The organism is Geminicoccus sp., from assembly GCF_036263595.1.
Lineage (GTDB): Bacteria > Pseudomonadota > Alphaproteobacteria > Geminicoccales > Geminicoccaceae > Geminicoccus.
The window spans coordinates 1-55107 of sequence record NZ_DATAGQ010000205.1 but is presented as its reverse complement, the minus strand read 5'-3'; the positions used below and the strand labels follow the sequence as shown (position 1 = coordinate 55107).

Here is a 55107-nt window from a genome sequence, read left to right as displayed (position 1 = left end):
GCGCCGACGGACGATCTCGAGAGACTGGCTGATGGCGGCGGTGAGCCGTGCGGAACGTCCGGCCTCGCTCAGGCGCAAGACGATCCGGCCGTCGCCCGGCTCCTCGGTGGCCAGTTCCATGCCGCCGCTGAGCGTACCCGGCGCGAACATCGACAGGCCGGCGCCGGTACCGCTGGCGACGTTGAGCGGACGGATCGCTTCCAGCGCCGCCTCGCGCTGGCCTGGATCGGTCAGCCGGAAGGCGACAGCATCCCCGACCACGCCCAGCCCCTGGTAGCCGACGCCGGCACCACGCAGCGCTACGCGCACCTCGTTGGTGAGCTCGTCCATCCGGTCCTTGATGACCGCGTTCGAGTCCACCTCGAGCAGGAGATAGGCGCCACCCTGCAGGTCAAGGCCGAGATTGATCTGGCCCTTGGGAAGGAAGCCCGGCCACTGGTCGACGGTGGCGCGCGAGAACAGGTTGGGAAAGGAGAAGATCAAGCCTGCGAGGCAGACCAGCAGGACGAGCGTGACCTTCCACGGCGACTGGTTCAGCACCGACGGTTCGTCTCACTTCTTGCCGAGAAGCCGGCCGAACATGCCGCCGCTGGCGGCCGCAGGCTTGTCCTGGTTGGCCGGTGGCGGCGGCGTGTCGACATATTTGTCGGTGATCGTGGAGCGGACCACGTCCAGCCGGATGTTGGGCGCCACCTCGACGGTCACGAGCGGCTTGCCCTCGTCGCTCTTGACGATGGTGCCGACGATCCCGCCGCCAGTGATGACCTTGTCGCCGCGCTTGAGCGCGGAGATCATCTCCCGGTGGTCGCGCATCTTCTTCTGCTGCGGACGAATCAGCAGGAAGTAGAAAACCACGAAGATGAGAACGAGCGGCAGCAGCGACACGATGTCGAATGCGCCGGCGCCTGCGGGGGCCCCGGCACTCTGCGCCAGAGCTTCATTGACGAACATCGAGGCCTCGGACCTGGGATCTGGTTGAATCGCGGCGGACCATAGGTTCAACGCTGCCCGTTGGCAATCGACAGGACCGGCCGCTATCTCCCCACGTCCGACCGCCGCAGCCGTGAGCCACCATGGAACTCGATCCCGCCGTTCTCCGACGTATCGCCGAGGCCCTCGAGCGCCTGGCCCCACCGCCCCCCGCAGCGCCGGACCTCTCGGCCGCCGACGCCTTCGTCTGGGAGGGTCAGAACCTGCGCCCGGTCCGCAAGGTCGCGCGGATCGACCTGGAGCTGCTCCAGGGGATCGACCGCGTCCGCGATATCCTTCTGGACAACACGACCCGCTTCGCGCGAGGCCTGCCGGCCAACAACGCGCTGCTCTGGGGTGCCCGCGGCATGGGCAAGAGCTCGCTGGTCAAGGCGATGCACGCCAGGCTGAACCGGGAGAATCCTGGCTGCCTGCTGCTGGTCGAGATCCACCGGGAGGAGATCGAGACCCTGCCAAGGCTCCTGGCGATCCTGGGCGCGTCCGACCGGCGGACCCTGATCTTCTGCGACGACCTCTCCTTCGACCAGGGCGAGACCAGCTACAAGTCGCTGAAGGCGGTGCTGGAAGGCGGCCTGGAGGGACGCCCGGACAACGTCCTGTTCTACGCGACCTCCAACCGCCGGCACCTGATGTCCCGGCAGATGATCGAGAATGAGCGGCAGACGGCGCTGATCCCGAGCGAGGCCGTCGAGGAAAAGGTCTCGCTGTCCGATCGCTTCGGCCTATGGCTGGGCTTCCATCCCTGCTCCCAGGACACCTACCTCGCCATGGTCGACGGCTATGTGCGGCGGCTCGGCATCCGGATCGATGCCGGCGACCTCCGCCACCAGGCGCTGGAATGGGCGACCACACGCGGCTCGCGGTCCGGCCGCGTCGCCATGCAGTTCGTGCAGGACCTGGCGGGGCGCTCCGGCGTGGCGCTGGAAGGGCTCTAGCACCGGGCGTCAGCTCCCGGGCTCGAGCAGCCGTGGTCCAGGCCCCTCCTCACCCAGCTCGTCCCAGGGATTGCGTAGCGGGCAGGACTTAAGGGACAGGCAGCCGCAGCCGATGCAGCCGTCCAGCTGGTCCCGCAACCGGGTCAGGCGCGCGATGCGGTCGTCGAGCTCGCCGCGCCAGGCCACCGAGAGCGACCGCCAGTCCTCGGCGGTGGGCGTGCGTCCCTCGGGCAAGGTGGCGAGCGCCGCCGCGATCGCCGAGAGAGGGATCCCCGTCCGCTGCGCCACCTTGATCACCGCCACCCGGCGCAGAACCTCGCGCGGATAGCGGCGCTGGTTGCCAGCACTGCGCAGGCTGCGGATCAGCCCCTTGGCTTCGTAGAAGTGCAGCGTCGAAACGGCGATGCCGCTGCGCTCGGCCACTTCCCCCACGCTCAGCTCGCGGCAGATCTGCCCGGCCCTGCTCCTCGCCATGCCAAGCCCCTTGACCTCAACTATTGTTGAGGTTCTAGAAGCGAGGCTCCCCAGCGGCAAGCGGCGGAGCATGATCGGATGAGCACGACGATTTCGACGGCGGTGATCCTCGGCAGCACGCGTGAGGGCCGCCTCGGCGACAAGGTCGCGGCATGGCTGACGGCGGAGCTTCGCCGGCGGCCGCACTTTACGGCGGACCTGATCGACCCTCTCGACTTCGACCTCCCGACGCGGCATGGAGCGGGCCCCCATCCGGGCCTGGTTGCGCTGCGCCAGCGTCTCGGGCAGGCGGAAGGCTTTCTGGTGGTAGTCCCCGAATACAATCACGGCTATCCCGCCGCGCTGAAGTTCCTGATCGATTCGGTGGGCGAGCCATGGCAGGCCAAGCCGGTCGCGTTCGTCTCCTATGGCGGGATCAGCGGCGGCCTGCGGGCAGTCGAGCAGCTGCGCCAGGTGTTCGCGGAACTCCACGCGGTCACGATCCGCAGCAGCGTGAGCTTCGCCGGTGCCTGGAACCGGTTCGACGCGGAAGGCGGGCTGCGCGATCCAGAATCAGTCCATGGGCTGGAGGCGATGCTGAAGCAGTTGCACTGGTGGGCGCTGGCCCTGCGCGAAGCGCGCAGCCGAAGGCCCTATGGCGAGGTCGCTCGATGACGACGGATTCGATCATTTCGGTTCAGGGGGTGAGCAAGACCTATGCTTCCGGTTTCCAGGCGCTCCGGCAGGTCGACCTGGAGATCCGCCGGGGCGAGATCTTCGCGCTGCTAGGCCCGAACGGGGCCGGCAAGACGACGCTGATCGGCATCATCTGCGGGATCGTGAATCCGACCACCGGCAAGGTGCTGGCGGATGGGCACGACATCGTCCGCGACTACCGGATGGCCCGCACCAAGATCGGCCTGGTCCCGCAGGAACTCACGACCGACGCGTTCGAGAGCGTGGCGGCGACGATGAAGTTCAGCCGTGGCCTGTTCGGCAAGCCGCCAAATTCCGCCTATATCGAGAAGGTCCTGCGCGACCTGTCTTTATGGGAGAAGCGCGACAGCAAGATCATGGCGCTCTCCGGCGGCATGAAGCGGCGCGTCATGATCGCCAAGGCGCTCTCCCACGAGCCGAAGATCCTGTTCCTCGACGAGCCCAGCGCCGGAGTCGATGTCGAGCTGCGCCGCGACATGTGGGCGATGGTGCGCGAGCTCCGGCAAAGCGGCGTCACCATCATCCTGACCACCCACTATATCGAGGAGGCCGAGGAGATGGCGGACCGGATCGGCGTCATCGACAAGGGCGAGATCGTGCTGGTGGAGGAGAAGGACGTGCTGATGCGCGACCTTGGCAAGCGCCAGCTCACGCTCCACCTGCAGAACCCCGTCCACGCCCTCCCGCCGGAGCTGGCCGGCTACGGCCTGGAGCTGTCGGAGGACGGCAGCCAGATCGTGTACCGGTTCGCCACCCAGGACGAGCAGAGCGGCATCCCGAACCTCCTGCGCCGGCTGGGCTCGCAGGGGATCGACTTCAAGGACCTGCAGACCAGCCAGACCTCGCTCGAGGAGATCTTCGTGAGCCTGGTGGAGGCAAGGCGATGAACGTCCATGCCATCAAGGCCATCTATGCCTTCGAGATGGCGCGGACGGGGCGCACGCTGCTGCAGAGCATCGCCTCGCCTGTCATCTCGACCTCGCTCTATTTCATCGTGTTCGGTGCCGCGATCGGCGCCCGGATGGAGCAGATCGAGGGTGTCAGCTACGGCGCCTTCATCGTGCCCGGCCTGATCATGCTCTCGATCATCACCGAGAGCATCTCCAATGCCTCGTTCGGCATCTACATGCCCCGCTATGCCGGCACGATCTATGAAGTGCTGTCGGCGCCCGTCTCGGTCGTGGAGATCGTGCTGGGCTATGTCGGGGCAGCCGCGAGCAAGTCGATCATCCTGGGCATCATCATCCTGGGCACAGCCCGGCTGTTCGTCGACTTCTCGATCATGCACCCGGTCTGGATGATCGCCTTCCTCGTGCTGACCTCGATCACCTTCAGCCTGTTCGGCTTCATCATCGGCATCTGGGCGGATGGCTGGGAGAAGCTGCAGATCGTCCCGATCATGATCGTGACGCCGCTGACCTTCCTGGGCGGCAGCTTCTACTCGATCGGCATGCTGCCGCCGCTCTGGCAGAAGATCACCCTGTTCAACCCGGTGGTCTACCTCGTGAGCGGGTTCCGCTGGAGCTTCTACGGGATCGCCGACGTGGATGTCGGCATCAGCCTCGGCATGACGATCGTCTTCATGGCGGTCTGCCTCGTGATCATCTGGGCGACTTTCCGGACCGGCTACCAGATCAAGACCTGACCACGGCCGGCCTAGCGGCTGGCCACCCTCAGGTCTTCCTGCTTGACCAGATGCTTGCTCGGGTTCAGCGCGCGCTTGCCCGAGCGCAGCTCGAAATGGAGCTGCGGCGCCTCGACATAGCCGGTCTGGCCGACGCGGCCGATGACCTGGCCGCGATGCACGTCGTCGCCCACCTGGGTCAGGATCGTGTCCAGGTGGGCATAGCCGGTCGTGAAGCCGTCGGCGTGGCGGATCAGGACCATGCGTCCCCAGCCCTCGATCTCGTCGCCGGCATAAGACACGATCCCGTTTTCCGCGGCCAGCACCGGCGCGCCCAAGGGTGCCGCGATGTTGATGCCGTCATTCTGGGTGCCGTCGTTCTTCGTGCCGAACCGGCTGACCACGGATCCCGAGGCGGGCCACAGGAAGCCGTCGCCGCTCAGGCCCGGCGGCTTCTTCGCCGAGGCGCGCGCCAGATCACCCGGGTTCGCCACCGGCAGCGCGGCCTGGACCACCTCGGCGCGAACCGGTGCCGGCACGGGCTTTGGCGCCACGTTCACCGGCGGCAGGGAAGCGACCTGGATCTCGCCGACGGCCGGCGGCGGCAGGACCTTCGGCTCGACGGGCGCCGGGATCTTCTTCCGCCCGACGGGAACGGGATCGGCGGCCCCGCCCGGGATCTTCAGGCTGCGGCCGAGACGGACGACATAGGGCCTCGACATCCCGTTGACCGCCGCCAGCTGCTGGAGGGTCACCCCATACCTGGCAGCGATGGTGGAGGCCGTGTCGCCACGGGCCACCTTGTGCATCTTACCGCTATAGGCAGGCGCCTTGTAGGCTTCCTGCTTGGCGGCGACCCAGGACTGGCCGGGGCTCTGGTCCACCGGACGGAACTCCGTGCAGCCCATCAGCACGGACACCATCAGAGCCAGCGGGATGGCAGGGCGGCATAGCATGCCATCGACATACGTGACGCCCCGGCCACGGTACAAGCTGTGGATGATGTGGATAACCCGGATCAGCCTTCCACGACGGTCCTCATCGCGGACATGCTGGCCGCATGGGTCATGTCGAGATGGATGGGCGTGACCGAGATGAAGCCCTTGCTGATCACCTCGAGATCGGTGCCCTCGCCAGGCTCCGCCTCGTTCTTGGTGTCGCCGATCCAGTAATAGGCCTCGCCGCGCGGATCGACCCGCTCGACGATGGCATCGCCGATCTTGCGGGTGCCCTGGCTTGCCACCTTGACGCCCTTGACCTCGTCGATCGGCAGGTCGGGGAAGTTGACGTTGACCAGCACCTCGGCCGGCCAGCCCGCCGTCAGCAGCTGGCGGATCAGATCGGGCGCGAACCGTTCGGCGACGGCCCAGTTCGGCACCCGGCGGTGCTCCGTGAGCGCGGAAAAGGCGATCGCCTTCACCCGGCACAAGGTGGCCTCCATCGCCGCGGCAACCGTGCCCGAATAGGTGATGTCGTCGGCAAGGTTGCTGCCGTGGTTGATGCCAGACAGTACCAGATCGACCGGCTTGTCCTTCACCAGGTTGTGCAGGCCGAGCATGACGCAATCGGTGGGCGTGCCGTCCACGGCGAAGGCCTGCTCGCCGATCTCCCTGGCGCGCAGCGGCCGGCGGATGGTCAGGCCGTGCCCGACCCCCGACTGGTTGGTCTCCGGCGCCACCACCCAGACATCGTCAGACAGGGACTTGGCGATCTTCGTGAGCGCGCGGATGCCGGCGGCTGCATAGCCGTCATCATTGGTAACCATGATACGCAAGGGACGAGATCCTTCAGGCGGGCAGCAGGCGATCCTGGCCGACATAGGGGCGGAGTGCTGCCGGGAGGGTTACCGAACCGTCGGCCTCCTGACCATTCTCCAGAACGGCGACGAGCGTGCGACCGACAGCCAGGCCGCTGCCGTTCAGCGTGTGGACGAAGCGCGGCTTCTCGCCCGGTGCCGGCCGGTAGCGGGCGTTCATGCGACGCGCCTGGAAGTCCTGGCAGTTCGAGCAGGAGCTGATCTCGCGATAGGTGCCCTGCCCCGGCAGCCAGACCTCGATGTCGTAGGTCTTGCTGGCACCAAAGCCCGTATCGCCCGCGCAGAGCAGCATGACCCGGTAGGGCAGTTCCAGGCGCTTGAGCACCTCCTCCGCACAGGCGGTCATCCGCTCGTGCTCGGCGGCGGAGGCTTCCGGCGTGGTGATCGAGACCAGCTCGACCTTGGAGAACTGGTGCTGCCGGATCATGCCTTTGGTGTCCCGCCCGGCCGAGCCCGCCTCGGAGCGAAAGCAGGGCGTGCAGGCCGTCATCCGGAGCGGGAGCTGCGCGCCGTCCAGGATCTCCCCCGCCACCACGTTGGTCAGCGGGACCTCCGCGGTCGGGATGAGGTAATGGCCGGTGGTCGTCTGGAACAGGTCCTCGGCGAACTTGGGCAGCTGGTTGGTCCCGAACAGCGCCCGGTCGTTCACGAGCAGCGGCGGGGAGGTTTCGCTGTAGCCGTGCTGGCCCGTCTGCAGGTCCAGCATGAACATGGCGATTGCCCGCTCCAGCCGCGCGATCTGGCCGCGCAGGAGCACGAAGCGGGCACCGGACATCTTGGCGGCGGTCGGAAAGTCCATGCCGAGCCTGGCGCCCAGCTCGTCGTGGGGCAGCGGCGTGAAGGCGAAGCTGCGGGGCGAGCCCACCCGGCGCAGCTCGACATTGTCGCTCTCGTCAGCCCCTTCAGGCACGTCCGCCTGGAGGATGTTCGGAAAGGTCGCGAGGCTTGCGTCCAGCTCGGCCTGCACGGCGGCTAGGCGTTCCTCGCCGGCCTTCACCTTGTCCTTCAGCTCGGCAAGTTCGCCCTGCAGGTGATCGGCCGGCTCACCCTTCGCCTTGGCTTGGCCGAACGAGCGGGACAGGCGGTTGCGCGTCGACTGGAACTCCTGGAGCTCCGTCTCGATCCGCCGGCGCTCGGCATCGAGGGCCAGGAGCCCGGCCGCCGCAGCCGGCGCACCACGGCGACGTAGATTATCGTCGAACGCCTCGGCGTTCTCGCGCAACCATCTGAGGTCGAACAAGGTGATCCCATTTCCCGCAGGAGCGATGCCGGTCTCATATGCGCCGGACCGCCTGAGGAAAAGGGCAGGATCGCCTCAGGTGGCCGTCGGCGTCTGGTCGTCGTCGCCGGCAGCTGCCGCCGCCTCGGCCTCTTCGGCCGCCTCGGCCTCGCGCCGCTTCCGTTCCACCATCTTCACCGCGATGATCGAGATCTCGTAGAGAATCAGGATCGGCACGGCGAGGCTGATCTGGCTGATCACGTCCGGCGGCGTCACGATTGCGGCTAGCACGAACACGCCCACGATCGCGTAGCGGCGGTTCCGGATGAGACCGGCCGAGCCGATGATCCCGACCCGGCCCATGAGGGTGAGCGCCACCGGCAGCTGGAAGCAGAGCCCGAACGCGAACACCATCTTCATGACGAGGTCGAGATATTCGCTGACCCGGGCCTCCAGCTCGATCGGCATCTCGCCGTTGCCGCCGCCGCTCTCGAAGCTCAGGAAGAAATGGAACGCGAGCGGGAACACGAAATAGTAGCAAAGCGCCGCGCCCAGGAAGAACAGGACCGGCGTGGCCAGCAGGAAGGGCAGGAAGGCCTGCTTCTCGTGCTTGTACAGGCCAGGTGCGATGAACATCCAGAGCTGCGTGGCGATGATGGGAAAGCCCAGCATCACCCCGCCCCACATTGCGACCTTCAGGTAGGTGAAGAACGCCTCGGTGAGGCCGGTATAGATCATCCGGCGGCCGGTCTGGTTGCCGTAGGCGACCTGCAGCGGATGGACCAGGAACTGGTAGATCTGCTCGGAGAAGGCGTAGCAGACCAGGAATCCGATGAACAACGCGCCGATGGACCAGATCAGCCGGTTGCGCAGCTCGAGCAGGTGGTCGAGCAGCGGCATCTCGCGATCGTCGATGTCCTTGATGATGGCCATCAGGCTTTCTCGACCGGTGCGGGAATGGGTTTGGCCGTGGCCTCGTCGGTCGCTGCGCGCGGCGTCTCCGTCACCTTGACGGCGACGGGATCGGCCGGTCCGACATCAGGCACCACCGGGGCGGCGGGCGTGGCCGTCACGGCCGGTGTCGCGGCGGCGGGCTCGGCAGGAGGTGCGGCCGCCGGTCCGGCGGGTGGGGCCGTGGGCTTGATCGGGTTCGTCGAGAACGACTTCGCGATGTCGCGCGTGTCCAGCGACTTGCCGAGCGTGCCATCGGGATCGACCGCCTTGGTGATCTGGTCCCGGATGCCCGCGGGGCTGATCTTCTGGACGCTTTCCTTCAGGTCCTGCAGCTCGGCCTCGCGTGCCATGTCGTCGATGTGGCGCTGGAACTCGCGCGCCATGGACCGGCCCTTGGCCATCCATTGGCCCAGCGTCCGGGCAAGCCGCGGCAGATCCTTGGGACCTACCACGACCAGGGCCACCACCACGATGATGGCCATTTCCGACCAGCCCATATCGAACACGCTGCGATCACGCCTGCCGTTTCGGGGTCCCGGCCATCCGGTTACCTCTCGATGCACGCACCGATAGACGAACCGGGTGGGGCGGTCCAGCGGCGTCCGCAGTCGATGGCATCACGAGGCGTCCATTCCTGGTCCGGAGCCCTCCGAAGCTGGTTCGACGGCCGTTTGAACGAGGCGAAGCTCGGCCTCCTCGTCCCCGGTCCGCTGGGCCAGCACGACCAGGTCCGGCGCATCGAGATCGTCGGGCCGGGGCAGGTCGTCCATGCTCGACAGGCCGAACGCGTCGAGGAAGGCCAGGGTGGTGGTCCAGGTCATCGGCCGGCCCGGTACCTCGCGTCGCCCGGCCGGCGCCACCCAGCCGGCGTCCAGCAACTGCTCGAGCGTGCCCTGCGCCAGGGCCACGCCCCTGACCTGCTCGATCTCGCTGCGCGTCACCGGCTGCTTCCAGGCGATCACCGCGAGCGTCTCCATCACCGCCCGGGACGGCTTGCGCCGCTTCTCCTCGACCCTCGCCAGATAGGGCGCGATCTCGGGATCGGTCCGCAAGGCCCAGCCTTTCCCGATCCGCTCCATCCGGATGCCCCGGCCGCTATAGGCCAGGGCCAGCTCGGGCAGCAGGTCCGCCACGTGGACGTCGTCCGGCAGGTGGGCCTGGAGCGTCGCCTCGTCGACCGGCTCGGCCCGCGAGAACAGCACGGCCTCCACGATCTTCAGCCCCAGCTCCCGGCTCATCGCATCCCCCTTACCATGATCGGGCCGAACGCCTGCTCCTGCGAGAGCTCGATGCGGCCCTGCCGGGCGAGCTCGAGACTGGCGACCAGCCCGGAGGCCAGGCCCGTGCGGCGGGCGAATCCGTCGGCCAGGTCCGGCGGCAGCAGGCTTTCCAGCTCTCGCCACGAGGTACCCTGCACCAGCGCCTCGAAGCGCGCCATCGCCTGGTCGGTCGACCAGGTCGGCGGCGGCGGGAAGCGCAGCACCACCGCCTTGTGGCGGCGCTTGAGCCCGGCATAGGCGGCGACGAGATCGCCAAGCGACGCGGTCGGCAGGTAGCGGGTTTCGATCGCGAAGGTCTCGGCCACGCCACGCGGCAGGCGCTCATGGCCAAGCCGCGGCAGGCAGGCCAGCGCGGCGGCGAATGCCTTCAGCGCATCCAGTTGGCGCAGCCGGGCCTCCAGGTCGTCGACCGCCTCCTCGACCACCTCGTCGGCCCGCTCGTCCGGCAGCAGCAGGCGCGACTTCAGCCAGAGCAGCCAGGCCGCCATCACCAGATAGTCGGCAGCGACCGTCAGCTCCTGCCGCCTGGCGCTCTGCAGATAAGCCACGAACTGGTCGACGAGCGCCACCAGGTCCAGGGCACGCAGGTCCAGCTTCTGTTTGCGCGCGAGGTCGAGCAGGAGGTCGAGCGGTCCCTGGAAGGCCTCCAGCTCGACGACGAAGCCGTCGCGATCGTCCTCAGAACCCAAAATAAATGCCGGACCCGGTGAGCGTGACGACCAGGTTGAACATGAATTCCACCGGCGGGCGCAGGATTGGGTCGATCAGGTTGACCTGCGTGCCCCAGATCGAGCCCAGCAGCGGGCCCACGAACAGGAGCGCCAGGAGGATGATCAGGCCGTACTTCTCGGTCTGCGCATGCTTCCAGCGCAGCTCCGCCGTCGGCAGGATCGCGTTCAGCACCCGTCCACCGTCCATGGGCAGCAGCGGCATCATGTTGAACACGGCCAGCACGACGTTGACGGTGACGAACGCCACGAGGTTGCCGCTGATCCAGCGGGCGACGTCGCTGCCCGAGCCGCCGGTCAGGTGCAGCGCCAGGCCCGCCAGGAAGGCCATGACGATGTTGATGCCGGGGCCTGCCAGCGCCACCAGCGCCATGTCCCGGCGCGGATGGCGGAGGTAGCCGAACCGGACCGGGACGGGCTTCGCCCAGCCGAACAGGAACGGGCTGCCGCTCAGGAGGAGGATCCCCGGCAGGACCAGCGTGCCCACCGGGTCGACATGCACCAGCGGATTGAGGCTGACGCGACCCAATTGGCGGGCCGTCGGATCACCCAGCTTGTCGGCGACCAGCGCATGGGCCGCCTCGTGCATGGTGATCGCAAGCACCAAGGGGATGAGATAGATCGAGAGGATATGGGCTTGCGTCGCCAGATCGTCCAAGACTGCTCCTTCAGGCGACCAGCTGCGTCGCCTGCAGATGATGCTCATCCGCGGCGACGTCGATGGTCGCCCGTTCGCTCGGGCACCAAGTCAAGGCGCGGGCGTAGCGAACGGCGCCATCGCCGTCGAGAGCGGGAACCGAGCGAGCCACCGCCTGGGCGTCCTCGATCCGCCCGCTGCAGGCAAGGGCGAGGTCGCACCCGGCTTCCAGGCAGGCCGTGGCCCGGCTCGGCAGGTCGCCGGTGAGCGCGCCCATGCCGAGATCGTCGGACAGCAGCAACCCGTCGAACCCGATCCGTCCGCGGATCACCTCCGCGATGATCCGGCACGACATGGTGGCGGGCTGGTCGGGATCGATCGCGCGAAACAGGATGTGCGCCGTCATTCCGATCGGCAGGTCGTTGAGCGCCTGGAACGGACGATAGTCCCGCTCCGCCAGCTCGGCAGGGGTGGCATCCACGACCGGCAGGCCGACATGGCTGTCGACCAGAGCCCGGCCATGGCCCGGCAGGTGCTTGATCACGGGCAGGATGCCGACATCCAGCAGGCCGTCGGCGACAGCGCGGCCCAGGACGGCCACGACCTCGGGGTCGGAAGAGAAGGCACGGGTGCCGATCGCCTCGGTCAGGCCGGGTGCTGCCACGTCCAGGACCGGCGCACAGGCGACGTCGATCCCGGCCTCGGCCAAGTCCGTGCCGATCAGTCGCCCCACGCCGCGCGCCGCGCGCACGGCCGCTTCCTGATCCTGGCCGTACAACAGGCCGATCCTGGCCATGGCCGGGAGGCTGCGCCAGGCCGGCGGTTTCAGCCGCATGACCCGGCCGCCTTCCTGGTCGACGAAGACGAGCGGCCGGGCCGGCGCGGATGCCGCGCGGATCGCATCCGTGAGCGCCCGCAACTGCGCGGGATCGATGACATTGCGCGCGAACAGGATCACGCCCGCCGGCGGCGTGTCGCGCAGGAACGACCGCTCGCCCGGCGACAGGACGGTCCCTTCGATCCCCAGGACCGCGGCGAGCATCAACGCCCGACGACCAGGCAGTCCGTTCCCCGGCTCTTCATCTTGGTGCAGGCCGCCTGGGCTTCGGCCCGGGACGAGAAGCCGGTCGCCTGGGCGCGGTAGTAGGTGGAACCCTTCACCTCCGCCTGCACGAACACGGGCTCCATGCCGCCCAGCACGTCCCGGTTCCGCTGCAGGATCCTGTTCCAGGCCGTCTGGGCCGCCTCCTCCGAGCGCAGCGAGGCGACCTGCAGCCGCACGCCCGCGGCCGCCGGCTGCGCTGGCTCAGGCTCAGGCTCAGGCTCGGGACGCGCAGGCGCAGCCGCGACCTCCGGCTCAGGCGCTGGCTCCGGCTCCGGCTCCGGCACGATCGCCGGGTCCGGCGTGGCCGGAAGCGCTGCCGTATCAGTCGTCGATGGGGCCGGGTCGGCCGCGGGCGGGTCCGGGAAGACCGGCGTGAACCCCTCGCTCCGGGCGTCGGCCGGCGTACCGAGCGGGGCTGCAGCTGGCGCGCTCACCGCCCCGTCCAGGGGAGGCGCTGGCCGCACCACCAGATCCGACGACGCCGGATCGTTGGATGCCATGGCGGCAGGGGCCTGCGGGGTGGTGTCCGGCAACGCGTCCACCGGCGGCGCGGCAGGCACGTTGCCTTCCGCACCCGCCTCGGGCTGGATGTTACCGATGGCGACGGTGGGCGCCGCTGGTGGGACAGGCGCGGACGGCGCAGCAGGCTCGGACGACGTGGCGCCCGCGGCGGGCTCGACCGGCGGGATCACCTCTTCCTCGGGTCGCTCCGGGGGCGTGCTTTCGGGGATGGGGCCGACCGCCGGGGTGCCGGGTTCTCCGGTCTGGCCGCCGTCGAGCATCGTCGCAATCGCGGTGTCGGCGTTGCGCGGCGTGATCCCGCCCGCATCCACCGGCTTCTCCTTGATCGGCAGGTCGGGTGCCGCGACCACTACCGGGGTACCGTCGCCGGCATTGTCCTGCCAGGACATCCACACGATCCCGCCGAACACGAAGAACACCAGCACCACGAGGATGCGCAGCCACCAGCGGGCGGGCTGCTCCTCGGGCAGCGGCTCCTCTAGATCGACTACCGCTCGGTTCCTCAGGGCCTTTTGCGCGGCGTCAAACGAGTTGTCGGACATTGGACCAAGCTCTCTGCAGGAAACCGTTCAGACGTGCCTGCTCAGCGGAGTTCGTCCACCGGCGTGACACCCAGGATGTCGAGCCCGGCGGCGATCGCCATGCGCGCCGCCTCCAGCATCGCAAGCCTCGCCCTCGACCGCTCCGGCTCGCCCTCGACCAGGAACCGCAGCGTCTCGTCCTCCGAGCCCTTCGTCCAGAGCCCGTGCAACTCAGACGCGACGTCCGTCAACCAAAAAGCGATACGGTGTGGCTCCGCATGCATGGCCGCCTGCTCGAGCACGCGCGGCAGCAGGGCTGCCTTCTTCAGTAGGTCGAGTTCTGCAGGGTGGGTCAAGAGCGACAGGTCCGATGCGCCCAGATCGGTCGCGAGGTGACCCAGCCCGCGCTGCTCGGCCTGCCGGAACACCGAGCGGACCCGGGCATGGGCGTACTGGACATAGAAGACGGGGTTGTCCCGCGACTGCTCCACCACCTTGGCCAGATCGAACTCCAGCGGCGCGTCGTTCTTCCGCGTGAGCAGCATGAACCGCATCACGTCCTTGCCGACTTCGTCCACCACGTCCCGCATGGTCACGATCCGGCCGGCGCGCTTGCTCATCTTGAGCGGCTTGCCTTCGTCCATCAGGCTGACGAGCTGGCAAAGGCGCGCCTCCAGCTCGACCCTGCCCTCCGACAGCGCCTTGACCGCCGCCTTCAGCCGCTTGACGTAGCCGCCATGGTCGGCGCCCAGCACGTCGATCAGCCATTGATGGCCACGCTGCAGCTTGGAGAAATGGCAGCCGAGGTCCGCCGCGAAATAGGTCCAGGCACCGTTCGAGCGCTTGAGCGGCCGGTCGACGTCGTCGCCGAACTGCGTGGCGCGGAACAGGAGCTGCGGGCGAGGCTCCCAGTCCTCCGGCGGCTTGCCCTTGGGCGGCGGCAGCTCGCCGACATAGAGCAGGCCAAGCCCCTCCAGCCGCTCCAGCGCCGCCTGCATCATCCCGTCCTCGATGAGCGAGCGCTCGGACAGGAACAGGTCGTGATGGACGCCGAGTGCCGCCAGATCGTCCTTGATCACCTCGAGCTGGGCATCGACCGCGAAGCGCTTGAGCGGCTCCAGCCATTCCGCCTCGTCCCGGTGCAGCCACTTGTCGCCATCGCGCACCGCGAGCGCCTCGGCCGTCCGGATCAGGTAGAGGCCGGGGTAGAACCCTTCGGGCATCTCGCCGATGTCCTCGCCCATCACCTCGCGGTAGCGCAGGTGCAAGGAGCGCGCGAGGGTCTCGACCTGGGCGCCGGCGTCGTTGACGTAGTATTCCCGGGTCACCCGGTAGCCGACCCGCTGAAGGATCGAGGCCAGGGCATCGCCGAACACCGTGCCGCGGGCATGGCCCACATGGAGCGGCCCGGTCGGGTTGGCCGAGCAGAACTCGACATTGACGTGGCGCCCCTGGCCCAGGTCCGCCCTGGCGAAATCGACGCCTGCCCGCATGATCGCGGGGACCACGGCCTGCCAGAAGGCCGGCTCCATCCGGATGTTGACGAAGCCCGGCGGCGCCACCGACACGTCCTGGAAGCCGGGCCGCCCACGCAACTCGTCGGCCAGTGCCGTCGCGATGTCGAGGGGCCGCATCTTCGCGGGCTTGGCCAGCATCATCGCGACGGAGGTCGCCACGTCCCCGTGCTGCGGGTCCTTGGTCATCTCCACGCCGGCCCGGTCCAGGTCCAGCCCGTCAGGCAGGCGCCCGGCTTCCGCCAGCCTGCGCAGGGCCTGCCGGAGGTCGGCTTCGATCGAGGCTAGCGGATTCATGGTCGGGTACGGGCAATCCTGAAGAGACGGTCATGCTCGTCGAGGGCGAACCGGTCGGTCATGCCGGCGACGTAGTCGCGCACGACCTCCGCGCATGCCCGCGAGCCGGCAGCCCCGGCTCGGGTCCGCCACTCCTCAGGCAGGCACTCCGGCGCCTCGAAGAAGCTTTCGAACAGCGCACGCAGGATCTGCTTGGCCCGCCGCGTCATCCGGTTGACCGTGTAGTGGTGCCAGACCCGTTCGCGCAAGAAGGCTCTGAGCTCGGCCACCGAGCGATGCATGGCCGGGGAGAATGCGACGCAGGCGGTCGGCAGTTGCATCACGTCGTCGGCCGATCCCGGTGCCAGCTCCTTCAGGCGGCCGGTCGTCTCGGCCAGCAGGTCCCGCACCATCCGGTCGATCAGTCGACGCTGGATCTCGCCGGCCAGCCGCGAGCGCTCCAGGCCGCCGTCATGCTGTTCCACCTCATCCAGCACGGCCGCGGCGAGCGGCAGGCAGCGCAGGTCCTGGGCTTGGAAGAATCCGGCCCGCAGCCCATCGTCCACGTCATGGCTGCAATAGGCGATGTCGTCGGCCAGGGCCGCGATCTGCGCCTCGACCGAGGGCTGCAGTTGCAGGCGCAGGTCCTGGCGGGCGTTCCAGTCGGCGATGGCGGCCGGCACGGGTCCTTCCAGCGGGCCATTGTGCTTGACCACGCCCTCCAGCGTCTCCGCCGTCAGGTTCAGCCCGTCGAAGGCCGCGTAGCGCCGCTCCAGCCGCGTCAGGATCCGGAAGGTCTGGACGTTGTGGTCGAAGCCGCCGACATCGCGCAGGCAGGCGTTCAGCGCCTCCTCGCCGGCATGGCCGAACGGGCTGTGGCCGAGATCGTGGGCGAGCGAGATCGCCTCGGTCAGGTCCTCGTCGACCCGCAGCACCCGCGCGATCGTCCGGCCGATCTGGCTCACTTCCAGCGTATGGGTCAGCCGGGTCCGGAAATGGTCGCCATCGATCGCGGCGAACACCTGGGTCTTCGCCTCCAGCCGCCGGAAGGCCGTGGCATGCACGATTCGGTCGCGGTCCCGCTGCCAGGGCGAGCGCGGCCAAGCGTCCGGCTCGGGGACCAGACGCCCGCGGCTGCGCGAAGGATCGGCCGCATTAGGGGCACGCGCGCTGTGGTTCGGGGGGGACGATGCGGAAATGGAAGCCTCCGACGCGTGGGCGTGGTTTGACAATACTACGGCACTGCCTACTTTGGGATGAGCACGCGTCATCTGCCGGCTCCTTTGTCCGGCCGGCGCGTATCCCAACGTCAGGGGCGTCCCATGTCGCAACCGAACCCGCGGCCCGAGCCATTCCAGGTCTCCGAACGTGCGGCTCGCCGGATCCGCACGATCCTCGAACGTGAGGGCCTGGGCGAGGGTCATCTGCGCGTCGGCGTGTCCGGCGGCGGCTGTTCCGGATTCAAGTACGAGTTCGCGCTGGGCACTAACGGCGAGCCGGACGACATCGTGATCCAGAAGCAGGACGCCAAGGTTGTCATCGACGGCATGTCGCTCCTGTATCTGATCGGCTCGGAGCTGGACTTCGTCGAGGACCTCAACGGCTCGTACTTCCAGGTGAGGAATCCGAACGCGACCTCGTCCTGCGGCTGCGGTACCAGCTTCGCCATGTGAGCCGGCGGGCTCGCCCTTCCCCGTCGGTGAGATCTTCATGAAGCTTGTCGCCTGGAACGTGAACGGCGTCCGCGCGCGCCTGGACGCGCTGCTCGGCTGGATCGACACGGAACAGCCGGACGTCCTTCTCCTGCAGGAGACGAAGGTCACCGACGACAAGTTCCCGGCCGAGCCGTTCACGAGCCGCGGCTACCAGATGGCACTATGGGGCTCGGCACCGCTCAACGGCGTCGCGATCCTTTCCAGGCAGGAGCCCAAGGACGTCGTGCGCGGCCTGCCCGGGGCCGACGAGGACAGCCAGGCCCGCTGGATCGAGGCCACGGTCGGCCCCTACCGGGTCGCCTCGCTCTATTTGCCTAACGGCACGTCGGTCGGCTCCGATTCCTTCACCTACAAGCTGCGCTACTTCGACCGCATCGGCGCCCGCATGACGGCTCTCGCCGCCGACGGCACGCCCGTGATCGTCGGCGGCGACTGGAACGTCGCACCGGAGCCGATCGACATCTACGACCCGGCCGGCTGGGACGGCGGCATCTGCTACCATCCCGACGAGCGGGCGGCCTGGCGGCGGGTCGTCAACCGCGGCTTCTACGACGCCTATCGCTGGCTCAACCCGGCCGGCGAGGACTATTCCTGGTGGCACTACCAGGGCCGCGCCTTCGAGGCCGGCCATGGCCTCAGGATCGACCACTTCCTCCTGTCGCCGCATGCCATCGACAAGGCCACCGCCTGCCGGATCGATCCGACGCCGCGTGCCGCGAAAATCGCCTCGGACCACGCCCCGGTGATCCTCGAGGTCGAGTAGGTCAGGCCGCCATCGTCCGGCAGCTCTCGGCACAGCGCCGGCAGGCCTGCACGCACTCGTCCATCTCGCCGATCCTTGCACAATCCTCCGCGCATTCCGTGCAGATCTCGGCGCACTCGCGGCAGGTGTGCTTGTGGTGCTCGGTGCCGATCAGCATGAAATGCGCCGATGTCCGGCAGATCTCCGCGCAGGCCATCATCAGCTTGAAGTGCCTGGGCTCGGTATGCTTGCCGCCCATCTCCAAGCAGTGCCCCATCGCGGTCGAAAGGCAGGTCTGGTAGCAGGAAAGGCAGGCCTCGATGCACGACTTCATCTCTGGTGAAACGTGCTGCATGGCTGGTTTTCCTCTCGCTGGAACTTCATCCGCGGACCATCCGCCGGACAAGGGGGTGAACCAGCCCAGGCATCCGGCGTTCCCGTTGCCGCCTCAGCCGCGGCCGTCGCCGGTCCGTCCGTGGGCGGTCCGGATCTGCAGGATCTGCACGCTCGTCGGCAGCTCGATCAGGAACTCAGGATCCCGCTCCAGGTGGTGGATGCGCGCAGGCTCGTTGCCCGCGAAGCGCGACATGGCTTCCACGCTCTCCCAGTAGGAGATGGTCACGAACTCCGTCTCCCCTTCCCGATCCTCGCGGAGCGACTGCACGCCCATCGCCTTCTCGATCAGCGGCTTGATGCCGTGCTCGTGGAGATAGGCCTCGTACTCGTCGGCACGGGCCGCAGGCACGCGACCCCGCCAGATTCGCGCGATGGCAGGACCGTTCGCTCCAGTCATATCCGCTCTCCGTCATAGTTGCGCTCGAGGAAGTCGCGCGCGATTGCCGCGACCTCGTCCAGGTTGGTCTCCAGCAGCCAGTGCCCGCCATCGAGCAGGTGCAGTTCCGCGTCCGGCAGGTCCCGCAGATAGGCGCGTGCCGCACCTTCCGGCATGTAGCCGTCCTGGGGGCCCCAGGCGATCAGGGTCGGCGGCCGGTGCTCGCGCAGATAAGTCTGGTAGCGAGGAAACCAGCACAGGTTCTCTCGCCACTCGTCCATCAGGCCGACCATGATCTCGCGCCGGGCGGGCTGGTTGAGCTGGGACCAGGCCAGCTGCCACAGATCCGGGCTGATCCGCATCGCAAGCTCGGGCCGGACATCGTTCAGGAACTCGTCGCGAAACCCTTCCTCGCTCACGGTCTGCGCCAGTTGCTGCCGCCGCTCCGGTGTCGGATCGGCCGCGAAGGCCTTGAGCGCCTCGTATCTGGGCCCGAACTGGTCCTCGTAGATGTCGCCGTTCTGGATGACGAGGGCCGCCACCCGCTCCGGGCGCCGCATCGCCAGCCTGAGCCCGATCCAGGAGCCGTAGTCGTGGAGGTAGAGCACGAAACGGCTGGCCCCCATCTTCTCGACGAAGCGGTCCAGGAAGGCGGCATAGCCGTCGAACGTATAGGCGAAGCTGGCACGGCCGGGCGTGTCGCTGTAGCCGAACTCCGGGAAGTCCGGAGCCAGCAGGCGCCAGTGGTCCGCCAGCTTGGGCATGAGGTTGCGGAACTCGAAGGAGGAGCACGGATAGCCATGCGGAAGCAGGACCACCGGGCCATCCAGCGGACCGGCCTCGCGGTAGAAGGTCCTGTTGCCGTCGATATCGATGAAATGGTGCCGGACGCTCCGTTCGGGCACACGTGCCTCGTTGCCTCGGTTCAGGCCAGACTCCATGATCCGTCTCCTCAAAGGACTGCCCCAAAGCTTGGGCACGTCTCCGGTCTTGGCGGTACCTGCTGGCAGGCAGGTTGGACACCATCGTCCGCGTATTCGTAACCAATAAACGTGCTTTCAACGGTTACGTTCCCGACTGAGCGGGCACGCTGGAGAATGGCTTGACCGGATCGTTTGCAGGCAGTCTGTCGCTGGTAGGTGGCGTCCTGGCCCTCGACTTCGCCAACACCGCAGGCGGCCGGAACCTGCCGAAGCCGATCGAGCATCTGCGGCAGGCCGGCGATCTGCTGGACTGGGCCATGCATGCCTCGGTGCTGCCGGACGAGGCGGCTGCACCCGTTCGTGCCGCGCTGCAGGCGGATCGGGCCCTGGCGGATCACTTGCTGGAATCCGCCCTTCGGCTGCGCGAGGCCGTCCATCGGATCGGGGCGGCGATCGCCCACGGACGCACCCTGCCCCCGGCCGACCTCGACACGCTCAGGCAGTCCGCCTGCGCTTCGCTGGCCCAGGCCGAGCTTGCGCCGAGCGATGACGGACACTGTGCTCTTTGCTTCGCGGCCGGGCCGCCTCAGTCATCGCTGCTGGGGCCCGTCGCCTGGTCGGCCATGGACCTCTTCCAGAGAGGTGACCTCACCCGCCTCAAGCAGTGCCCGGCCGAGGATTGCGGCTGGCTGTTCATCGACACCAGCAGGAACGGTTCGCGACGCTGGTGCGACATGAGCACCTGCGGCAACCGGACGAAGGTCCGCCGGCACCGCCGGGCCGGCTGAGCTAGAACCGCCAGGGCAGCGTGCCCGCCGGCAGCCGGTCCCCCAGCCGGTCGATCACGACCACGAGCAGCGCCACCACCGCTGTTGCCGACAGCGCCACCGCGCTCGCCTCGCTGACCAGCCCCGCCTCCTCGAGCGAGAAGAGGACGACACCAAGCGTCTCCGTCCCCGCCGTCCAGAGCAGTGCCGACACGGTGAGCTCGTTGAACGCCAGGAGGAAGGCCAGCAGCCCGCCCGCCGCCACCGCCGGCCAGAGTGACGGCAGGACGACATGCCAGAGCCTCGCCACCAGTCCGGCCCCATCGACCGCCGCTGCCTCCTCCTGCGCCCGCTCCATCTGCGCCATCGCCGCCAGCGGCGCCTTCAGCACGATCGGCAGAAAGCGGCCGGCATAGGCGAACAGGATGATCCAGGGCGTCGCATAGATCGAGATCCCGAGGATCGGCAGCGGCTGGACGAACAGGAGGATGCACGCGATCGCCAGGACGATGCCCGGCAAGGCGTAGGGCAGTTCGATCAGGGGCAGCAGCAGCGTGCGGGCGCGCTTGGGGGCGCGGTCCAGGCCATGGGCGAGCGGGACGGCGAACAGGGCCAGCAGCAAGGCCGCCCCGCCCGCGAACAGGAAGGAATTGCGGAAGGCCCGCACCGTCACGTCCTGCCGCCAGAGCACCTCGACGAAATGGGACAGGGTCGCGGAAGCCGGCGTGAGGCGCGCGCCGTAGGTGGGTGCCAGGGCCGAGGCGAGCAGCGAGGCCAGCGGCAGGACCAGCACGATCCCGACCAGCATCCATGCGGCCAAGCTGCCAGGCCAGCGCCAGCCGCCCAGACGCCAGAAGGGCTGCAGCGGCCGCTCCATGCTGCGCCGCGTGGCGTTCTTCGCCAGCACCAGGGCCGCCAGCGCCGTCGGCACCAGCGCCAGGACCGCCACCACCATCGAGAGGGTCGCCGCCTGGTCGATGACGCCGGTGCCGCTGCCGACCAGCTGGCGATAGATCAGGGTCGGCAGGGTGAGGTAGCCTGCGGGCATGCCGAGCAGGACTGGAATGCCGAAATTCCCGAACGCGGCGACGAAGGCCAGCAGGGCGGCCGCTGCCAGGTGCGGCGTCAGCAGCGGCAGCACGATCCAGCGCATGATCGCCCTGCTGCCGGCACCGCCCAGGCTCGCCGCCTCGATCAGCTCGTGCGGGATGGTCTTCAGCCCGGCCAGGACCAGGATCGTGACCAGCGGCGCATGGTGCAGCCCCAGCACCAGGATCACCCCGCCACGGCCGATCAAGGGGTTCGCCGTGCCGGGAGCCGGCGCCAGGCCCACGGCGTTCAGCAAGGGCGAGGCCGGCCCCGCCATGACGGTGAAGGCCAGGGCGGTGACCTGCGGGGCCACCAGCATCGACAGCACGAACAGGATGCCGATCGCCCGCCGCCGGGGCAGGTCCGACAAGCCTAGGAGCAGCGCCATCCCGGCGCCCAGCAGCAGGGCCAGCACCGTCGACAGCACCCCGCTCTCGATGCTGTGCCAGGTGGCCTCCAGGCTGGCCGGGGCCAGGAGCAGGGCCAGGGCGCTGCCGCCCAGCGCCTGCGCCAGCAGCCTTGCCGTCGGCAGGCCCGCCAGCACCAGCACGACCAGGAGCAGCAGGCCCTGCCAGAGCCTGCCTTCCCGCAGGCCGTCCTGGTGCCGTGCCGGCAGGGCTGCGATCACTGCTGGAAGATCTTCTCGAACCGGGCGCGGTTCTCGTTCTCGGCCGCAAGGGCAGCGGCAGGATCGAACGGCAGCACCTTGATCGTCTCGCGGGCAGGATAGCCGGCCGGCAGCGCCACCGTCGGATCGGCCGGCATGTAGCCCTGGGCCGACGCCAGCTCCTGGCCCTTCGTCGACAGGAGGAAGTCCACGAAGGCCTTGGCGGCCTCGGGGTTCTGCGTGGTCTTCAGGATCGCCACCGGCTCGGTCACGGCCGACACGCCTTCCTGCGGGAACACGAAGGCGACGGGCGCGCCCTTGGCCTGCTCGCGGATCGGCATGAAGTCGACGATCATGCCGAACAGCTTCTCGCCGCCCGCCACGGCCTTGAGCACCCCGCCATTGGCACCCTCGGCTAGCGCATCGTTCTCAGCCAGCCCCTCGTAATAGCCCCAGCCGTCTGGCAGGTTGGAGGTGAGCGTCACGGTGTGGATCAGTGCGGCACCCGACGAGAGCGGGCTCGGCATCGCGATCAGCCCCTTGGCCTCCGGCTTGAGGAGGTCCTGCCAGGAGGCCGGCACGAAAGGGGCGCCCGTGTTGTAGACGATGCCGGTCGTGATGAGCTTGGTCGCGAACCAGAACTTGGCCGGGTCGTGGATGCCGGCCGGGTAGGCCGAGACGTCTGCACCCTCATGGGCCATCAGCACCCCGTCCCGCTTCAGCCCCTCCATGGTGACCGCATCGGCGATCAGGAGCAGGTCGGCCTGCGGCGCTCCCGCTTCCAGCTCGGCCCGCAGCTTCGCCATGATCTTCGGCGTGCCGTCGCGCACGAAACTGATCTCGACGTCGGGATGCTCCGCCTTGAACGCGTCGATCGTCTGCTGCGCGTCGGTCTGCGGCTGGCTGGTGTAGAGGACCAGGCTGCCTTCCGCGGCGAAAGCCTGGCTCGTCAGCAAGGCGCCTGCCAGCGCCGCTGCCATGATAGGACGGATCATCTCGCTCTTCCGTGGACACTCGACCGGCATAACGCCGCTCCGGTAGGTGCGGCTCCTAGGCGTCTCGTGTGACAGAGCGGTGACGTCAGCCCCGGATGAGCTGGGCGTTCAGTTCCAGGATGAGGGCAACGAGGCCCCCTTCGCCGACCAGCATCGCGGCCTCGTCGAGCGCATACCATCCCCGCGCGCGCTGGCCCTTTTCCGGCCAGTCGTCCAGCACCTCCTCGACATCCATCCGATAGACCTCGATCGCGCACTGCACGATCTTGCCGGACGTCAGGTGCTTGGGTGCCAGGTAATGGCCGATCGGCTTGTTCCAGACCTCGCCCAGCAGGCCCGCCTCCTCGAAGGCCTCGATCGCCGCGACCTCGGCGCCGGTCTTGCCCTTCTCCGGATTGCCCTTGGGAATGATCCAGCGCCTTGTCCCTCGCGAGGTCACCAGCATCACCGACACCGCATTGCCGCGCTGCCGCAGCGCCAGCACGCCGAACTGGCGGCGCGCTTGAACCTGGCGGACCTTCTTCGGCCGGTGCTGCGCCATGGCCGACTTCTTGGCCGCCGGCTTCTTGACCGGCTTGGCCTGGCCGTCACGCGCCAAGGATGGAACAGCCGACACCCGCTTCTCCCGTGGTGCAGGCTCTGACAACGGTTGGGACGGTGTCCTGGTGTCGCCGGTCGTCGGGACCGGGCCGATCACGGCCTTACGAGGCAAGCGGACACCGGTTCGTATGGGGGCTGGATTCGTGGTTCCGTTCGATCAGGCGTAGCCCCTGATCCCGCGGGCCTTCGCCGCAGCCGCGATGCGGGCCGCCTCTTCCGGCAGGCCCAGTCGCACATAGATGTCCTCCAGCTTCGGATAGAGCGGCCTGCTGTCCGGGTAGGCTCCGCGCATCTGCTCCAGGATCTGCTGGGCCGCCACGTAGCGCCCCGTGCGGATCAACGCGTCCAGCATCACCTGCTCGAACAAACCGCGCTGGGCATGACTGCCGCCGATCTCGGTCAGGCGCGGCAGGGCGATGCCCATCTTGCGCACCGTCGTCTCGCCGTCCCCGCGCGCATGAGCAAGCAGCCCCTCGCAGGCCGGCACCGCCACCTCGCTCCAGGCCGGCCGCGCGAACACGGGGCAGGTCCGCGCATGCTCGCGGATGCTCGCCATCATCGCATCCGCCTCCGGCCGCCCTGCCCGCGCCAGGCCATAGAGATACTGCATGCTCAGGAAGGGCTGCACATGGTCGTGGACGCGCGTGGCCAGGTAGTTGCCGAGGTCCTGCCAGCGGTCGCCAACATCCACCCCGACCATCTCCAGCCGCGACAGGAGCGATACCGCGCCGATCTGATCCTGCGAGTATTCCTTCCACACCCCCCAGATGTTCTGGTCGTAGAAGGACAGGATCCGGTCGGTCTCGCCCTGGTCGATCAGCACCAGCGAGAAATGCCACCAGGCATGGGTGAACATGAACGAGTTCAGGTTCGTCCAGCTTTCCTTCACGTCCTCCAGGAAGGCCCGCGCCTCGCCTGTCCGCCCCTGGGTCAGGAATACGTGCGCCAGCGCATGATGCGCCCATGGCTCCTTGCGCCTGATCGCGATCGCCTGGCGCGCGCAACGCTCCGCGTCCGCCAGCATGTGGCTCTGCTCGTAGGCAAACGCGGCCAGACCATGGGTCCAGGGGAGGTCCGCATTCTCGCCCATGACCTTGTGCGCCACCCGCAGCATGCCGGGCGGGTCGCCCAGGTTGAAATGATGGTACTGGCAGGCCTTCGCGATCGCCATCTCGCGCGGGTAGCGGTCCAGCAGCTCCTCGCCCACCCGGATCGCGCGCGGGACGTCGCCATCCACCCAAGCCTCGACCGCCCCCAGCACCATCCGCTCGCGCTCGTTGGCGAGCCTGGCCGCCTTTTGCGCCCGGGCGAGATAGGGCCGGGCCTTGGTCGGCGCATCGGCCCGCTCCATGAACATCCAGAGCATCGCCGCATAGGCATTGGCGAGCGTGCTGTCCGGATCCTCGTCCGCCGCTTTGAGCACCTTCCCGGCCCCGTTCTCGTAGGCCAGGAAGTTCACGGCGAAGGCGTCGATCCCCTCTACCGTCGCTGCGCTGGAGGCGGTGACCTCCTGCCCACGCCAGTCCAGGAACATGCCCCACCCCTTCGCTAGCCGACCTTCGGCACGGCAACCATCTTCTTCGATCCGGCACTTTCCAGCATGGCGAGCGCCACGGCAAGCGAACGCGCGCCGTCCTCGCCGCTGCAGGCGACCTCGCCCTCGCCGCGCGCTGCCGCCACGAAGCTCTTGATCATCCGCCCATAGAGTTCCTCGTGCACGAGCGGCACCTCCCGCTCGCCGTCCGCATCGCGCAGCCTGAGCGTGCCCGCGGGCGACTGGCCCATATTGTCCTGGGCATAGAGCGAGCCCCTGGTCCCGTGGATCTCGATCGAGCCGCGGTTGAAGGGGGTGTTGAACACGTTGTGGATATGCCCAAGCGTGCCCCGCTCGGTGCGGAAGATCCCGAGCGCGGTATCCTCGACCTTATCCGTGCCCATGCCGCTGTTGGCGCTCATGGCACCGACCTCGACGATCTCGTCGCCGGTCAGGAAGCGCACGATGTCGGCGTCATGGACCGCCAGATCCATGATGGCACCTGCCCCGGCCGAGGGATCGTTGATCCGCCAGGTCTGCAGGTGGGCCGGCAGCAGCGCCCCGTGCACGACCCGGATGGCCACGAGCTCGCCGAGCTTTCCCTCCCGCACGATGTCGCGCATCGCGATGTGGTGCGCGCCGCAGCGCATGTGGTGGTTGGTGCCGAACACGACGCCAGCCTCGCGACAGGCCCGCACCATGTCCTGCGCTTCCTCCACGCTCATCGCGAGCGGCTTGTCGCAGAGCACGTGCTTGCCGGCGGCAGCACAGGCCAGCACCTCGCGATGGTGCCGCTCGTTGGTGCTGGCGACATAGACCCCGTCGATGGCCGGGTCGGCCAGCATTGCGTCCAGCCGGTCATAGGCCTTGGGAATGCCCATCTCGTCGGCGAACGCGCGTCCTCTCGCCATGTCCCGGCTGTAGACCGCCACCGGCAGGGCCACGCCGCTCTCGTTCATGGCGCCGATCATGCGCTCCCGCGAGATCGTGCTCGCCCCGATCAGACCGAAGCCGAACCTGCCATCACGCATCGACGTACCCCCTGTTTCAGCCTTGTTGGCGGCTGGGCGCCAGGGGGTCAACGGGTCCCGGCCGTTCAGGCGGCAGCACGCGCCGGCAGTCCGAGCTTCCCCTCGATGTAGCGCCGTTCCTGGGTGAGGCCTCCAAAGCCATAGGCATCGGCGGATACCTCGTGCACGTGCACATAGCTTTCATGGTGGAGATCACCGAGCAGGTCCCTCATCCGGCTGAAGACGGCAGCCACGAAGGCTTCCTTTTCGTCCTTCGTGTTCGTCCCATCCACGACCTTGATCTCCAGCCAGAAGCTGGATGCCTTCTGCTCGGCAAGGGACGCACCGCCGGCAAACCATGTGCCGGGATCGACGCGCTCGACGACCACCGCCGTGAGCTCCGGCTTCTTGCGCAGGATGTCGGTCGACAGCCGCACGATGTCGGCCGCCACCTGGCGTTCCACGTTCTCGACCGGACGAAGCGCAGCGAGCTTGATCGTGATGATGGGCATGATGGCCTCCTCGGCTGGTTCCCGGGAGAAGCATGCTCGGGCAGCTATCATATCAGAAGCGAATGCTTGAGCTCTCTGTGATGCTTGTTCATCATCATGCTCATGCGCAACCTCGACCTCGACCAGATCCGCTCCTTCATCGCTGCGGCCGACCTGCGGAGCTTCACGGCAGCCGGCGAGTGCCTGGCCGCCACCCAGTCCGCCATCAGCGTCCGCGTGGCCAAGCTGGAGCATCAGTTGGGCAAGCGCCTTCTCGCGCGCACGCCGCGCGCGGTGGCGCTCACCGAGGACGGCAGGCTCTTCCTCCCCTGGGCCAGGCGGATCGTCGGCACGCATGACGAGGCGCTGGCGGCGATGGACGATCTTGCCGCGGACGAGCCGACCCTGCGCCTCGCGGTCAGCGACCATGCCACGGCGGGCCGGCTGCCCTCCGCCCTGCAGAGCCTGCGCAACGCCCAGCCCCGCCTTGTCCCCGACGTGGTGGTCGGCACGTCCGCCGACATGATGGCCGCCTATGATGTGGGCGCAGCCGATGCCGCCATCGTCCGCCAGGACGCCGACCGGCGCGACGGCATTCATCTCTATGAGGAGCCGCTGGTGTGGATCGCCGCGGATCGCCTTGCGGAACGCGTGAACCGCCCGGTCGACCTCGTGGCCCTGCGTGGCCAGTGCGACGTGAAGGCCGCCATGACCCGTGCGCTCGACGAGCGGGGTCTGCCCTGGCGCATCGTGTTCCAGGGCGGCTCGGTCACTGCCCTTCAGGCAGCGGTGGAGGCAGGCCTGGGTGTGACCGCCGTCGGCCGCACCCACGTCCCTTCCCGCTGCGCGGTGCTGGACGACCTGCCCGTCATGCCGGCCAGCCGCGTCGTGATGCATACCCGCCTGCCAGCACCGATGCGTGACACCCTGCGCGCCGCCTTCCGCCAGATCGGCCGGCCTATGTCCTGAGCCCGTTGGGAAATGCGGTAGGCTTCCTACATGCAGGAGAGAAGGTGGCCGGACGTGTTTTCCTTCGGCCGCCTTGTCGTGACGAACTGTCTGCTGGAGCCTGCTTGATGAGTGTGAAGTCCGTGGGAACCTCGTTCTGGCTCTGGCTGCTCTGCATCTTCGGCTTTTGCGGCATCCACCGCTTCTACCTGGGCTTCATCTGGACCGGCCTGCTCTGGCTGTTCACCTTCGGCCTGCTCGGCATCGGCCAGCTGATCGACCTGTTCCGCCTGCGCAACCTCGTGCTCATGTCCAACATGCAGCGGGATTTCGAACGGCGCAGCGTCTAGGCGCCGCAGGCGCGTACCACGCCGTTCATGCGATAGTGCGCGGTCCCGCTGCACGCGCTGCGGGGTTTGCGCATGCAAAGCTTGCTATCGCATGAACGAACCCGAGCAGCTCAGGAAGATCAACGGGTTAGCAAATTTTCTACGCGCTTCAGCCCTGCCGGATGAACTCCGCGCAGCGCTCCGCGACCATGATGGTCGGCGCATTGGTGTTGCCCGACACCATCTTCGGGAACACCGAGGCATCAGCCACCCGCAGCCCCTCGATCCCCCGCACCTTCAGCTCCGGCGTGGTCACCGCCATCTCGTCGGTGCCCATCCGGCAGGTGCAGGCGGGATGGTAGAGCGTGGTGCAGTGTCCACGCACATAGTCGGCCAGTTCCGCATCGGTCCGCGCCTCGGCAGACGGCGTGATCTCGCAGTCGATGATGTCAGCCAGCGGTGAGGCTGCCGCGATCCGCCGGCTTAGCTTCACGCCCTCGGCCAATGTCGTCACGTCCGTGCCCGTGGGGTCGGAGACGAAGTAGCGAGGATCGAGGTTCGGATGCTCCAAGGGATCGGCCGAGCGCAGGGTCAGCTCGCCCCGGCTGTTTGGCCGCTGCAGCGTCGCATGCAGCGTGATGCCCGGGCGCGATGACAGATAGCGGGCATGGTCGCGGTTGGCCGCGATCACGCCATAGAACTGCAGGTCCGGCTCCAGTACTTCCGGCCGGGAGCGGACATGGCCACCGGCCGCCGCCCAGTTGCTGGTGATGGCGCCCGTCCGCTTCTGCGTCCACTCGTCGATGGCCGCCCGGATCTCCTCGCCGGTCATGCCGCCGATGCCGACGGCATCCTTGGTGTGGAAGGTCGTCGGGATGTTGATGTGGTCCTGCATGTCCTTGCCGACGCCCGGCAGGTCGTGAGCCACGCGGACGCCCACCGCCTTCAGCTCGTCCGCAGGGCCCACGCCGGACAGGAGCAGGAGCTGGGCCGAGCCGATCGAGCCGGACGCCAGCACGACCTCCGAGGAGGCGTGGGCCGTGTGCGGCCGGCCGTTCTTCAGGTACTCGACGCCGATCGCCCGGCCGTTCTCGATGATCAGCCGCGTGGTGAGAACGCCCGTCTCGACCGTCAGGTTCGGCCGCTCCAGCGCCGGCTCCAGATAGGCCTTGGCCGTGCCGAACCGCTCGCCGTTCTTGCAGAACAGCTGGAAGAAGCCGACGCCTTCCTGGCTGACGCCATTGAAGTCCTCGCAGCGCGGGATGCCGGCGTTCTGGCAGGCCTCCATCCACAGCTTCTCGGTGGCATCGATATAGGGCACATCGGCGATGTTGAGCGGACCGCCCGAGCCATGCAGCTCGTCGTTGCCGAACCGCTCGTTGTGCTCGGACTTCTTGAAGACCGGCAGCACGTCCTTCCACGCCCAGCCGGTGGCGCCCAGCGCGGCCCAGCCGTCATAGTCGGACGGCAGCCCGCGGATATAGATCATCGCGTTGAGCGCACCCGACCCGCCGACCATCTTGCCGCGCGGCCAGAAGATCCGGCGCATCCGGCAGCCCGGCTGCGGCACGGTGTGGTAGCCCCAGTCCACCTCCGTGTTCACCATGCTGATCCACATGGCCGGCATCTTGGAGGCCAGCGGCGCCGCACGGCCCGCTTCCAGCACCAGGACCTTGCGGCCCGGATCCTCCGACAGGCGGCCGGCCACCACGCAGCCGCCGCTGCCCGCACCGACCACGATCGTGTCAAACATGGGACGTTCCAGCATGAGGAGCCGCCGCGTCCGGCTGGCTCGGTTGAGGACGGAAGCGGGCGACCAGTCCCTCGACCAGGCCGATCACGCCGCGCGGCATCAGCACCATGGCGGCCGCGATGATGAGCCCCAGGCCCAGCGTGCGAAACTCGCCCATCTCCCGCATGCCCTCGTCGGCCAGCACCAGGATCACCGCCCCCACGAGCGGGCCCCACAGCTTGCCGATCCCGCCGACCACCGCGATCGCGATGATGAACATGAGGGTGGAGAGCGAGAGCACGCCCGGGCCGATCGCCTGGAAATGCGCGGCATAGAGACCGCCGGCCAGGCCCGTGAAGAAGGCCGACGCGCCGAACACGACGAGCTGGGTCGAGAAGCGGTTGATGCCGCGCGCCACCGCACAACCGGGATTGTCGCGCAGGGCCTGGAACGCCAGGCCCAAAGGCGAGCGGATCACCGCCCAGGTGAACAGCATGGTGACCGCGAACAGCGCCACCACGATGGCGTAGTTGGCCGTGAGATAGTTGGCCTTGAACAGGGCCCGGGTGCCGAGGTCGCCGAATCGGGCGAAGCCCACCGCGCCGCCCGTGAACTGCCGGCAGGTGGCTCCCTGCATGACGAAGCAGTCGGTATCGGTGACGATCAGCAGGTACATGACCTGCGCCACGGCCAGTGTCAGCAGCGCCACGTAGGCGCCGGCCAGGCGCAGGCAGGCGAGGCCGATGATCAGGCTGAAGATGACGGTGCCGATGGCGCCCACCGGCATAGCCAGCCACATCGACCAGCCGCCATAGAAGCCCAGCATGGCCGTGACGTAGCCGCCGAACGCGAACAGCGCCATCTGCCCCAGCGAGAACACGCCGGCGAAGCCGAACAGCAGGTTCCACTGCGATGCGACGATGGCGTAGAACAGGGCCAGGATGACCTGGCCCAGGATGTAGCGGCTGTCGACCACGAAGGGCAGCGACACCAGGAGGACGAGGACGATCACGGCGGTGATCAGGTGGCCACGGTCGGCTCGGCTCATGGGTGCGCCCTCACAGCCGGCGGATGGCGGCGCGGCCGAACAGGCCGTCCGGTCGCCAGATCAGCACCAGGATCACGATCGCCAGGAGCAGCGGGAAGCCCCAGCGGGCACCCAGCGCGTAGCTCGCGAAAGCTTCGGTCAGCGCCAGGACGAACGCCGCGGCGATGGCGCCCGGCAGGTTCCCGAGCCCCGCCACCACGCACATGATGAACGCCTTCAGCATCGGATCGGCGCCGAGCGAGGGCGAAAGCTGCGTGATGGAGCTGACAAGGAGTCCACAGGTGCCGGCGATGCCCCCCGACAACGCCAGCACCTGCAGGTATACTCGACCCACCGGTACGCCCATCAACTGGGCCGCCTCGCGGTTCTGAGCGGTTGCGCGGATAGCACGTCCTGTCCGTGTTCGTGCAAGAAAGAGCGCCGTAGCCCCCATCAAGGCGAACGCGACCAGCACGATGAGGAGATTCTGCCACGGTATGAATACACCAGCGACCTGCAGATTGCCCGACAGCGCGATGGACTGGCCGAACGGCTGGCCGCCGAAGATCAGCAGCACGGCATTCTCCAGCGCGATCGCCACGCCGAACGTCGCGATGATCACGTTGGTCTCGAAGCTCCTGGGCGCCCGCGCCAGGAGGGGGTGCGCCACCAGCGCGTAGATGGCGGCACCCACCAGCGCGCCGACCACGATCGGCGCCAGCACCGCGAGCGGCCAGGGCGCGCCCATCCAGGTCGCCAGCGTGAAGGCCGCATAGCCGCCGATCGTCAGCATCGCGCCATGGGCCATGTTCAGCATGCCCAGCGCGCCCCAGACCAGCGAGAGGCCGATCGTGGCAAGGGCGTAGAGGGCGCCGGTGGTGATGCCGGCCACGAACACGGGACCAAGGATTTCCATCGCCTGGCTCAGCCCCCCAGATAGGTTTCGAGGAGCTCGTCGCGCTCGAGCAGGACGCTGGGCAGGCCGGACCAGACCACCTTGCCATTGTCCAGCAGGTGGATCTCGTCGGCGAGATCCGCGACGCGTGCCGGGTTCTCCTCGACCAGCAGGATGGTGCGGCCCGACTCCTTGAGGCGTGCGATCACCTGGTAGACCTGCTCGATGATGATCGGCGCCAGACCGAGGGAAGGCTCGTCGATCAGCATGACCCTTCCCCCCATCATCAACCCGCGCCCGATCCCGACCATCCGCCGCTCGCCACCGGACAGGGAGGAGGCCAGCTGGCCGCGCCGCTCGGCGAGCCTGGGCAGCAGCGCTTCCACGTCCGCGAGGCGGCGCTCGATCATCGCATGGTCCTGCTCCAGGTAGGCGCCCATCATCAGGTTCTCGTGGACGGTCATCTCCGGGAACAGCATGTCGCCTTGCGGGACATGGACGACGCCCGCGGCGGCCACGGCATGCGGTGCCAGCCCGCCCAGCGGCTTGCCGAACAGCCGGATCGAGCCGCGCCGCGTTGGCAACAGCCCCGAGATGGCGCGCAAGAGGGTGGACTTGCCATGGCCATTCGGTCCGACCACGGTCACCAGGCTGCCTTCCGGCACGCTCAGCGAGATCCCGGCCAGCACGTCCCGACGATCATAGCCGGTCACCAGCCCTTCGATGGCAAGAGCAGCCTCAGCCATGCGCCGGGGCGTCCTCGAAGAATCGCTGAAGCCGTCGGGTCGTGGCCGCGCCAAGATAGGTCTCGACCACCTTCGGATCCTCCGGCACGCCGCGCGGCGGGCCCTCATAGATCGAGCGTCCCTGGTGCATGATCACCACCCGGGTCGAGAGCTGCAGGAGAAAGCGCATCACGTGCTCGATCAGCACGACGGTGATGCCCGACGCCCTGAGCTTCTGGACGACCTCGACGATCCGGTCGATCTCGTGCGGGTTCAGCCCACCGACCGGCTCGTCGAGCAGGACGATCTTCGGGTCGGTCGCGACCGCGCTGGCGATCATCAGGAGCTTGCGCTCCAGCACGGGCAGTTCGCCTGCCATCCGCCCGGCACTGGCGCCCAGCCCCAGCAGGTCCAGCGCCATCTCGGTCCGGCGCAGCGCGCCCGGCCCGAACCGGAACGTCGGCAGCCCCTTGCGCGCCTTGCCGAAATAGGCAGCCAGCTGGATGTTGTCGCGCACGCTCAGGCTGTCGAACGCCGCGTTCAGCTGGAAGGTCCGCACCAGGCCCAGCTGGCAGATCCGGTCGGGCGTGGATCGGGTGACATCCACGCCCTGGACGACCACCCGCCCCTCCGTCGCCGGGGCGATGCCGGTGATGACGTCGAACAGCGTCGTCTTGCCGGCCCCGTTCGGTCCGCCGATGCCCAGCACCTCGCCCGGCTCCAGCACGAGAGAGAGCTGGTCGACGGCCTTGAGCGAGCCGTAATGCTTGCTCACGCCGTCGCACACCAGGAGCGGGCCGCCGTTCGTCATCGGCTGCGTCGGCTCACGCCTTGAACCATGGCGGCAGCACGAACTGGTCCGTGGCGTAGAGCGCCGGCGAGATCAGCTTGGGGTCGGTCGTGAAGTCCTGGTGCTGCAGGAATTGGTGCGGCATGCCGAGCGACGGGTCGGAAAGCTGGGTCGGGTAGCAGTAGCCCGACTGCCCCTCCGGATCGACGCGGTAGATGCCGTTCACGCCACGGTAGATGAGGCGGCGCATGGCGGCTGCCACCTTGCTGATCTGCTCCTTCTCGAACGGCGCACCCGGTCCACCCGCGATCGCAGCCGACAGGGCATAGTGCCAAAGGCCGTCATAGGTCTGCGACCCCGTGATGAAGGCCGCGTTCGGCCCGAACTTCTCCCGGTACTTCTTGCGGTACTCGGCCGAAAAGTCGTCGGGCAGGCAGCCGATCACCGTAGAATAGATGACGCCGTTCACCGCCTCCTTGCCGATCTCGCGGAAGGCCGGCAACGACGGGCCATACTGCATGTAGACCAGAGAGTTGATCGGCTGGGTGAGGAACTGGACCATGAACTGGGCCAGGTCCTGCGGCAGGAAATGTGTCACGATAATGGCAGCCGGCGGGTCCTGGCGCAGCTTGGCCAGCGTGGGGCCCCACTGGTTGGTCGGGAACGGCACCGTCTCGAACAGGCTGACGGTGAAGCCGTACTGCTCGGCCTGTGCCTTCACCGCGTTGGCAATCACGATCGAGTACTCGTTGGCCGAGGGCACGATCGCGATCTTGTTGTTCGGGGCGTTCCACTGCCCCGTCTCCATCAGGTTCTTCAGGAACAGCAGGCAGCCGGGGCCGTAGTAGAATTCCGGCGGGTCGCCCTGGAAGCAGCTATAGTAGCGTTCCGGGTCGCTCTTGAACTTCTCGTTGTGCGAGATCAACGTGTTGTAGTGCTGGAAGATGATGTCGTTGTCGGCGGCGACGTCCATCTCCACCATGTTGGTGCCGACATTGTAGCCGTTGATGATCGCTGGCACCGAGAAGCGGTCGACCAGGCGCTGCATGGCCTGGGTGACGACGTCCGCCCCCATGTCCTTGGTGTCCTCGACATGGAGTTCGATCGGCCGGCCCAGGATGCCGCCCGCTGCATTGATCTCCTCGGCGGCGAGTTCCAGCCCGTTCTTGAACTCGATGCCGTCGGCCGCGGCAAAGCCCGACATGGGCAGCGCCGATCCGATCGGGATGGGCTCTCCCTCGGCGCGGGCCTCGCGGTTCATCGATGCCAGCATCATGGCGGCACTGCCAAGTGCCGCCGAACCCATCAGCAACCCACGCCGGTTGGTCATCTGCTTTCCCCCTGTCGAATCAGTTCCGCGTGATCCCCAGATCCTCGATCGCCTGCGCGATCTCCAAGACACGGCCGTCGGCACCGCGGGCACCCACGATCTGCAGCCCGATCGGCCTTCCATCCGCCGTCTTGCCGCACGGGATGGCAGCACCGGGCTGCTGGCTGAGATTGATCGGGTAGCTGAACCCGGCCCATTCCGTCCAACGGCGCATGCCCGAGCCTTCCGGGACTTCCTGGCCAGCGGTGAACGGCGCAATGGCCACGCCTGGCGAGATCAGCACGTCGTAGCGCTCCAGGGCCGCGTCCATCGCTGTGCCGAAGGCCGCCCGTGTACCGCTGGCCTTGATGAAGTCCGCGGCCGTGAGGCGCGAGCCCGCTTCCGCGATGTCCCGGAAGCCCGGGTCCAGCGCGCCGCGCCCCTCCTCCGGCACCATCTCCCGCCGGGCCGCCGCACCGGCGAACCACAGGATCTGGAAGACGGCGTGGAGATCCTGTGCCGGCAGGTCGAACGGCTCGACCTCGGCACCGGCCGCTTCGAGCGCCTGGACCACCCGCCCGATCCGCGCCTCGATCTCCGGATCGACGGCGCCGAAGGCCGGCTTGCTCCAGTAGCCGATCCTCAGCCCCGCCACCTTCTCGGGCGCCGCGTTCAGGCTCGGGAACACGCCCGGCTGCTGGTACCAGTCCCGCTCGTCCCGCCCGGCCATGACCGCGAGCATCGCCTTCGTGTCGGCGACGGAGCGGGTCATCGGGCCGATATGGGCGACCGTGCCGAACGGGCTGGCCGGATAGGCGGCGACCCGCCCGAAGCTCGGCTTCAACCCGACGATGCCCGTGAACGAGGACGGGATGCGGATCGAGCCGCCGCCGTCCGTCCCAAGATGAAATACGCCCGCGCCGACGGCGGCGGCCACCGCGGCACCGCCGCTGCTGCCGCCGGGCGTCACGTCCGGGCGGTGCGGGTTGCGGGTGATCCCGAAGCCCGGGCTGTCCGTGAGCGCCTTCCAGCCGAATTCCGGTGTTGTCGTGATGCCGATGAACACGCACCCGGCCTCGCGCAGCCGCTTGACCGCCGGCGCATCCTCGCCCGCCTCGACCGGGGGCACGGCGACCGTCCCGTAGCGCATCGCCTGGTCCTTCATCCAGACGATGTCCTTGATCGTGGTCGGCACACCGTCCACGGGCGAAAGGGGCTTTTTCGCGCGCCAGCGCGCCTGCGACGCCTCGGCTGCCTTCAGCGCACCATCATGGTCGATCCGGGTGAACGCGTTGAGCGATGGCTGGATCTCCTCCGCACGGGCCAGCACCGCCCGGGCGACCTCGACCGGCGACAGCTGCCCGGCCTCATATCCGGCGGCAAGCTCGGCGGCCGACATCCGGCAGATGGATCCGGCATCCTCCAGCGGATCGCGCGGCATGCTCATGTTCTTGTCCCGCTGTTCCCCCTCGACGTCCCGACGGTAGCGGCGCCGCCTCCGACCACAAAATGTATAATTGATATTGTTCTCGTACATCGAATGGCTGAATCTGCCGCTGCCGCGATCAGACGGGCATCGCTGCTCAAGGAACGAGCATGCAGCTCAGCCTCCGACAGATCCGCTATGTCGCCGAAGTGGCGCGAGCCGGCAGCATCCAGGGTGCCTCGCGCTCGCTGGCCATTTCGCAGTCGTCCATCCTTGCCGCCATCGAGCGGGCCGAGGACGAAGCCGGCGGCGCCCTGTTCGACCGCAGGCCCGCGCGCGGCGTCACCGTCACGCCCGTGGGCGAGCGGTTCCTCTTGGCGGCGCGAGCCCTGCTGGCGGCGGAAGGCGAGTTCGAGCGTGCCATCGACACGCTGGCCGAGACCACGCCGCCCACCGTCCGGATCGGTTGCTTCGAGCCGTTCGGTCCCCTGTTCATGACCAGCATCATCCGCCGCTACCTGGACGAAGTCGGCCAGGTGGAAGTCTCGCTCATGGGCGGCGACCAGAGCGAGATGCATGCCTGGCTTGCCAGCGGTGCGGTCGACGTGGTGGTGGCCTACGACATCGGGCCGGCCTTCGCCGCCAGCTGCACGCCCGTCTGCGGTGTTCCCACCCATGCGATCCTCCCGGCGGAGGACCCGCTGTCCGAGCGGATCGCCGTGACGATCGCTGAGCTGGCCGAGCGCCCGCTGGTCCTGCTCGACCTCCCGCACACCTCGCATTTCCTGCTGGCGGTCTTCGACCTCTACGGTCGCCGGCCCAGGGTCCAGATGCGCACCCGGACCTACGAGACCGTGCGCAGCGCCGTGGCCACCGGCCTTGGCTGCTCCGTGCTCAACATGCGTCCCCTGTCCAGCGCCTCGCCGGACGGGCGCGGCCTGGTGCGGCGCCCGATCCTGGACGAGCTGCCGACCCCTACCCTCATGGTCGCCGACATCTACGGCGAGCACAAACCCCTCTTCGTCCGGCGGCTGATCGACCTGATCCGGCGCTTCTTCGCGGAGGTGGGTCCGCGTGGCTTCGCGGTCACCCTGCCCGAGCGCGAGGCGAAGTTACTTCGGCTGTGAGCCCGGTGTGACGATGCCTTCCGCCCCGGTAGCCGCCTGGGCGCGCGACGGCCGATGCCGGATCAGCGCCGCGCCGGCGTCCTTGGGCAGGCTCATGAACACCGGTGCGGCCAGGAGGGCAGCGGCGCCCGCGACCAGAAAGGCAAAGGAGAAGTCGCCGGTAGAAAGAGGGCCGGCGCCTGAAAAGGTTCTCGCCCCCTCGATCGACAAAGCCGCGATCGTCACCCCCAGGGACGCCGACACCTGCTGCACGACGCTCGTGAAGCTCGTGCCCTGGCTCTGGCGCTCGTCGGTGAGGTCCGCCACCGCCAGCGTGTTGATCGCGGTGAACTGCAGCGAGCGCGTGAGGCCGGCCAGGGTGAGCACGACGAACATCACGGCCCAATGCGTTGCCGGGCCGAACAGGACCGGAACGATCATGAACATGCAGCTGATCACGACATTGACGACCAGCACGCGCCGAAACCCGAAACGGTCGAGGACCGGCCGGGCGAGCGGCTTCATCATGATCGCGCCGAGCGCGCTGGCGAACGTGGTGAAGCCGCTGGCCAGCGGGCTCATGCCCAGTCCGATCTGGAGCAGGAGCGGCAGGAGGAACGGCGTGGCACCCGAACCGGCCCGGAACAGCAGCCCCCCCAGCATGGCGACCCGAAACGTCGTGATGCCCAGCAGCTTCAGGTCGAGCAGCGGGTTTGGCGTTGTCAGCGCGTGATGGACATAGCTCCAGCCCGTCACCAGGGCGATCGCCACCAGGATCGCCGTCAGCACGACCGAATGGACACCCCCGCCAAGCGCCGCTTCGGCGGCCACCACCGCTGCCAGGCAGCAGGCCAGCAGCACGAAGCCCAGCCTGTCGAACGGCGGCACGTCCCGTTCGGCGATCCTTGGCAGGAAGAAATGCGCGGCGATCAGGGCGAGCGCGCCGACCGGCAGATTGATCCAGAAGATCCACCGCCAGTCGGCCACCGTGACGATGAAGCCGCCCACCGGTGGACCCAGGAGTGGGCCCAGCAGGGCCGGCATGGTGAACCATGCCATCGCCCCCACCAGCTCATGCTTGGGCACCAGCCTGAGGACGACCAGGCGCCCGACCGGCAGCATCAGGGCCCCGCCCACGCCCTGCAATGCCCGCGCCGCCACCAGGGCCGGCAGCGAGTTGGCGAGGCTGCACAGGGCGGACGCGAAACAGAACAGGCAGATGGCGAGGGTGAAGACGCGCCTGGCACCGAACCGGTCGGCTACCCAGCCGCTGGCCGGCGCGAACACGGCCAGGCTGACGAGGTAGGTCGTGAGCGCCAGCTTCAGCCGGATGGGATCGGTGCCGAGGTCCGCCGCGATCGTCGGCAGGGCCGTCACCAGGACGGTGCTGTCCAGGTTTTCCATGAACAGTGCAGCGGCCACCACGACGAGGATGACGTGCTGCCGCGTCTGATTGGACAACCCCGCGAACTCCTGGCCGGCAACTGCAACCGGCCGTCAATATGGATCGCGCAGGCGCCGTGCCTATGGGAGGGCGACGTCCAGCGCGAGCGCGGGCTCCACCGACTGCTCGTCCAGTCCCCGCAGCAGCTGGGCCAACCCGTCCGTGTCGACCAGGCGGGCCGCTTCGGCCAGGGTGCACCAGCGACGCTCGCGCTGCCCCTTCTCCGGCCAGTCGTTCAGCTGCCGGTCGACATCGAGCCGGAACACCTCGATCTGGCAGGTGACGGTGCTGCCGTCGGGCCTGAACTTGGGATGCAGGAAGCGGCCGATCGGCTTGCGGCCGATCCGACCGACGATCCCCGCTTCTTCCAGCGCCTCCTGTTCGGCCAGCCGGTAGGGCTTCACGCCCTTCTCCGGACGGCCCTTGGGGATGATCCAGCGCCGCGTGCCGCGCGACGTCACCAACATGACCATGGGCTGGCCGCCCAACCGCGCAACCGGTAGCGCTCCGTATTGGATGCGCACGTCGAGAACCTCACATCTTCCGCCCGCGCGCCAAGCGGTGCCCGAACAAGTCTATGGCTGATAAACCGCTACGATAGCGGATCGTTCCGAAGTTGGCCACTGTTGGCTTCGATAAAGCTTGAGCCGTCGGCAGCTAGTTGCGCCGGCAACACGAGGTCAACGACAGACAGACGATGTACTCGTCCGACGCGCGTGCAGTTGTGATCTTTTGCACAAAGAATTGTGACAGTTCGATGTCAGCCGTGAGCATGCCCGCCGGACAGGCTCGACACGAGCGGTGCCCGATGCCCGTCGACAAGGACGTGGAGATCGTCTCCCGCCTCCGGCTGCACCAAGCCGAACAGCTTTAGATGGCCGCCCCGCGGGACGTGCATGCTCGAGCTGACATGGCCGACCGTCCCGTTCGCTCCCAGGATCGGCTCCAGGGCGAGCGGGCCCGTGTGGGTGGTGGCAAGCGAGAACAGCCGGCAGGTTCGGTCCGCCAGCGGCGACCTTCCTGCACGTAGCGCCGCTTCGCCGATAAAGCCTGTTCGGGCTGGGTCCAGCTGCAGGGCCAGGCCCGTCGCCACCGGGCCCAGCCAGCCGCTCGCCTCGAAGCCCCAGGCCGGCTCACCACGCTCGACCCGGAGCGTATCGGCGGCGAGCGAGCCGATGACCGCCAGCCCCTCCATCGCCTCGACGAGGCCGTTGGCAAAGTCGCTGCGGACCAGCAGGCGCCAGGGTCCCTGCTCGGACAGGCGTGCCACCTGCACCGGCGCAAAAGCCAGGACCGCATCGGCTACCATGCCGGCACCACCTCGACCGGCCGGTCCGCCCATGCCGCCAGCAGCTCGGGCACCCGCACCCCGAACAGGTCGAGCATCGCATAGGCCGCGCCGACATCGACCAGCGCCACTCTGGCCCCGTTCAGATGCCGGCGGATCCAGCGTTCCAGCCCCACGCCCTCCTCGGGGCCGGCCAGTAGCGCGAACCGGTCCGGCCCCAGCGCCAGGACGATCGGCAGCGCCTCGATCCCGCCCTCCTCGTTCAGGAACGGGGCTACCGTCGCCCGGCCGGGCTCGGTGACGCCATTGGCCGCCGTCAGCTGTCGAAGCAGCTCCGCGGCATCCACGCCTTCCAGCCAGAGGATCGTGTCCCCGCTCCGGTCGCTCCAGGCCGCGCTGTCCGCCATCGCCAGTTCGGCCGCCACCTGCTCGCCCGCCGTTCCGCCCGGTGCGCTGGCTTCGAAGAAGGCCGGCCGTTCCAGCCCGACCACCGTCCGCAAGACGGCTCCCTGCGCCAGGTGGCGATGGTGGAACGGTGAGCGCCGGATGTCGCGGCTCGCCACGAAGTCGCCGCCTGGCCCGTGCGCCTTGCAGAACCAGGTCGGGATCTCGCTCATCCGCACGCGCCGGTAGCGGTCGCCCGACTGGAACGGGGCGAAGCGGTCGACGCGCAGCCGGGTCGTGTCGAGGGACGAGCGGCCATGCACCAGCCGCTCGGCCGTGAGCAGCCCCACCCCCGACGCCAGCGCGATGCCGTTGGAGTTCATGCCGGTCGCAAGATGCAGCCCCTGCAGCTCAGGGTGCTCGCCCAGGAGCATCTCGCCGTCTGGCGTGAAGCTCTCGGGCCCGTTCACCAGCATGCGGATCTCTGCCCGCTCCAGGACCGGGAACCGGTTCAGCACGACCGGCATGTTCGGCTGGATCTGGTCCCAGTTCTCGGGCAGGAGCGAGAAGGAGAACCGCTCGGGCAGCTCGTCCGGCTCCAGCGGGATCGCATCCTCGTCGAACACGCCCATGAGCAGCCCGCCCACGTCCTCCCGCCCGTAGATCCGCTCGTCATAGGAGAGGAACAGCGGCAGGTCGCGGGACAGGCCGTCGATCGGCTTGGTCAGCAGATAGAAGTGGTGCAGCGCCATGAGCGGCAGCCGGATGCCGCAGGTCCGTGCCAGCGTCGTCGACCAGAGGCCTGCCGCCAGCACCACGGCATCGCAGCGGACCTCCCCCTGGTCGGTCGCGACGGCCACGACCTTGCCGCCGCTCGAACAGATGGCGCGGACGGCCACGTCCTCGAACAGCTTCACCCCGTGCTGGGCCGCACCGCGCGCATGGGCCATCGCGAGGTTGGTGGGATCGACGCGGCCGTCATTGGGGGTCCACAGGCCGCCCAGCAGCCCGTCGGTCGAGATGATCGGCAGCCTGTCCGCGATCTCTCCAGCCGAGAGGCATTGCACCTCCACGCCTCGTGCCCGCGCGCGCGCCGGCCCGGCCCGGTAGGCGCCCATCAGGTGCTCGTCGGCGGTGAAGTGGATCCGGCCGGTCTGCCGCCAGCCGAATGATACCCCGGTCTCCCGCTCCAGCTCAGGAAAGAGCCGGACCGCATAGGCCACCATCTCGCCGATCAGCGGATCGGCCCGCCAGGTCTCCATGTTGCCGGCCGCATGCCAGGTCGTCCCGGAGCCGATGGTGGCGCGTTCCAGGAGGATCGCGTCGCGGCAGCCAAGCGTCCCCAGATGCCGCGCGGTCGCCGCCCCCACGACGCCCCCGCCGATCACCACCACCGAGGCGTGCGCCGGCAGGCCACTCACAGCGGCACCTCGATCATCAGCGCCGCGCGCTCGCGCAGGTCGCCCTCGATCGGCACGGCCTTGCGCTGCTTCAGGTCGAACAGGACCGTGACCGTCCCGCAGGTCGCATGGATGGCGCCGGTCTCGGCGTCGCGCATCTCGTGGCGATAGGTGAACGACTTGCCGCCGATCCGGACGAGGCGCGAGCGGACGACCAGGCAGGTGCCGGCCTGCACCTCCTGCACGAACTCGATCGTCAGCTTGACGTCGGCCCAGCCCAGGCCCGAAGCGGCGAGCCAGCCAGGCGGCGCCAGCATGCCCAGGAACTGGAACGCGGCATCGTCGAACATCGCGCTGTAGTGGCGGACGTTCAGGTGGCCCATCGTGTCGCAGAACCAGGGATGCGCCACCGGCCGCCCCGTCTCCACCCAGTCCGCCATGGCCTCAGAACCCGACCTGATCGCCGCCCTTGAGCGCCAGGATCCGGCGGGCATCCTCCGGGGTGGCGACCTCCAGGTCGAGCGCCTCGATGATCGTGCGGATCTTGTGCACCTGCTGGGCATTGCTCTCGGCCAGCCGGCCCGGCCCAAGGTAGATGCTGTCCTCCAGGCCCACCCGCACGTTGGAGCCCATGGCGACGCCGATCGTGCCGAGGCGCATCTGGTGGCGCCCGGCCGCCAGGATCGACCACTGGTAGTGCTCGCGCCCGAACAGGCGGTCGCAGGTGCGCCGCATGTGCATGAGGTCCTCCGGATCGGGACCGATCCCGCCCAGGATGCCGAAGATGGTCTGGACGAACAGAGGCGGGGTCAGCAGGCCCTCGTCCAGGAAATGGGCCAGCGTGTAGAGATGGCCGATATCGTAGCACTCGCACTCGAAGCGGGTGCCATGGCCGTGGCCGAGTTCGCGGATGAAGCGCTCGATCTGGGCAAAGGTGTTGGAGACGATGTTGTCCCGCGTCTTCTCCACGTAGGGCTGTTCCCAGCCATGCTTCCAGTCCCTGATCTTCTTCGCTACCTGGAAGATCCCGAAATTCATCGAGCCCATGTTCAGCGAGCAGAGCTCCGGCCTGGCCCGCAGCGGTGCCGCCAGCCGGTCCTCGATCGACATGCCGAGCGAGCCGCCGGTGGTGATGTTCACCACCGCGTCGGTCGACTGCTTGATCCGCGGCAGGAAGGCCATGAAGGCGTCCGGATCCGGCGTCGGCCGCCCGTCTTCGGTGTTCCTGGCGTGGAGATGGATGACCGCGGCCCCCGCTTCCGCCGCCCCGATCGACGCCTGCGCGATTTCATCCGCGGTGATCGGCAGATGAGGCGTCATCGTCGGCGTATGGACCGAGCCGGTGACAGCGCAGGTAATGATGACCTTGCCGGCCTTGCGCTCGCTCGCCACCAGCACCTCCCTCTCCACAACCGCTTGTGTAGGTCGTTAGCATGACATAGCATGTGATCACAAGGCATCGCCGTCAGTGCCACCGGCGCGGGAGGGAACGAGATGAAGGCGAAAAATCTCCGGATCGGTCTGCTGGCGGCCGTCGCCGCGCTGGCCGCAGGCTCCTTCGCAGGTGCCGCCCGGGCCCAGGAACAGCTGGTCGTGGTCGGCTGGGGCGGCGTCTGGCAGGAGGCGTACCGCAAGGCGGTGTTCGAGCCGTTCATGAAGGAAACCGGCATCAAGATCGTCGAGGACGAGTTCGGCGGCGAGTACGCCAAGCTGACCGCCCAGATCGATGCCGGCAAGGTCACCTGGGACTTGGCCGCCTTCGAGAGCCCGCAGGTCATCCAGGGTTGCGACGAGGGCACCTTCAGCAAGCTCGACTGGGACAAGCTCGGCGGGCGCGCCAACCAGCTGGACTACGCGGCCCATGACTGCGGGATCGGCTCGGACGTCTGGGCCACGGTCATGGCCTATGATGCCGGCAAGCTGGCGGAGGGGCCCAAGACCTGGGCGGAGTTCTGGGACGTCGAGAAATGGCCGGGCAAGCGCGGGCTCTACAAGGACGCCCGCATCATGCTCGAGATCGCGCTGGTCGCGGACGGCGTCCCGCAAAAGGACATCTACGAGGTGCTGGCGACTCCCGAAGGCGTGGATCGCGCCTTCGGGAAGCTGGACGAGCTGAAGCCGCACATCCTGTGGTCGGAAAGCCCGGCCGACGGCATGCAGCGGCTGCTCGCCGGCGACGTCGTCATGAACGTCAACTTCAACGCGCGCGTCACCGGCGCTGCCCGCGAGAACAAGCGCGACCTGGAGATCGTCTGGCCGGCCGGCTTCTGGGTCGGCACCGACTACTGGGTGCACATCGCGGAAGGGCCCAATCCGGCGGCCGCCCAGAAGTTCCTGGAGTTCTACGCCAGGCCCGCGACCCAGGCCGAGCTCGTGAAGTATCTGACCTACGGGGTGCCGTCCAAGGCCGCCTACGAGCTGATGTCGCCTGAGGTGAAGGCGGAGCTGCCGACCTCGCCGGACCGCGCGCAGTGGGTGACCTCGTACAGCGACGAGTTCTGGGCGGATCGGCAGGCGGCGCTGAGCGAGCGCTTCAACGCCTGGGCTGCCAGCTGAGGTCGCCTGCGGGCAGCCGGACGCGATCGCGCCGACGGCTGCCGCAGGCAACGAGGGTCCGCCTGGGGGGCTTTGCGCGGACCCGGATGACGGTCGGCCAGCGCCGGTCCATGCTGGCGCCGGCCGACCGTCCACCCGAGCAACGAGGAACCGCCCGGTGCTGCGTCGCAATCAGGATCTCCCCTCGGCCCTACAGGATGCCGAGGAAGCCTATGTCCGGGCCAACCCGGAAAGCCTTCGCTTGGCCGAGGTCGCGCGCTCGACCATGCCCGGCGGCAATACCCGCACGACGCTCCACTACTCGCCCTTTCCGCTGGCGATGCGGTCCGGACGGGGCGGGACGCTCACGGACGTGGACGGCCACAGCTACGTGGACTTCGTGAACGAGCACACGGCGGGCGTGTTCGGCCACAGCAACCCGATCATCCAGGAGGCCCTGCGCACGGCGGTGGCCGACGGCATCGTGCTGGGTGCGCCCAACATCTACGAACACGCGCTGGCGGCCGAGATCCAGCGGCGCTTCGATTCGATGGAACGGCTGCGCTTCTGCAATTCCGGCACGGAAGCCAATCTCCTGGCGATCAGCACCGCCAGGGCCGCCACCGGCCGGCCCAAGGTGATGGCGTTCGAGGGCGCCTATCACGGCAGCCTGCTCTATTTCGGCCACGGCGCTTCCCGGCTGAACATGCCGTTCCCGATGGTGATGTCGGTGTTCAACGATGCTGATCGGGCGGTTGCCGATCTTACGGCAGAGGCTGGCGAGATCGCCTGCCTGATCGTCGAGCCGATGCAGGGCGCCGCCGGCGGGCTGCAACCGCTCCCGGGCTTCCTGGAAGCGCTGCGCGACGCCTGCACCCGCCATGGCATCGTCCTGATCTTCGACGAGGTCATGACCTCGCGCCTGGGCTTTTCCGGCATGCAGGGCCGTCTCGGCATCCGCCCGGACATGACCACGCTCGGCAAGTATGTCGGGGGCGGGATGACGATCGGCGCGTTCGGCGGCCGGGCCGACCTGATGGAGCGCCTCGACCCCAGCCGCCCCGGCGCCATCCCCCATGGCGGGACCTTCAACAACAACGTGCTGGCCATGGCCGCGGGCCTGGCCGCCCTCACCCGCGTCCTCGACGAACGTGCCAGCGCCCGGATGAACGAGCTGGGCGACCGGTTGCGCCAGGGCCTGGCCGACGCGGTCGCCCGGCACGACGTGCCGATGATCGCGACCGGGGTCGGCTCGATCTTCGGCCTGCACTTCCACCAAGGCCCGCTGCGGAACGAGGCCGATGCGGACGCCTACGAGAAGCCCAGGGCAGTCGCGATCATGGGCCTGAAGAAGCTGTTCCAGCTCGACCTGCTCGCACGCGGCCAGTATGTGACCCGGCGCATTCTCGGCAACACCTCTCTGGAGACCACCGAGGCCGACATCGATGGCCTCATGGCTGCGTTCGAGGAGTTCCTGGAGGTCCGCGGCGAGCTGATCCGCACGGCCCTGCACTGAGCGTCAGGAGAGGGTCCAGTCGATCGTGACCGCGGCCGCCTCGATGTCCGCCACGATCGCCGCGGCCGCCGCCTCCGCATCGCCGGCCGAGATGGCGGCAAACGCGTCGCGATGGTGCTGCTGCAAGGTGCTGGGCTGATGGTCGAGGATGCTTCGCATGTGGATCGTCAGGAGCGGTCCGATCTGCAGCCACAGCGTCTCGATCATCCCGTAGAGCGTCGGCATGCCCGCCGCCCGGTAGAGCATGTAGTGAATCTCCCGGTTCAGGTCCAGGGCCTTCGCCGACCTCGCGGTCTCCGGGGCTTCCATCTCCTCGTTCCACGCGATCATCTGCGCCAGCTCGTGCTCGCCGATGTTGCGCGCGCCTTCACGGACCGCCAGTCCCTCCAGCGCCAGGCGGATCCGCGTGACCTCGTGGAAGCGCACCCGGTCCAGCACGGGCACGGCCACCGAGCGGTTGGGCAGGAGTTCCAGGACCCGCTCGGCGACCAGCCGGCCCAGCGCTTCCCGCACCGGCATCAGGCTGACCCCGAAGCTCGCGGCGAGGCTCCGGATCGTCATCGACCGCCCGGGCTCGATGGCACCGGCCATGATCGCACGTTTGAGTTCCGCATAGACTTCGTCGTTAAGGGTGGCGCGCTGCAGCTTGGGAAGGTCCAGCGGCTCCACGTCGGCGAGGCGCGGAATGGGCGGAGAAGATCGGACGGGCAACAGGTCTCTCGCTTCGCGTATCAGGGACCTTGTAAGTGACAGAAGTGCGTGATCACAAGTGTCGTGATGACAAGGCGCCGCCAGCCGCCAGGCCCGACCGGCGACGCATGGCCTACCGTCTGCTCCTGCTAGGACCCCTGCTGGCCTCGGTCCTGGTCCTGTTCGTGGGTCCGATCGGCCTGTTCATCTATCGTGCCGTCGACAACGCCATCATCCCGCGATCGCTGCAACGAACGGTCGCGGCGCTGCAGCCATGGGACGGCATGGGCCTTCCGCCCGATGCGGCCTTTGCGGCGCTCGCGGCCGACCTGCAGGAGATCGAGCCCACACGGGCCGCCTTCCTCGGTCGCAGGCTGAACGCCGCCCTGCCCGGCTTTCGCAGCCTGGTCGTGAAGACCGCCAACAAGCTGACCTCGTCCGACCCGGCACCGGCGCGCGACCTGCTGGTCGGCATCGACCGCAAATGGTCGGAGCCGGCCTGGTGGGAGGTGCTGAAGCTGGAAAGCGGGCGGCTGACCCCCTTCTACCTGCTGGCCTCGGTCGACCTGGTGCGCAAGGTCGACGGCTCGATCGAGCCGGTGGCGCCCGAGCAGGCGATCTACCGGTCGACCCTGTGGCGCACCGTCGTGATCAGCCTGCAGGTGACGCTGCTCTGCATCCTTCTGGGCTATCCCACCGCCATGGTGCTGGCCCATGCCTCGCCCCGGCTGTCGGGAATGCTGATGCTGGCGGTGCTGCTGCCGTTTTGGGCCTCGCTGCTGGTCCGCACTACCGCATGGCTGATGATCCTGCAGGGCAACGGCCCGGTGAATGGGCTGCTGCAATGGCTCCAGTTCATCCAGGCGCCGCTGGAAATGGTCTTCAACCGCTTCGGCCTCCTGACGACGATGGTGCATGTCCAGTTGCCGTTCATGATCCTGCCGCTGTTCGCGGTGATGCGCTCCATTCCCCGCGAGCATTATCGTGCTGCGCTGTCGCTGGGTGCCCGCCCCTGGTACGCCTTCTGGAAGGTCTGGCTGCCGCAGACCCTGCCGGGCGTAGCGGCAGGATCGCTGATCTGCTTCATCATGAGCACCGGCTACTACATCACCCCTACCCTGATCGGTGGGCCGGGCGACCAGATGCTAAGTTCCCTGATCGCCTGGCAACTGAACGAGGTCGGCAATTGGGGCATGGCGTCAGCCTTGAGCCTGATCCTGCTGCTGGCGACCCTGGCCTTATGCGCGCTGCTGGGCCGGGTGATGCGCACCCGCAACCTGTTCGGGGTCTGAGCGATGGCGGGTGGCATGGAGGAGCGGCTCTGGCGGATCCTCGGCTGGATCGTCTGCGGCCTCGTCCTGGCGTTCCTGTTGCTGCCGCTCCTGGTGATCGTGCCGATGTCGTTCACGAGCGGCAACCTGCTGGTCTTCCCGCTGCCGGGCCTGTCGCTGCGCTGGTACGAGGAGGTCCTGGCCAGCCCCGCCTGGCGGGATGCCGCCTGGAACAGCCTGTTCATCGGCGTGTTCGCGACCATCCTGGCCCTGCTGGTGGGCGTCCCGGCCGCGATCGCCCTGGCCGGTCCGGCCTTTGCCGGCAAGCGCCTCGTCGTGGCGCTCGTCCTGTCGCCGATGATCGTGCCGATCGTGATCACCGCCGTGGCGATGTTCTTCTTCTTCGTCGAGGTGGGCCTGGTCGGCACCTACCCGGGCATCATCCTGGCCCATGCGGTGCTGGGCATGCCTTTCGTCGTCATCACGGTGACGGCGACACTCTCCACCTTCGACTGGAACCTGATGCGCGCGGCGGCCAGCCTGGGCGCTCTCCCGCTGATGGCGTTCCGCCGGGTCATGCTGCCGATCATCGCGCCGGGCGTGGCCTCGGGTGCCCTGTTCGCGTTCGCGACCTCGTTCGACGAGATCGTGGTGGCCCTGTTCCTGGGCGCTCCCGACCAGCGCACCCTGCCCCGCCAGATCTTCAGCGGCGTGCGCGAATATGTGAGCCCCGCCATCGCCGCCGTCGCCACGCTGCTGGTGCTGCTGGCCGTCCTCCTGCTGCTCACGACCGAGTGGCTGCGCCACCGCGCCCGGAAGCTGCAGGCGGCACCGCCTCAGGCCTGACGGACCACCCGCTCCGCCGCATCGACCATCTGCTCGATCGTGCCGTCGATCGGCACCAGCAGCGGATCCTCGTCCGGCCCCGGCACCTCCAGCGTCGCCAGCTGGCTGTCCAGGAGCGTGGTCGGCATGTAATGCCCCTTGCGCTTGGCCATGCGCCCCGCGATCACCGACCGGTCGCCCTGGAGGAACAGCAGCCGGACGCCCGGCTTGCCGCGGATCACCTTGTCGCGATAGGCGCGCTTGAGCATCGAGCAGGTGATGATGCCGGGCTCGCCCTTCACCAGCCGGTCGTCGATCCACTGCGCCACCAGCGCCAGCCACGGCCAGCGGTCCTCGTCAGTCAGGGGGATGCCGGCAGCCATCTTCTCGACGTTCGCCGGCGGATGCAGCGAGTCTCCCTCCTGGAAGGGCCAATGGAGCCGCTCGGCCAGCCCTTTGGCCACCGTCGTCTTGCCGGAGCCGGATACGCCCATCACCACCAGCACCAGATTCTTCATGGCCGTCCCCGCTCAACGCAAAGCTCCCGGACACCAGCGGCATCCGCGACCAGCACCCGCTCGGCCCGACCGACGAACAGCCCGGTCTCGACCACGCCGACGATGTCGCGCAACTGCCGGTCCAGCTCGCCCGGCTCCTCGATAGTCCCGAAGGCGCAGTCGACGATCAGGTTGCCGCCATCGGTGCGGTAGGGCGCGTCCTTTGCCTGCCTGAGCGCCGGCTTGCCGCCGAGGGCCGCGATCGCCCGGGCGGTCGCGTGCCACCCGAACTCGACGATCTCCACCGGGATCGGCAGGGAAAGCCGATGGGCCACCTTGGTCTCGTCGACCACGATCACGAGCCTGTCACTGGCAGCGGCCACGATCTTCTCGCGCAGGAGAGCGCCGCCCATGCCCTTGATGAGGTCCAGCGTGCCGAGTGCCACTTGGTCGGCGCCGTCGATCGTCAGGTCCAGCCGCGCCTGGCTGGCGAAGTCGACCAGCTCGATCCCGCCATCGCGGGCCTGCCTGGCACTGCGCTCGGAGGTCGGGATCGCCGTGATGCTGAGCCCCTCCTTCACCCGCCGGATCAGGGCCTCGATGGCGAAGGTTGCGGTCGAACCGGTGCCCAGGCCCACTGCCATGCCGTCCTCGACCAGGGCCACGGCCGCTTCCGCCGCCGCCCGCTTCAGCCCGTCCCGCGAAGTGTCTGTGCCCATCATCCCAGCCGCGATCGGTTCAAGAGGCAACCGGCATGGTGGCCTTCTGTTGATGGTAGGGCAGTCGGGCGTGTACGGAAAAGCTTGCAGGTGAGGTCGGTTCGGCTGAACACCTGCGCGCGCCAGCATTTTGAGCAATGACGGGGGTGGAGATGAGCGTGGACACGAGCGACCTGGACCAATTGTGCGTCAACACCATCCGCACCCTCTCGATGGACGCGGTGCAGAAGGCGAACTCGGGCCATCCCGGCACGCCGATGGCGCTGGCCCCGGTCGCCTACACGCTCTGGCAGAACCACCTGAACTTCGACCCGGCCGACCCGATCTGGCCGAACCGCGACCGCTTCGTCCTGTCGGTCGGCCATGCCTCGATGCTGCTCTATAGCCTGCTGCACCTGACGAAGACGCAGTCGGTCGACAGCGACTACAACAACACGGGTGAGGTCTCGGTCTCGCTGGACGACATCAAGCAGTTCCGCCAGCTGCACAGCAAGTGCCCGGGCCATCCGGAGTACCACCTGACCTCCGGCGTGGAGACCACGACCGGGCCGCTCGGTCAGGGAGTCGCCACCAGCGTCGGCATGGCGATCGCGGAGCGCTGGCTGGCCGCGCAGTACAACAAGCCGGGCTTCGACCTGTTCGACTACCATGTCTACGCGCTGTGCGGCGATGGCGACATGATGGAAGGCGTGTCCGGCGAGGCGGGCTCGCTGGCCGGCCACCTCAAGCTGTCCAACCTGTGCTGGATCTACGACAGCAACCACATCACCATCGAGGGTGCCACCGACCTCGCCTTCTCCGAGGATGTCGGCGCGCGCTTCGCCGCCTATGGCTGGCATGTCGAGCATGTCGACGACGCCAACGACCGGGCCGCCATGAACAAGGCTCTGGCAGGCTTTCAGGCGCGCACCGACAAGCCGACCATGATCATCGTGCGCAGCATCATCGGCTATGGAGCGCCGAAGAAGCAGGGCACCGCGGCCGCCCATGGCGAGCCGCTCGGCGCCGACGAGATCAAGGCCGCCAAGAAGTCCTATGGGTGGCCGGAGGACGCGCAGTTCCTGGTGCCGGACGGCGTCTACGACCATTTCGCCAATGGCATCGGTGCCCGCAGCGCCAAGGCGAACGCCGAGTGGAAGGCGCTGTTCGAGCGCTACGCGCAGGCTCATCCCGAGGAAGCCCGCCAGATCACCCAGATCGAGCGCCGCGAGCTGCCGCAAGGCTGGGACAAGGACATCCCCAGCTTCGAGCCCGACGAGAAGGGCGTCGCCGGCCGTGATGCGTCCGGCAAGGTGCAAAACGCCATCGCGCCCAACCTGCCCTGGCTGCTGGGCGGTGCGGCCGACCTCGCCCCGTCCACCAAGACCCTGCTCAAGTTCGAGGGCGTGGGCTCGCTGGAGGCTGACCAGCCGGCCGGCCGCAACATGCATTTCGGCATTCGCGAGCACGCCATGGCCGCCGCCTGCAACGGCATGGCGCTGTCCAAGCTACGCCCCTACGGCGCGGGCTTCCTGATTTTCAGCGACTACATGAAGCCGTCGATCCGCCTTTCCGCGCTGATGGAGCTGCCGGTCGTCTACATCTTCACCCACGATTCCATCGGCGTCGGCGAGGACGGGCCCACCCACCAGCCAATCGAGCAACTGCTCAGCCTGCGCTCCATCCCCGGCCTGGTCGTGCTCCGCCCGGCCGATGCGAACGAGGTCGCCGAAGCCTGGCGGGTCGTCGCGACGCTCAAGCGCCACCCTGCCTGCCTGATCCTGTCCCGCCAGCCCCTGCCGACCTTCGACCGCAGCCGCTACAAGCCGGCCGACGGCCTCAAGCGCGGCGCCTACGTCATGGCCGATCCGTCCGACGGCGAGCCGCAGGTGATCCTGATCGGCACGGGCAGCGAGGTGCAGCTCTGCGTGGCCGCCCACGAGCAACTGGCCAAGGACGGCATCCGCAGCCGCGTGGTCTCCATGCCGAGCTGGGAACTGTTCGAGGAGCAGGACGCGAGCTACCGGCACGAGGTCCTGCCGCCGCACATCCAGGCACGCGTCGCGGTCGAGCAGTCCTCGGTGATCGGCTGGGACCGCTATGCCGGCTCCGGCGGCAAGATCATCGGCATGCGCGGCTTCGGCGCCTCGGCGCCGCTCAAGTCCCTTCTCTCCTATTTCGGCTTCACGGCCGAGGCCGTCGCGGCTGAAGCCAGGAAGCAGCTCGAGCAGCACGGCTAGGATCGAGCGCCCGCCTAGCCAGCGGGACGATCATACCGTTAGATGTCGTGCAAAGCTTCGTGCAGGGAGACGGATGTGCAGCTCGGGATGATCGGCCTCGGCCGGATGGGCGGGAACATCGTGCGGCGGCTCATGCGCCACGGTCATCAGGCCGTGGTGTACGATGCGGTTCCACAGGCCGTGACCGCGCTGGCGGGCGAAGGTGCTACCGCCAGCAGCTCGCTGGAGGATTTCGTCGGCAAGCTGCAGGCGCCCAAGATCGTGTGGATAATGCTGCCGGCGGGCGAGATCACCCAGGCGACGGTCGAACGTCTGGGGGGCCTGCTGGGCCAGGGCGACATCATCATCGATGGCGGCAACAGCTTCTACAAGGACGACATCCACCGCGCGGCCGCGCTGGCGCCCAAGGGGATCCACTATGTCGATGTCGGCACGTCCGGCGGCGTGTGGGGCCTGGAACGCGGCTACTGCATGATGATCGGCGGCGAAAAGGCCACCGTCGACCACCTGGATCCGATCTTCCAGGCCCTGGCACCCGGCAAGGGCGACATCCCCCTCACCCCTGGCCGGGAGAGCTTCGACCCTCGTGTCGAACTCGGCTACATCCATACCGGGCCGGTCGGCTCCGGCCATTTCGTGAAGATGGTCCATAACGGCATCGAGTACGGCCTGATGCAGGCCTATGCCGAAGGCTTCGACGTGCTGCGCAACAAGAACAGCGCGCAGCTGCCGGCGGACGAGCGCTACGACCTGAACATGGCCGACATCGCCGAGGTCTGGCGCCGCGGCAGCGTCGTGTCGTCCTGGCTGCTCGACCTCACCGCGATCGCCCTGGCCAAGGACCCGGACCTGTCGGGCTTCAGCGGTGCCGTCGAGGATTCGGGCGAAGGCCGCTGGACGATCAATGCCGCCATCGAGGAGGCCGTGCCGGTGGACGTGCTGGCCGCAGCACTGTTCACCCGGTTCCGCTCGCGCCAGGACCACACTTATGCCGAGAAGATCCTCTCCGCGATGCGCTTCGGCTTTGGCGGTCATGTCGAGAAGAAGGCGGACTAGCGGGATGAGCCGTTGACCGATCGTCCCGCCCGGCTGGGCTTTCCGGTCAAGGTGCTGGGCAAGCCGGACCTGAAGAGCAACGACTCCCGGCGGTCCGGCAACAACCCGCACCTCAAGGTCTCGCTCGAATATGTCGACGCGATCCTGGACTATCTGGATCGGCACCGGATCCCGATGTACCGGCTGTCGTCGGAGCTGGCGCCCTACGCCACCCATCCCGACATGCCGCAGTTCCACGGCATGGTCCAGGAGAGTGCCGCCGAGCTGCGCGCCATCGGCGAGAAGGCGAAGCGGCTCGACATCCGCCTCTCCTTCCATCCCTCGCAGTTCGTGGTGCTGAACAGCCCGGATCCGGCGCTGGTCCGCAAGAGCATCTGGGACCTGACCTCGCAGGCCGAGATGCTCGACCTGATGGAGCTGGGGCCGGAAGCCGTCCTGGTCATCCATGTGGGCGGCACCTATGGCGACCGCAGGACCAGTGCCGCCCGCTGGGTGGAGACCTGGAAGATCCTGCCGGAGCCGGTCCGCCGCCGTCTGGTCCTGGAGCATGACGACCTGCGCTTCAGCGCCGCCGACGTGCTGTGGATCCACGAGCAGACCGGCGTGCGGCTGATCTTCGACTACCAGCACTTCTGGTGCCTGAACCCCGAAGGCCTGCTTCTGAGGGATACGGTCGCGGCCATCCTGGCGACCTGGCCTGAGGGCGTCCGTCCGAAGATCCACTTCTCGTCGCCACGTACCGAGCTGCGCCAGGTCAAGCGTACCGACAAGACGACCCGCAAGAGCACGCTGGTGAACATGGCGCCGGTCTGGACCGGCCATGCCGACTTCTGCAACCCGTTCGAGTTCGCGACCTTCATGCGGGTGGTCGATGGTCTCGAGTTCGACGTGATGCTGGAGGCCAAGGCGAAGGACCTGGCGCTGGGCCGCCTGCGCCCGGACCTCCTGCGCTACGCCCCCGATGTCGCGTCACGCTTCGGGCTGAGTGGTGCGGAGACCGAGCGGCTGGAACGGGAGGAAGCATCTCTCCTGGAAGCCGAGCCAGTCTGATTATTCCGCTGGCGCCGGCACTTCCTGCCTGCGCTGGTTCCTGCTCCTGCGGCGGTCGAGATGGCCCATGGCCGGGGTCACCGTGGTGCCGTGCAGCAGGATGGAGATGAGCACGACCAGGCTTAAGGCCGCCCAGAGCTGGAAAGTCTGGTCGAACTCGGCATGGTTGAGCCCGTAGGCGAGATAGTAGATGGAGCCCATGCCGCGGATCCCGAAGAAGCTGATCGTGAGCTTCTCGTCCGTCGGCATGCGCACGCCGACGAGGCTGAGCATCCCGATGCCGGGACGGATCAGGAAGATCGTCACGAGCGCGAAGACGACGATGGGCAGGTTGATCGGGGCCAGCAGCCCCCCATGCACGACCATGGCGCCGAACAGCACCAGCAGCACCATCATCAGCATGCGCTCGGTCTGCTCGGCGAAATCGTGCAGCTTGTCGTGAAAGTCGTGGTTGCGCTCGGCTGCGCGGATCGCCAGCGCCGCCACGAAGACGGCGAGGAAACCGTAGATATTCAGCGCTTCGCTCAAGCCGTAGGCGAGGAAGGTGGCGCCAAGCGCGATGAACCCGTCGCCGGTCTTGGCAAGCTTGGTCCGGTTCGGCATCCGGAAGGTGATGTAGCCCAGGCCCCAGCCGATCGCCCAGCCGACTGCGACGCCACCCAGGATCTCCCAGAGCACCTCCACCAGGAACCAGTCCCGCCAGCCTTCGGCCGTGAGATGGCCGCCGGCCAGAGCCAGCGCGATGGCAAGGTTTACGAACGGAAAGGCGAAGCCGTCGTTCAGGCCGGCTTCCGAGGTCAGCGTGAACCGCGCCTCATCCTCCTCACCGGCTCGTGGCGGGCCCACCTGGACGTCGCTGGCCAGCACCGGGTCGGTCGGCGCCAGCGCCGCGCCGAGGAGCAGTGCCGCGGCCACGCTGACACCGAGGATGCCCCAGGCTGTGAAAGCCACCGCGGCGATCGTGAGCGGCATGGCCACCCCGATCAGCCGCCAAGTCGGCATCCACGCCCGAAAGCTGAGAATCCGGTCGAGCTTCAGCCCGGCACCCATCAGCGAGATGATGACGATCAGCTCGCTCAGGCGCTCGGTGGCGATCGGGTACTGGACCGGATGTGGCGTAAGTTCCCAGAGTGCCGGGTGGTAGAACAGGAGCCCGCCCAGCCCGACCGAGATGATCGGCAGGGACAAGGGCGCTTCCCGCAATGCCATCGGCAACCACGCGGTCAGCAGGATGATCGCGCCGAACACGGTCAGCAGACCGATGTAGAGATTCATTGGATTGGCTGGCCTGCCACAGTCGATGGGCCTAGCAGGAACAGCAGCAGCCAGGGTTCGTTCCTGCGGCGCTGGGCGATCAGCCAGGGTCGTTCAACCAAGGGAACGGCAGCGA

Annotated in this window: 58 protein-coding genes (1 of these 58 only partly in view); 17 read left to right on the top strand and 41 right to left on the bottom strand. The window is 68.1% G+C overall.

Translation table 11 applies throughout. The annotated features are described in order from the left end of the window. Positions 1-540, bottom strand: partial view of a protein translocase subunit SecD gene (secD, locus tag VHL31_RS23195; RefSeq protein WP_329663621.1) — the beginning only. The gene continues 1098 nt to the left of window position 1, outside the view; only the first 540 of its 1638 coding nucleotides appear in the window; the start codon lies at positions 538-540; its stop codon lies beyond the left edge, outside the window. 12 nt (positions 541-552) lie between these two features. Beyond that, positions 553-951: a preprotein translocase subunit YajC gene (gene yajC / locus VHL31_RS23190; RefSeq protein WP_329663620.1), complete on the bottom strand. Its 399-nt coding sequence runs from the start codon at positions 949-951 to the stop codon at positions 553-555. Positions 952-1073: 122 nt separating this feature from the next. On the opposite strand from yajC, the gene VHL31_RS23185 reads away from it, so the two are divergent. Then, entirely contained in the window at positions 1074-1925 is an 852-nt protein-coding gene (locus VHL31_RS23185) for an ATP-binding protein (RefSeq protein WP_329663619.1), read from the top strand. A 9-nt stretch (positions 1926-1934) separates the two neighbouring features. On the opposite strand, the gene soxR is transcribed toward VHL31_RS23185, so the two are convergent. Further along, positions 1935-2399 carry a redox-sensitive transcriptional activator SoxR gene (soxR, locus tag VHL31_RS23180; protein WP_329663618.1) on the bottom strand — a complete coding sequence of 155 codons (465 nt, stop codon included), beginning with the start codon at positions 2397-2399 and terminating at the stop codon, positions 1935-1937. A 78-nt stretch (positions 2400-2477) separates the two neighbouring features. Here soxR and VHL31_RS23175 point away from each other — a divergent pair, with 78 nt between their 5' ends. From VHL31_RS23175 to VHL31_RS23165, 3 genes are read left to right on the top strand one after another with little or no spacing between them, the layout of a single operon-like run. Further along, complete coding sequence (locus tag VHL31_RS23175; RefSeq protein ID WP_329663617.1) at positions 2478-3053, top strand: NAD(P)H-dependent oxidoreductase; 576 nt, start codon at positions 2478-2480, stop codon at positions 3051-3053. Beyond that, entirely contained in the window at positions 3050-3982 is a 933-nt protein-coding gene (locus VHL31_RS23170) for an ABC transporter ATP-binding protein (protein ID WP_329663616.1), read from the top strand. Before VHL31_RS23175 ends, VHL31_RS23170 begins: the two co-directional genes overlap by 4 nt. Further along, entirely contained in the window at positions 3979-4740 is a 762-nt protein-coding gene (locus tag VHL31_RS23165; protein WP_329663615.1) for an ABC transporter permease, read from the top strand. The genes VHL31_RS23170 and VHL31_RS23165 overlap by 4 nt, the downstream gene beginning before the upstream one ends. Positions 4741-4751: 11 nt before the next feature. Here VHL31_RS23165 and VHL31_RS23160 read toward each other — a convergent pair whose 3' ends face one another. From VHL31_RS23160 to VHL31_RS23105, 12 genes are all read right to left on the bottom strand, one after another. Next, positions 4752-5642: a M23 family metallopeptidase gene (locus tag VHL31_RS23160; RefSeq protein WP_329663614.1), complete on the bottom strand. Its 891-nt coding sequence runs from the start codon at positions 5640-5642 to the stop codon at positions 4752-4754. Between the two features lie 95 nt (positions 5643-5737). Then, positions 5738-6484 (bottom strand): 5'/3'-nucleotidase SurE, encoded by a 747-nt coding sequence (gene surE / locus VHL31_RS23155; protein ID WP_329663632.1) that lies wholly within the window; start codon positions 6482-6484, stop codon positions 5738-5740. A 22-nt stretch (positions 6485-6506) separates the two neighbouring features. Continuing rightward, positions 6507-7775, bottom strand: coding sequence for a serine--tRNA ligase (gene serS / locus VHL31_RS23150; protein ID WP_329663613.1), 1269 nt, complete (start codon positions 7773-7775; stop codon positions 6507-6509). Positions 7776-7850: 75 nt separating this feature from the next. Further along, complete coding sequence (gene tatC / locus VHL31_RS23145; protein WP_329663612.1) at positions 7851-8687, bottom strand: twin-arginine translocase subunit TatC; 837 nt, start codon at positions 8685-8687, stop codon at positions 7851-7853. After that, positions 8687-9205, bottom strand: coding sequence for a Sec-independent protein translocase protein TatB (tatB, locus tag VHL31_RS23140; RefSeq protein WP_329663631.1), 519 nt, complete (start codon positions 9203-9205; stop codon positions 8687-8689). Before tatB ends, tatC begins: the two co-directional genes overlap by 1 nt. Positions 9206-9325: 120 nt before the next feature. After that, on the bottom strand, positions 9326-9946 hold the full coding sequence (gene scpB / locus VHL31_RS23135) for an SMC-Scp complex subunit ScpB (protein WP_329663611.1): 621 nt from the start codon (positions 9944-9946) through the stop codon (positions 9326-9328). Further along, a complete protein-coding gene (locus tag VHL31_RS23130) occupies positions 9943-10677 on the bottom strand; it encodes a ScpA family protein (protein WP_329663610.1) in 735 nt (244 codons plus the stop codon). The genes scpB and VHL31_RS23130 overlap by 4 nt, the downstream gene beginning before the upstream one ends. Beyond that, positions 10667-11374: a site-2 protease family protein gene (locus tag VHL31_RS23125; protein WP_329663609.1), complete on the bottom strand. Its 708-nt coding sequence runs from the start codon at positions 11372-11374 to the stop codon at positions 10667-10669. Before VHL31_RS23125 ends, VHL31_RS23130 begins: the two co-directional genes overlap by 11 nt. Positions 11375-11384: 10 nt before the next feature. After that, a complete protein-coding gene (gene nagZ, locus VHL31_RS23120; RefSeq protein WP_329663630.1) occupies positions 11385-12395 on the bottom strand; it encodes a beta-N-acetylhexosaminidase in 1011 nt (336 codons plus the stop codon). Further along, entirely contained in the window at positions 12395-13522 is a 1128-nt protein-coding gene (locus VHL31_RS23115) for an SPOR domain-containing protein (protein WP_329663608.1), read from the bottom strand. The genes nagZ and VHL31_RS23115 overlap by 1 nt, the downstream gene beginning before the upstream one ends. 41 nt (positions 13523-13563) lie before the next feature. Next, complete coding sequence (argS, locus tag VHL31_RS23110) at positions 13564-15312, bottom strand: arginine--tRNA ligase (protein ID WP_329663607.1); 1749 nt, start codon at positions 15310-15312, stop codon at positions 13564-13566. Beyond that, positions 15309-16523 (bottom strand): deoxyguanosinetriphosphate triphosphohydrolase, encoded by a 1215-nt coding sequence (locus VHL31_RS23105; RefSeq protein WP_329663629.1) that lies wholly within the window; start codon positions 16521-16523, stop codon positions 15309-15311. Before VHL31_RS23105 ends, argS begins: the two co-directional genes overlap by 4 nt. Before the next feature lie 90 nt (positions 16524-16613). Between VHL31_RS23105 and erpA the strand changes: the two genes are divergently transcribed. Together erpA and xth are read left to right on the top strand one after the other, a co-directional pair. Then, positions 16614-16964, top strand: a complete 351-nt coding sequence (gene erpA / locus VHL31_RS23100) for an iron-sulfur cluster insertion protein ErpA (RefSeq protein ID WP_329663606.1) — start codon at positions 16614-16616, stop codon at positions 16962-16964. Positions 16965-17001: 37 nt separating this feature from the next. Further along, the gene (xth, locus tag VHL31_RS23095; RefSeq protein WP_329663605.1) at positions 17002-17769 is read left to right on the top strand and encodes an exodeoxyribonuclease III; all 768 of its coding nucleotides are present in this window, start codon (positions 17002-17004) and stop codon (positions 17767-17769) included. 1 nt (position 17770) lies between these two features. Here the strand turns inward: xth and VHL31_RS23090 are convergent, their stop codons facing one another. From VHL31_RS23090 to VHL31_RS23080, 3 genes are all read right to left on the bottom strand, one after another. Continuing rightward, positions 17771-18103, bottom strand: coding sequence for a four-helix bundle copper-binding protein (locus VHL31_RS23090; protein ID WP_329663604.1), 333 nt, complete (start codon positions 18101-18103; stop codon positions 17771-17773). A gap of 93 nt (positions 18104-18196) precedes the next feature. Continuing rightward, positions 18197-18541 (bottom strand): hypothetical protein, encoded by a 345-nt coding sequence (locus VHL31_RS23085; protein ID WP_329663603.1) that lies wholly within the window; start codon positions 18539-18541, stop codon positions 18197-18199. Beyond that, positions 18538-19461, bottom strand: a complete 924-nt coding sequence (locus VHL31_RS23080) for an alpha/beta hydrolase (protein WP_329663602.1) — start codon at positions 19459-19461, stop codon at positions 18538-18540. The genes VHL31_RS23085 and VHL31_RS23080 overlap by 4 nt, the downstream gene beginning before the upstream one ends. A 161-nt stretch (positions 19462-19622) precedes the next feature. Here VHL31_RS23080 and VHL31_RS23075 point away from each other — a divergent pair, with 161 nt between their 5' ends. Further along, positions 19623-20231, top strand: a complete 609-nt coding sequence (locus VHL31_RS23075; protein ID WP_329663601.1) for a CGNR zinc finger domain-containing protein — start codon at positions 19623-19625, stop codon at positions 20229-20231. 1 nt (position 20232) lies between these two features. Here VHL31_RS23075 and VHL31_RS23070 read toward each other — a convergent pair whose 3' ends face one another. The 6 genes from VHL31_RS23070 to VHL31_RS23045 all read right to left on the bottom strand — a co-directional run bounded on the left by VHL31_RS23070 (position 20233) and on the right by VHL31_RS23045 (position 26557). Beyond that, complete coding sequence (locus VHL31_RS23070) at positions 20233-21927, bottom strand: ABC transporter permease (RefSeq protein WP_329663600.1); 1695 nt, start codon at positions 21925-21927, stop codon at positions 20233-20235. Then, positions 21924-22901 carry an ABC transporter substrate-binding protein gene (locus VHL31_RS23065; protein ID WP_329663599.1) on the bottom strand — a complete coding sequence of 326 codons (978 nt, stop codon included), beginning with the start codon at positions 22899-22901 and terminating at the stop codon, positions 21924-21926. The genes VHL31_RS23070 and VHL31_RS23065 overlap by 4 nt, the downstream gene beginning before the upstream one ends. An 85-nt stretch (positions 22902-22986) precedes the next feature. Beyond that, complete coding sequence (locus VHL31_RS23060) at positions 22987-23517, bottom strand: NUDIX hydrolase (protein ID WP_329663598.1); 531 nt, start codon at positions 23515-23517, stop codon at positions 22987-22989. A gap of 141 nt (positions 23518-23658) precedes the next feature. Continuing rightward, positions 23659-25035 carry a tetratricopeptide repeat protein gene (locus tag VHL31_RS23055; protein ID WP_329663597.1) on the bottom strand — a complete coding sequence of 459 codons (1377 nt, stop codon included), beginning with the start codon at positions 25033-25035 and terminating at the stop codon, positions 23659-23661. Between the two features lie 14 nt (positions 25036-25049). Further along, positions 25050-26066 carry a Gfo/Idh/MocA family oxidoreductase gene (locus VHL31_RS23050; protein WP_329663596.1) on the bottom strand — a complete coding sequence of 339 codons (1017 nt, stop codon included), beginning with the start codon at positions 26064-26066 and terminating at the stop codon, positions 25050-25052. A 65-nt stretch (positions 26067-26131) separates the two neighbouring features. Next, the gene (locus tag VHL31_RS23045) at positions 26132-26557 is read right to left on the bottom strand and encodes a 4-oxalocrotonate tautomerase family protein (protein WP_329663595.1); all 426 of its coding nucleotides are present in this window, start codon (positions 26555-26557) and stop codon (positions 26132-26134) included. A gap of 84 nt (positions 26558-26641) precedes the next feature. Between VHL31_RS23045 and VHL31_RS23040 the strand changes: the two genes are divergently transcribed. Both VHL31_RS23040 and VHL31_RS23035 read left to right on the top strand, forming a co-directional pair. Continuing rightward, on the top strand, positions 26642-27505 hold the full coding sequence (locus VHL31_RS23040; RefSeq protein ID WP_329663594.1) for a LysR substrate-binding domain-containing protein: 864 nt from the start codon (positions 26642-26644) through the stop codon (positions 27503-27505). A 107-nt stretch (positions 27506-27612) separates the two neighbouring features. Then, on the top strand, positions 27613-27834 hold the full coding sequence (locus VHL31_RS23035; RefSeq protein ID WP_329663593.1) for a TM2 domain-containing protein: 222 nt from the start codon (positions 27613-27615) through the stop codon (positions 27832-27834). 148 nt (positions 27835-27982) lie between these two features. Here VHL31_RS23035 and VHL31_RS23030 read toward each other — a convergent pair whose 3' ends face one another. From VHL31_RS23030 to VHL31_RS23000, 7 genes are read right to left on the bottom strand one after another with little or no spacing between them, the layout of a single operon-like run. Beyond that, positions 27983-29566: a GMC family oxidoreductase gene (locus VHL31_RS23030; RefSeq protein WP_329663592.1), complete on the bottom strand. Its 1584-nt coding sequence runs from the start codon at positions 29564-29566 to the stop codon at positions 27983-27985. Further along, a complete protein-coding gene (locus tag VHL31_RS23025) occupies positions 29559-30593 on the bottom strand; it encodes a branched-chain amino acid ABC transporter permease (protein ID WP_329663591.1) in 1035 nt (344 codons plus the stop codon). The genes VHL31_RS23030 and VHL31_RS23025 overlap by 8 nt, the downstream gene beginning before the upstream one ends. Before the next feature lie 10 nt (positions 30594-30603). Next, positions 30604-31488: a branched-chain amino acid ABC transporter permease gene (locus VHL31_RS23020; protein ID WP_329663590.1), complete on the bottom strand. Its 885-nt coding sequence runs from the start codon at positions 31486-31488 to the stop codon at positions 30604-30606. Positions 31489-31496: 8 nt separating this feature from the next. Then, on the bottom strand, positions 31497-32213 hold the full coding sequence (locus VHL31_RS23015) for an ABC transporter ATP-binding protein (protein ID WP_329663589.1): 717 nt from the start codon (positions 32211-32213) through the stop codon (positions 31497-31499). Next, a complete protein-coding gene (locus VHL31_RS23010; protein ID WP_329663588.1) occupies positions 32206-33003 on the bottom strand; it encodes an ABC transporter ATP-binding protein in 798 nt (265 codons plus the stop codon). The genes VHL31_RS23015 and VHL31_RS23010 overlap by 8 nt, the downstream gene beginning before the upstream one ends. 13 nt (positions 33004-33016) lie before the next feature. Beyond that, positions 33017-34312: an ABC transporter substrate-binding protein gene (locus VHL31_RS23005; RefSeq protein WP_329663587.1), complete on the bottom strand. Its 1296-nt coding sequence runs from the start codon at positions 34310-34312 to the stop codon at positions 33017-33019. A 19-nt stretch (positions 34313-34331) separates the two neighbouring features. Further along, positions 34332-35738: an amidase gene (locus VHL31_RS23000; protein ID WP_329663586.1), complete on the bottom strand. Its 1407-nt coding sequence runs from the start codon at positions 35736-35738 to the stop codon at positions 34332-34334. Positions 35739-35887: 149 nt separating this feature from the next. Here VHL31_RS23000 and VHL31_RS22995 point away from each other — a divergent pair, with 149 nt between their 5' ends. Beyond that, positions 35888-36844, top strand: a complete 957-nt coding sequence (locus tag VHL31_RS22995) for a LysR family transcriptional regulator (RefSeq protein ID WP_329663585.1) — start codon at positions 35888-35890, stop codon at positions 36842-36844. On the opposite strand, the gene VHL31_RS22990 is transcribed toward VHL31_RS22995, so the two are convergent. From VHL31_RS22990 to VHL31_RS22965, 6 genes are all read right to left on the bottom strand, one after another. Further along, positions 36830-38284, bottom strand: coding sequence for a DHA2 family efflux MFS transporter permease subunit (locus tag VHL31_RS22990; RefSeq protein WP_329663584.1), 1455 nt, complete (start codon positions 38282-38284; stop codon positions 36830-36832). The two genes, VHL31_RS22995 and VHL31_RS22990, sit on opposite strands and share 15 nt — an antisense overlap. 63 nt (positions 38285-38347) lie before the next feature. Beyond that, positions 38348-38791, bottom strand: a complete 444-nt coding sequence (locus VHL31_RS22985) for an NUDIX hydrolase (protein ID WP_414653808.1) — start codon at positions 38789-38791, stop codon at positions 38348-38350. Positions 38792-39027: 236 nt separating this feature from the next. Beyond that, the gene (locus VHL31_RS22980) at positions 39028-39576 is read right to left on the bottom strand and encodes a hypothetical protein (protein ID WP_329663582.1); all 549 of its coding nucleotides are present in this window, start codon (positions 39574-39576) and stop codon (positions 39028-39030) included. Beyond that, positions 39570-41360, bottom strand: a complete 1791-nt coding sequence (locus VHL31_RS22975) for an FAD-dependent oxidoreductase (protein ID WP_329663581.1) — start codon at positions 41358-41360, stop codon at positions 39570-39572. The genes VHL31_RS22980 and VHL31_RS22975 overlap by 7 nt, the downstream gene beginning before the upstream one ends. Next, positions 41357-41779, bottom strand: coding sequence for a thioesterase family protein (locus VHL31_RS22970; RefSeq protein ID WP_329663580.1), 423 nt, complete (start codon positions 41777-41779; stop codon positions 41357-41359). The genes VHL31_RS22975 and VHL31_RS22970 overlap by 4 nt, the downstream gene beginning before the upstream one ends. A gap of 4 nt (positions 41780-41783) precedes the next feature. Beyond that, positions 41784-42731, bottom strand: a complete 948-nt coding sequence (locus tag VHL31_RS22965) for a 3-keto-5-aminohexanoate cleavage protein (RefSeq protein ID WP_329663579.1) — start codon at positions 42729-42731, stop codon at positions 41784-41786. A 102-nt stretch (positions 42732-42833) separates the two neighbouring features. Between VHL31_RS22965 and VHL31_RS22960 the strand changes: the two genes are divergently transcribed. Further along, positions 42834-43895: an ABC transporter substrate-binding protein gene (locus VHL31_RS22960; RefSeq protein ID WP_329663578.1), complete on the top strand. Its 1062-nt coding sequence runs from the start codon at positions 42834-42836 to the stop codon at positions 43893-43895. Between the two features lie 157 nt (positions 43896-44052). Continuing rightward, positions 44053-45390: an aspartate aminotransferase family protein gene (locus tag VHL31_RS22955; protein WP_329663577.1), complete on the top strand. Its 1338-nt coding sequence runs from the start codon at positions 44053-44055 to the stop codon at positions 45388-45390. A gap of 3 nt (positions 45391-45393) precedes the next feature. Here VHL31_RS22955 and VHL31_RS22950 read toward each other — a convergent pair whose 3' ends face one another. Continuing rightward, positions 45394-46101, bottom strand: coding sequence for a GntR family transcriptional regulator (locus tag VHL31_RS22950; protein ID WP_329663576.1), 708 nt, complete (start codon positions 46099-46101; stop codon positions 45394-45396). Between the two features lie 107 nt (positions 46102-46208). Between VHL31_RS22950 and VHL31_RS22945 the strand changes: the two genes are divergently transcribed. Both VHL31_RS22945 and VHL31_RS22940 read left to right on the top strand, forming a co-directional pair. Further along, a complete protein-coding gene (locus tag VHL31_RS22945) occupies positions 46209-47372 on the top strand; it encodes an ABC transporter permease (RefSeq protein WP_329663575.1) in 1164 nt (387 codons plus the stop codon). Positions 47373-47375: 3 nt separating this feature from the next. Next, positions 47376-48197, top strand: coding sequence for an ABC transporter permease (locus tag VHL31_RS22940; protein ID WP_329663574.1), 822 nt, complete (start codon positions 47376-47378; stop codon positions 48195-48197). Here the strand turns inward: VHL31_RS22940 and VHL31_RS22935 are convergent. Both VHL31_RS22935 and rpiA read right to left on the bottom strand, forming a co-directional pair. Then, positions 48188-48694 carry a gluconokinase gene (locus VHL31_RS22935; protein WP_329663573.1) on the bottom strand — a complete coding sequence of 169 codons (507 nt, stop codon included), beginning with the start codon at positions 48692-48694 and terminating at the stop codon, positions 48188-48190. The genes VHL31_RS22940 and VHL31_RS22935 overlap by 10 nt on opposite strands. Further along, the gene (gene rpiA / locus VHL31_RS22930) at positions 48691-49395 is read right to left on the bottom strand and encodes a ribose-5-phosphate isomerase RpiA (RefSeq protein WP_329663572.1); all 705 of its coding nucleotides are present in this window, start codon (positions 49393-49395) and stop codon (positions 48691-48693) included. The genes VHL31_RS22935 and rpiA overlap by 4 nt, the downstream gene beginning before the upstream one ends. Positions 49396-49550: 155 nt before the next feature. Here rpiA and tkt point away from each other — a divergent pair, with 155 nt between their 5' ends. The 3 genes from tkt to uvsE all read left to right on the top strand — a co-directional run bounded on the left by tkt (position 49551) and on the right by uvsE (position 53717). Next, the gene (gene tkt, locus VHL31_RS22925; RefSeq protein ID WP_329663571.1) at positions 49551-51611 is read left to right on the top strand and encodes a transketolase; all 2061 of its coding nucleotides are present in this window, start codon (positions 49551-49553) and stop codon (positions 51609-51611) included. Positions 51612-51686: 75 nt separating this feature from the next. Next, positions 51687-52667 carry a phosphogluconate dehydrogenase (NAD(+)-dependent, decarboxylating) gene (gene gnd, locus VHL31_RS22920; RefSeq protein WP_329663570.1) on the top strand — a complete coding sequence of 327 codons (981 nt, stop codon included), beginning with the start codon at positions 51687-51689 and terminating at the stop codon, positions 52665-52667. Positions 52668-52679: 12 nt separating this feature from the next. Next, complete coding sequence (uvsE, locus tag VHL31_RS22915) at positions 52680-53717, top strand: UV DNA damage repair endonuclease UvsE (RefSeq protein WP_329663569.1); 1038 nt, start codon at positions 52680-52682, stop codon at positions 53715-53717. On the opposite strand, the gene VHL31_RS22910 is transcribed toward uvsE, so the two are convergent. Continuing rightward, a complete protein-coding gene (locus VHL31_RS22910; protein WP_329663568.1) occupies positions 53718-54992 on the bottom strand; it encodes a cation:proton antiporter in 1275 nt (424 codons plus the stop codon). Positions 54993-55107 lie beyond the last annotated feature (115 nt).

What these genes read in the sequence shown, in the direction of transcription:
- tatB (WP_329663631.1), bottom strand. Translation starts at nt 9,205, where the DNA reads ATGGGCTGGTCGGAAATGGCCATCATCGTGGTGGTGGCCCTGGTCGTG.
- soxR (WP_329663618.1), bottom strand. Translation starts at nt 2,399, where the DNA reads ATGGCGAGGAGCAGGGCCGGGCAGATCTGCCGCGAGCTGAGCGTGGGG.
- VHL31_RS22960 (WP_329663578.1), top strand. Translation starts at nt 42,834, where the DNA reads ATGAAGGCGAAAAATCTCCGGATCGGTCTGCTGGCGGCCGTCGCCGCG.
- VHL31_RS23185 (WP_329663619.1), top strand. Translation starts at nt 1,074, where the DNA reads ATGGAACTCGATCCCGCCGTTCTCCGACGTATCGCCGAGGCCCTCGAG.
- VHL31_RS23165 (WP_329663615.1), top strand. Translation starts at nt 3,979, where the DNA reads ATGAACGTCCATGCCATCAAGGCCATCTATGCCTTCGAGATGGCGCGG.
- rpiA (WP_329663572.1), bottom strand. Translation starts at nt 49,395, where the DNA reads ATGATGGGCACAGACACTTCGCGGGACGGGCTGAAGCGGGCGGCGGCG.
- VHL31_RS23025 (WP_329663591.1), bottom strand. Translation starts at nt 30,593, where the DNA reads ATGAGCCGAGCCGACCGTGGCCACCTGATCACCGCCGTGATCGTCCTC.
- yajC (WP_329663620.1), bottom strand. Translation starts at nt 951, where the DNA reads ATGTTCGTCAATGAAGCTCTGGCGCAGAGTGCCGGGGCCCCCGCAGGC.
- VHL31_RS23170 (WP_329663616.1), top strand. Translation starts at nt 3,050, where the DNA reads ATGACGACGGATTCGATCATTTCGGTTCAGGGGGTGAGCAAGACCTAT.
- VHL31_RS22910 (WP_329663568.1), bottom strand. Translation starts at nt 54,992, where the DNA reads ATGAATCTCTACATCGGTCTGCTGACCGTGTTCGGCGCGATCATCCTG.
- VHL31_RS23030 (WP_329663592.1), bottom strand. Translation starts at nt 29,566, where the DNA reads ATGTTTGACACGATCGTGGTCGGTGCGGGCAGCGGCGGCTGCGTGGTG.
- VHL31_RS23160 (WP_329663614.1), bottom strand. Translation starts at nt 5,642, where the DNA reads ATGGTGTCCGTGCTGATGGGCTGCACGGAGTTCCGTCCGGTGGACCAG.
- VHL31_RS23085 (WP_329663603.1), bottom strand. Translation starts at nt 18,541, where the DNA reads ATGACTGGAGCGAACGGTCCTGCCATCGCGCGAATCTGGCGGGGTCGC.
- nagZ (WP_329663630.1), bottom strand. Translation starts at nt 12,395, where the DNA reads ATGCTCGCCGCGGTCCTGGGGATCGAAGGGACCGTCCTGTCGCCGGGC.
- tatC (WP_329663612.1), bottom strand. Translation starts at nt 8,687, where the DNA reads ATGGCCATCATCAAGGACATCGACGATCGCGAGATGCCGCTGCTCGAC.
- VHL31_RS22940 (WP_329663574.1), top strand. Translation starts at nt 47,376, where the DNA reads ATGGCGGGTGGCATGGAGGAGCGGCTCTGGCGGATCCTCGGCTGGATC.
- VHL31_RS23010 (WP_329663588.1), bottom strand. Translation starts at nt 33,003, where the DNA reads ATGACGAACGGCGGCCCGCTCCTGGTGTGCGACGGCGTGAGCAAGCAT.
- VHL31_RS23080 (WP_329663602.1), bottom strand. Translation starts at nt 19,461, where the DNA reads ATGGAGTCTGGCCTGAACCGAGGCAACGAGGCACGTGTGCCCGAACGG.
- VHL31_RS23045 (WP_329663595.1), bottom strand. Translation starts at nt 26,557, where the DNA reads ATGCCCATCATCACGATCAAGCTCGCTGCGCTTCGTCCGGTCGAGAAC.
- argS (WP_329663607.1), bottom strand. Translation starts at nt 15,312, where the DNA reads ATGAATCCGCTAGCCTCGATCGAAGCCGACCTCCGGCAGGCCCTGCGC.
- VHL31_RS23000 (WP_329663586.1), bottom strand. Translation starts at nt 35,738, where the DNA reads ATGAGCATGCCGCGCGATCCGCTGGAGGATGCCGGATCCATCTGCCGG.
- erpA (WP_329663606.1), top strand. Translation starts at nt 16,614, where the DNA reads ATGTCGCAACCGAACCCGCGGCCCGAGCCATTCCAGGTCTCCGAACGT.
- VHL31_RS23055 (WP_329663597.1), bottom strand. Translation starts at nt 25,035, where the DNA reads ATGTTCCTGGACTGGCGTGGGCAGGAGGTCACCGCCTCCAGCGCAGCG.
- VHL31_RS23175 (WP_329663617.1), top strand. Translation starts at nt 2,478, where the DNA reads ATGAGCACGACGATTTCGACGGCGGTGATCCTCGGCAGCACGCGTGAG.
- VHL31_RS23015 (WP_329663589.1), bottom strand. Translation starts at nt 32,213, where the DNA reads ATGGCTGAGGCTGCTCTTGCCATCGAAGGGCTGGTGACCGGCTATGAT.
- surE (WP_329663632.1), bottom strand. Translation starts at nt 6,484, where the DNA reads ATGGTTACCAATGATGACGGCTATGCAGCCGCCGGCATCCGCGCGCTC.
- VHL31_RS23065 (WP_329663599.1), bottom strand. Translation starts at nt 22,901, where the DNA reads ATGATCCGTCCTATCATGGCAGCGGCGCTGGCAGGCGCCTTGCTGACG.
- VHL31_RS23020 (WP_329663590.1), bottom strand. Translation starts at nt 31,488, where the DNA reads ATGGAAATCCTTGGTCCCGTGTTCGTGGCCGGCATCACCACCGGCGCC.
- VHL31_RS23090 (WP_329663604.1), bottom strand. Translation starts at nt 18,103, where the DNA reads ATGCAGCACGTTTCACCAGAGATGAAGTCGTGCATCGAGGCCTGCCTT.
- VHL31_RS23050 (WP_329663596.1), bottom strand. Translation starts at nt 26,066, where the DNA reads ATGCGTGATGGCAGGTTCGGCTTCGGTCTGATCGGGGCGAGCACGATC.
- VHL31_RS22995 (WP_329663585.1), top strand. Translation starts at nt 35,888, where the DNA reads ATGCAGCTCAGCCTCCGACAGATCCGCTATGTCGCCGAAGTGGCGCGA.
- VHL31_RS22970 (WP_329663580.1), bottom strand. Translation starts at nt 41,779, where the DNA reads ATGGCGGACTGGGTGGAGACGGGGCGGCCGGTGGCGCATCCCTGGTTC.
- scpB (WP_329663611.1), bottom strand. Translation starts at nt 9,946, where the DNA reads ATGAGCCGGGAGCTGGGGCTGAAGATCGTGGAGGCCGTGCTGTTCTCG.
- xth (WP_329663605.1), top strand. Translation starts at nt 17,002, where the DNA reads ATGAAGCTTGTCGCCTGGAACGTGAACGGCGTCCGCGCGCGCCTGGAC.
- VHL31_RS23035 (WP_329663593.1), top strand. Translation starts at nt 27,613, where the DNA reads ATGAGTGTGAAGTCCGTGGGAACCTCGTTCTGGCTCTGGCTGCTCTGC.
- VHL31_RS22935 (WP_329663573.1), bottom strand. Translation starts at nt 48,694, where the DNA reads ATGAAGAATCTGGTGCTGGTGGTGATGGGCGTATCCGGCTCCGGCAAG.
- VHL31_RS23005 (WP_329663587.1), bottom strand. Translation starts at nt 34,312, where the DNA reads ATGACCAACCGGCGTGGGTTGCTGATGGGTTCGGCGGCACTTGGCAGT.
- VHL31_RS22945 (WP_329663575.1), top strand. Translation starts at nt 46,209, where the DNA reads ATGGCCTACCGTCTGCTCCTGCTAGGACCCCTGCTGGCCTCGGTCCTG.
- VHL31_RS22980 (WP_329663582.1), bottom strand. Translation starts at nt 39,576, where the DNA reads ATGGTAGCCGATGCGGTCCTGGCTTTTGCGCCGGTGCAGGTGGCACGC.
- VHL31_RS23115 (WP_329663608.1), bottom strand. Translation starts at nt 13,522, where the DNA reads ATGTCCGACAACTCGTTTGACGCCGCGCAAAAGGCCCTGAGGAACCGA.